This window comes from Stenotrophomonas sp. 2619 (assembly GCF_040548725.1).
GTDB lineage: Bacteria > Pseudomonadota > Gammaproteobacteria > Xanthomonadales > Xanthomonadaceae > Stenotrophomonas > Stenotrophomonas maltophilia_AP.
Map to the genome: position 1 here is coordinate 169,450 of NZ_JBEPSF010000006.1, position 53,323 is coordinate 222,772.

General features: G+C 67.7%; 42 protein-coding genes (1 of these 42 cut by a window edge). 35 read left to right on the plus strand and 7 right to left on the minus strand.

Going from position 1 to position 53,323, the window contains the following annotated elements; translation table 11 throughout:
• The 11 genes from ABIA71_RS08270 to ABIA71_RS20850 all read left to right on the plus strand — a co-directional run.
• Positions 1 to 275, plus strand: partial view of a hypothetical protein gene (locus ABIA71_RS08270; RefSeq protein ID WP_128097592.1) — the 3' portion only. Its footprint begins 7 nt before the window's first position; 275 of the gene's 282 nt are visible here — the last part of the coding sequence; its start codon lies beyond the left edge, outside the window; its stop codon occupies positions 273 to 275.
• Between the two features lie 93 nt (positions 276 to 368).
• Positions 369 to 647, plus strand: coding sequence for a hypothetical protein (locus ABIA71_RS08275; RefSeq protein WP_354284641.1), 279 nt, complete (start codon positions 369 to 371; stop codon positions 645 to 647).
• A gap of 92 nt (positions 648 to 739) precedes the next feature.
• Positions 740 to 2,299: a class III lanthionine synthetase LanKC N-terminal domain-containing protein gene (locus ABIA71_RS08280; protein WP_354284643.1), complete on the plus strand. Its 1,560-nt coding sequence runs from the start codon at positions 740 to 742 to the stop codon at positions 2,297 to 2,299.
• 302 nt (positions 2,300 to 2,601) lie between these two features.
• The gene (locus ABIA71_RS08285; RefSeq protein WP_354284645.1) at positions 2,602 to 3,108 is read left to right on the plus strand and encodes a CS1 type fimbrial major subunit; all 507 of its coding nucleotides are present in this window, start codon (positions 2,602 to 2,604) and stop codon (positions 3,106 to 3,108) included.
• 49 nt (positions 3,109 to 3,157) lie between these two features.
• The gene (locus ABIA71_RS08290; protein ID WP_354284647.1) at positions 3,158 to 5,881 is read left to right on the plus strand and encodes a TcfC E-set like domain-containing protein; all 2,724 of its coding nucleotides are present in this window, start codon (positions 3,158 to 3,160) and stop codon (positions 5,879 to 5,881) included.
• Positions 5,878 to 7,002, plus strand: coding sequence for a CblD like pilus biogenesis initiator family protein (locus ABIA71_RS08295; RefSeq protein WP_354284649.1), 1,125 nt, complete (start codon positions 5,878 to 5,880; stop codon positions 7,000 to 7,002). Before ABIA71_RS08290 ends, ABIA71_RS08295 begins: the two co-directional genes overlap by 4 nt.
• Positions 7,003 to 7,018: 16 nt before the next feature.
• Entirely contained in the window at positions 7,019 to 7,714 is a 696-nt protein-coding gene (locus ABIA71_RS08300; protein ID WP_354284651.1) for a pilus assembly protein, read from the plus strand.
• A 61-nt stretch (positions 7,715 to 7,775) separates the two neighbouring features.
• Complete coding sequence (locus ABIA71_RS08305; protein ID WP_354284653.1) at positions 7,776 to 12,014, plus strand: ESPR-type extended signal peptide-containing protein; 4,239 nt, start codon at positions 7,776 to 7,778, stop codon at positions 12,012 to 12,014.
• A 50-nt stretch (positions 12,015 to 12,064) separates the two neighbouring features.
• Positions 12,065 to 12,496: a hypothetical protein gene (locus tag ABIA71_RS08310; protein ID WP_354284655.1), complete on the plus strand. Its 432-nt coding sequence runs from the start codon at positions 12,065 to 12,067 to the stop codon at positions 12,494 to 12,496.
• The gene (locus ABIA71_RS08315; RefSeq protein ID WP_354284657.1) at positions 12,496 to 13,299 is read left to right on the plus strand and encodes a hypothetical protein; all 804 of its coding nucleotides are present in this window, start codon (positions 12,496 to 12,498) and stop codon (positions 13,297 to 13,299) included. The genes ABIA71_RS08310 and ABIA71_RS08315 overlap by 1 nt, the downstream gene beginning before the upstream one ends.
• A gap of 43 nt (positions 13,300 to 13,342) precedes the next feature.
• Positions 13,343 to 14,212, plus strand: coding sequence for a hypothetical protein (locus ABIA71_RS20850; protein WP_502961217.1), 870 nt, complete (start codon positions 13,343 to 13,345; stop codon positions 14,210 to 14,212).
• On the opposite strand, the gene ABIA71_RS08325 is transcribed toward ABIA71_RS20850, so the two are convergent.
• Both ABIA71_RS08325 and ABIA71_RS08330 read right to left on the minus strand, forming a co-directional pair.
• Entirely contained in the window at positions 14,197 to 14,841 is a 645-nt protein-coding gene (locus ABIA71_RS08325) for a hypothetical protein (RefSeq protein WP_354284659.1), read from the minus strand. The genes ABIA71_RS20850 and ABIA71_RS08325 overlap by 16 nt on opposite strands.
• Positions 14,842 to 15,069: 228 nt before the next feature.
• On the minus strand, positions 15,070 to 17,490 hold the full coding sequence (locus tag ABIA71_RS08330; protein WP_354284661.1) for a penicillin-binding protein 1A: 2,421 nt from the start codon (positions 17,488 to 17,490) through the stop codon (positions 15,070 to 15,072).
• 224 nt (positions 17,491 to 17,714) lie between these two features.
• Between ABIA71_RS08330 and ABIA71_RS08335 the strand changes: the two genes are divergently transcribed.
• The 13 genes from ABIA71_RS08335 to tkt all read left to right on the plus strand — a co-directional run bounded on the left by ABIA71_RS08335 (position 17,715) and on the right by tkt (position 33,873).
• A complete protein-coding gene (locus ABIA71_RS08335; protein WP_038686523.1) occupies positions 17,715 to 18,773 on the plus strand; it encodes a pilus assembly protein PilM in 1,059 nt (352 codons plus the stop codon).
• On the plus strand, positions 18,773 to 19,609 hold the full coding sequence (locus ABIA71_RS08340) for a PilN domain-containing protein (RefSeq protein WP_354284663.1): 837 nt from the start codon (positions 18,773 to 18,775) through the stop codon (positions 19,607 to 19,609). Before ABIA71_RS08335 ends, ABIA71_RS08340 begins: the two co-directional genes overlap by 1 nt.
• Positions 19,606 to 20,283: a type IV pilus inner membrane component PilO gene (locus ABIA71_RS08345; protein ID WP_038686528.1), complete on the plus strand. Its 678-nt coding sequence runs from the start codon at positions 19,606 to 19,608 to the stop codon at positions 20,281 to 20,283. The genes ABIA71_RS08340 and ABIA71_RS08345 overlap by 4 nt, the downstream gene beginning before the upstream one ends.
• On the plus strand, positions 20,280 to 20,813 hold the full coding sequence (locus tag ABIA71_RS08350) for a pilus assembly protein PilP (RefSeq protein ID WP_447595446.1): 534 nt from the start codon (positions 20,280 to 20,282) through the stop codon (positions 20,811 to 20,813). The genes ABIA71_RS08345 and ABIA71_RS08350 overlap by 4 nt, the downstream gene beginning before the upstream one ends.
• Positions 20,814 to 20,833: 20 nt before the next feature.
• Positions 20,834 to 22,807 carry a type IV pilus secretin PilQ gene (locus tag ABIA71_RS08355; protein ID WP_354284665.1) on the plus strand — a complete coding sequence of 658 codons (1,974 nt, stop codon included), beginning with the start codon at positions 20,834 to 20,836 and terminating at the stop codon, positions 22,805 to 22,807.
• 136 nt (positions 22,808 to 22,943) lie between these two features.
• The gene (locus ABIA71_RS08360; protein WP_038686533.1) at positions 22,944 to 23,978 is read left to right on the plus strand and encodes an AAA family ATPase; all 1,035 of its coding nucleotides are present in this window, start codon (positions 22,944 to 22,946) and stop codon (positions 23,976 to 23,978) included.
• A 5-nt stretch (positions 23,979 to 23,983) separates the two neighbouring features.
• The gene (locus ABIA71_RS08365) at positions 23,984 to 24,910 is read left to right on the plus strand and encodes a DUF58 domain-containing protein (RefSeq protein ID WP_354284668.1); all 927 of its coding nucleotides are present in this window, start codon (positions 23,984 to 23,986) and stop codon (positions 24,908 to 24,910) included.
• Positions 24,907 to 25,368 carry a DUF4381 family protein gene (locus tag ABIA71_RS08370; protein ID WP_354284670.1) on the plus strand — a complete coding sequence of 154 codons (462 nt, stop codon included), beginning with the start codon at positions 24,907 to 24,909 and terminating at the stop codon, positions 25,366 to 25,368. Before ABIA71_RS08365 ends, ABIA71_RS08370 begins: the two co-directional genes overlap by 4 nt.
• Positions 25,369 to 25,373: 5 nt before the next feature.
• Positions 25,374 to 26,396 (plus strand): vWA domain-containing protein, encoded by a 1,023-nt coding sequence (locus tag ABIA71_RS08375; protein ID WP_502961222.1) that lies wholly within the window; start codon positions 25,374 to 25,376, stop codon positions 26,394 to 26,396.
• On the plus strand, positions 26,393 to 28,126 hold the full coding sequence (locus ABIA71_RS08380; protein ID WP_354284712.1) for a VWA domain-containing protein: 1,734 nt from the start codon (positions 26,393 to 26,395) through the stop codon (positions 28,124 to 28,126). Before ABIA71_RS08375 ends, ABIA71_RS08380 begins: the two co-directional genes overlap by 4 nt.
• Positions 28,123 to 29,817, plus strand: a complete 1,695-nt coding sequence (locus tag ABIA71_RS08385) for a BatD family protein (protein WP_502961218.1) — start codon at positions 28,123 to 28,125, stop codon at positions 29,815 to 29,817. Before ABIA71_RS08380 ends, ABIA71_RS08385 begins: the two co-directional genes overlap by 4 nt.
• Positions 29,818 to 29,883: 66 nt before the next feature.
• Positions 29,884 to 31,206 carry a dicarboxylate/amino acid:cation symporter gene (locus ABIA71_RS08390; protein ID WP_354284672.1) on the plus strand — a complete coding sequence of 441 codons (1,323 nt, stop codon included), beginning with the start codon at positions 29,884 to 29,886 and terminating at the stop codon, positions 31,204 to 31,206.
• Positions 31,207 to 31,872: 666 nt separating this feature from the next.
• Positions 31,873 to 33,873, plus strand: coding sequence for a transketolase (gene tkt, locus ABIA71_RS08395; RefSeq protein WP_354284674.1), 2,001 nt, complete (start codon positions 31,873 to 31,875; stop codon positions 33,871 to 33,873).
• 128 nt (positions 33,874 to 34,001) lie between these two features.
• Here the strand turns inward: tkt and ABIA71_RS08400 are convergent, their stop codons facing one another.
• Together ABIA71_RS08400 and ABIA71_RS08405 are read right to left on the minus strand one after the other, a co-directional pair.
• Positions 34,002 to 35,960: an acetyl-CoA hydrolase/transferase C-terminal domain-containing protein gene (locus tag ABIA71_RS08400; RefSeq protein ID WP_354284676.1), complete on the minus strand. Its 1,959-nt coding sequence runs from the start codon at positions 35,958 to 35,960 to the stop codon at positions 34,002 to 34,004.
• Between the two features lie 31 nt (positions 35,961 to 35,991).
• Positions 35,992 to 36,549: a flavin reductase family protein gene (locus ABIA71_RS08405; protein WP_354284678.1), complete on the minus strand. Its 558-nt coding sequence runs from the start codon at positions 36,547 to 36,549 to the stop codon at positions 35,992 to 35,994.
• Positions 36,550 to 36,667: 118 nt separating this feature from the next.
• Here ABIA71_RS08405 and ABIA71_RS08410 point away from each other — a divergent pair, with 118 nt between their 5' ends.
• The 3 genes from ABIA71_RS08410 to ABIA71_RS08420 are packed head-to-tail and all read left to right on the plus strand — an operon-like array spanning position 36,668 to position 38,815.
• Complete coding sequence (locus ABIA71_RS08410) at positions 36,668 to 37,033, plus strand: BlaI/MecI/CopY family transcriptional regulator (protein ID WP_354284680.1); 366 nt, start codon at positions 36,668 to 36,670, stop codon at positions 37,031 to 37,033.
• Complete coding sequence (locus tag ABIA71_RS08415; RefSeq protein ID WP_354284682.1) at positions 37,026 to 38,252, plus strand: M56 family metallopeptidase; 1,227 nt, start codon at positions 37,026 to 37,028, stop codon at positions 38,250 to 38,252. Before ABIA71_RS08410 ends, ABIA71_RS08415 begins: the two co-directional genes overlap by 8 nt.
• A complete protein-coding gene (locus ABIA71_RS08420) occupies positions 38,249 to 38,815 on the plus strand; it encodes an energy transducer TonB (RefSeq protein ID WP_502961219.1) in 567 nt (188 codons plus the stop codon). The genes ABIA71_RS08415 and ABIA71_RS08420 overlap by 4 nt, the downstream gene beginning before the upstream one ends.
• Positions 38,816 to 38,952: 137 nt before the next feature.
• Here the strand turns inward: ABIA71_RS08420 and ABIA71_RS08425 are convergent, their stop codons facing one another.
• On the minus strand, positions 38,953 to 39,759 hold the full coding sequence (locus tag ABIA71_RS08425) for an MBL fold metallo-hydrolase (RefSeq protein ID WP_354284684.1): 807 nt from the start codon (positions 39,757 to 39,759) through the stop codon (positions 38,953 to 38,955).
• Between the two features lie 10 nt (positions 39,760 to 39,769).
• Positions 39,770 to 40,594 carry a S1/P1 nuclease gene (locus tag ABIA71_RS08430; protein ID WP_502961220.1) on the minus strand — a complete coding sequence of 275 codons (825 nt, stop codon included), beginning with the start codon at positions 40,592 to 40,594 and terminating at the stop codon, positions 39,770 to 39,772.
• 95 nt (positions 40,595 to 40,689) lie between these two features.
• On the opposite strand from ABIA71_RS08430, the gene ABIA71_RS08435 reads away from it, so the two are divergent.
• Positions 40,690 to 41,391 carry an aspartate/glutamate racemase family protein gene (locus ABIA71_RS08435; protein WP_354284688.1) on the plus strand — a complete coding sequence of 234 codons (702 nt, stop codon included), beginning with the start codon at positions 40,690 to 40,692 and terminating at the stop codon, positions 41,389 to 41,391.
• 142 nt (positions 41,392 to 41,533) lie between these two features.
• Here ABIA71_RS08435 and ABIA71_RS08440 read toward each other — a convergent pair whose 3' ends face one another.
• Positions 41,534 to 42,163, minus strand: coding sequence for an OmpW/AlkL family protein (locus tag ABIA71_RS08440; protein ID WP_354284690.1), 630 nt, complete (start codon positions 42,161 to 42,163; stop codon positions 41,534 to 41,536).
• A 199-nt stretch (positions 42,164 to 42,362) separates the two neighbouring features.
• Here ABIA71_RS08440 and gap point away from each other — a divergent pair, with 199 nt between their 5' ends.
• The 7 genes from gap (at position 42,363) to ABIA71_RS08475 (ending at position 53,123) form a co-directional block, all read left to right on the plus strand.
• Positions 42,363 to 43,367 carry a type I glyceraldehyde-3-phosphate dehydrogenase gene (gene gap, locus ABIA71_RS08445; RefSeq protein ID WP_038686561.1) on the plus strand — a complete coding sequence of 335 codons (1,005 nt, stop codon included), beginning with the start codon at positions 42,363 to 42,365 and terminating at the stop codon, positions 43,365 to 43,367.
• A 183-nt stretch (positions 43,368 to 43,550) separates the two neighbouring features.
• Positions 43,551 to 46,247, plus strand: a complete 2,697-nt coding sequence (locus ABIA71_RS08450) for a DUF2339 domain-containing protein (RefSeq protein ID WP_354284692.1) — start codon at positions 43,551 to 43,553, stop codon at positions 46,245 to 46,247.
• Entirely contained in the window at positions 46,247 to 47,611 is a 1,365-nt protein-coding gene (locus ABIA71_RS08455; protein ID WP_354284694.1) for a DUF3999 domain-containing protein, read from the plus strand. The genes ABIA71_RS08450 and ABIA71_RS08455 overlap by 1 nt, the downstream gene beginning before the upstream one ends.
• Positions 47,612 to 48,429: 818 nt before the next feature.
• Positions 48,430 to 49,605, plus strand: coding sequence for a phosphoglycerate kinase (locus ABIA71_RS08460; RefSeq protein WP_354284718.1), 1,176 nt, complete (start codon positions 48,430 to 48,432; stop codon positions 49,603 to 49,605).
• Positions 49,605 to 50,270, plus strand: coding sequence for an HAD hydrolase-like protein (locus tag ABIA71_RS08465; protein ID WP_354284696.1), 666 nt, complete (start codon positions 49,605 to 49,607; stop codon positions 50,268 to 50,270). The genes ABIA71_RS08460 and ABIA71_RS08465 overlap by 1 nt, the downstream gene beginning before the upstream one ends.
• A 213-nt stretch (positions 50,271 to 50,483) precedes the next feature.
• Positions 50,484 to 51,950: a pyruvate kinase gene (gene pyk, locus ABIA71_RS08470; RefSeq protein ID WP_354284698.1), complete on the plus strand. Its 1,467-nt coding sequence runs from the start codon at positions 50,484 to 50,486 to the stop codon at positions 51,948 to 51,950.
• A gap of 168 nt (positions 51,951 to 52,118) precedes the next feature.
• Entirely contained in the window at positions 52,119 to 53,123 is a 1,005-nt protein-coding gene (locus ABIA71_RS08475; protein ID WP_137190186.1) for a class I fructose-bisphosphate aldolase, read from the plus strand.
• Positions 53,124 to 53,323: the final 200 nt, after the last annotated feature.

Here is a 53,323-nt window from a genome sequence, read left to right on the forward strand (position 1 = left end):
TCCAGACCGAGTTCGTACAGAAACTGCTTTCCGACGCTTCCTTTGCCGAGCAACTGCGCAGCCAGGCAGTGGCTGCGGTGCTGGGTGGGCAGGAAAGTGCCGCCTGGAAAACCTATTTCGGCGGTCAACACTTCGCCGCGATGGCAACCGACCCGCACAAGCTGCAGGCACTGGGCGCAAAAGCGGGGGCGGCGGCATGCACCTGCAACAGCACCACCGTGACCACCACCACCAGCCCGATCTGCACCGGCACCACCACCACCGGGTCGGGCTGAGCACCCTGGCATTCGCTGAAGTCGGCCAACATCCTGCGATGCGCAGCCCGCCGTGCGGACGCCATCGCCCACGTGTTCCAGGAGGAAGTGAAGATGTCGCTCTCACAGAAGACCAGTGAAATCGTGCAGAAGGCGCTCGACGACAAGGGGTTCGCCGACCAGTTGCGTACCCAGGGCCTGCAGGCCATCCATGCCGGCGCGGGCAGCACCGAATGGAAAACCTACTTCGCCCAGTTCGCCTCTTCGCCGGAGGAACTGCAGGCGCTGTCCGGCGGCGGTGCATCGGTGGCGGCCTGTACCTGCCACAGCCGCACGGTAACCACCACCAGCACACCGCTGTGCACCACCACCACCACCACGACCAGCAGTTGACCAGCACCGTCGCGCTGGCGACGGAACGGGTGCGCCGGTAGCCGGCAGGGGCCGGCGCACTCCCCTGGACCCGTTTTCCATGGAGGCATGCCGTGCAGGATCTCGATACCGTAGCTCCACAGGCGCCCGCCGCAGGCCGCCACGAACAGGATTGGCGTGCGCTGGTGGACCAGTACCTGCCGGTCGTGCCAGGCAAGAGTGGCTGGCGCTACTGCCCGCCGCAGGTCGCCCATCCCGCGCAGGGCTGGAAGTTGCACATCTCGGCCACACTGCCCAACGCAATCGACGTGTTCCGACGCTGCGCGCCCTTGCTGGCCGCACGCGGCGTTGCATTCAAATCGGTCAAGACACTGAACATTCTGGGGCGGCTCAACAGCGCCATCCCGTTCGGCTTCAGCCAGATCGGCAAGTTCATTACCGTGTATCCGCGCGATGCCGCGCAGGCCGTCGAACTGGCCGAGTTGCTCGACCAGGCCACGCAGGGACTGGGCGCGCCTGCCGTACCGTTCGATCGTCAGTTGCGGCCGGGCAGTGCGGTGTTCTTCCGCTACGGCGCGTTCGGCCACGAGGAAGTGGAAACCGACGATGGCACCCGGGTCAGCGCCGTGCGCATGCCCAGCGGCGAACTGGTCCCGGACCTGCGCGAGCCCGGCAAGGCGGTGCCCGATTGGATCGAGTGCCCGTTCCACACACCCGTCGAGACGGCATCGCTACCCACGCCGCTGCAGACCCGCTTCCTCTGCTACGAAGCATTCATGCAGCGCGGCAAGGGCGGCGTCTACCGGGCGGTGGACATCCACTGCTCGCCGGCGCGGCTGTGCGTGGTGAAGGAAGGTCGCCGCCATGGCGAAACCAACTGGCATGGCCTGGACGGCCGAAGCTTCGTCGAGCGCGAAGAGGCGTTCCTGCGTGCGATGGACGGGCTGCCGTTCGCCCCACCCGCGGTGATCGACGCGTTCTGCATCGGCGAGCACCGCTATCTGGTGATGGAGCACATCGACGGTGAGCCACTGCTGCAGGCCTGCGCCGATCCGCAGAAGAAGATCCCGCTGGCCGACGCACTGGCCTATGCCGCCGGGGTGGCGCGGCTGGTGGCAGAACTGCATGCGGCCGGATGGGTGTGGCGTGACCTGAAGCCGGCCAACCTGCTGGTGGATCGCAGTGGCCGCCTGCGCCCGGTCGACTTCGAAGGCGCGTTGCGTGCCGATGAAACCAGTGACACCCCATGGGGTACCCCCAGCTACATGCCGCCGGAGGCCAAGCGTGGCGCGTTCGCAGGCACCCACCAGCGCGAAGATCTTTACGGACTCGGCGCAACCATCCACCAACTGTTGACCTCCTGGCTGATGCATCGCGATGAGGCCGATCCTGCCGCCCAGGCAAGCGTGGAGCAGCGCCCCACGCTGGGTCGCCTGCGCAAGGGCGTGCCCGCGCACGTGCGCACACTGGTCGCGCAGTTGATGGATGCGGACCCCGCGCGGCGCCCGATGGCGGCAGTCGTGGCGGCGGACCTGTCGCGCTATGCGGTGCCGGCGCTGCCCGTGCCCGTGCCGGCTGCGCGCGATTCGGCGATGGTGCGGCGCGTGCGCGAAAAGATGTGGAAGGACGTGCAGGAAATGCTGCTGGACGAGCCGGTGTTGATGGAGGCGTGAGCGGCGTGGTTGCCGGCCAGACCGGTGGGTGGCACGGGCAGCGAACGAAGGACGGCTACGGCCGTCCTTCGCATTCCGGTCGCCTTAGCCGGGAGCGCTGAGTCACGGTGGCGTAGGAATTTGTGGAATGTGCGCGTATTGCACGCGCTGTCGCATAACGACACCGACGTTCCGATTTTTAGGACTGGTTGAATGGGTAAATCACGCCTCGCTGACTAACCTGACTGGGCTGCCACACCCCACGCGGTGTTGCGGTGCTTTCCGCCGAAAGCTTCCTTTCGAAGAAAAAAGAGAGAGACCCCATGTCAACCATCTTCAAGAAGGCCGCGCTCGCTGCAGCGCTGGTCACCGTTTCGCTGTCCGCGAACGCCGCCGAATCCCACATCAAGGTCTACACCAATGTCGACCTGTCGCTGGCGCTGCTGAAGGCCGATGGCAGCCCGCTGCCGGACCTGATGGAGATGACCCATATCCCGGGTGATGGCCTGCGCGGCATCACCGAGCGCGTGCGTGTCTTCACCAACGACGAGAGCAAGGACATCGAAGTCAACGTGATGCACGACCCTGTGTTGGTGCTGCAGAGTGGTACCGGCCCGTCCGTGCCGCTGACGGTCAGTCTCAACAAGACGCCGCTGACCGTGGCGCCGAAGGACTTCCTGGCCTCGGAGATCTTCGACGGCGCATTGCCCGGCGCCTCGTTCATCATGGACCTGGATATCAACCAGACCAGCAAGGCCCCGCTGACCGTCGCCGGTGCCTATGAAGGCATCGTCAGCATCGCCATGAAGCAGAAGACCGCTTCGCCGTAATACCCCGTGCCGGCCCGGTCACGGGCCGGCCGCTTCAGGCACTACTCCCATGAACGTTCCTGCACCCGCCGTCACCCGGCTGGCGGTCGCGCTTGCCTTGTCGTTGGCCACGCCGCTGGTCGCGGCACGCGGCGTTCCCCCCGGCTTTGAAGACCTGGTCCAGGGCCAGGTCGAACAACTGGACGTGCGCCTGTTCGGCCGTTCGGCCGGGCTGTCGCCGGTGCGCGTCACCCTGGAACACGTGCAGTTGGAAGACCCCGCGCGCGTGCTGCAGGCGCTGGACCTTTCCGCCGAGGCGCAGGCCGCGTTGCTGCCCGCGCTGTCGCAGCCATTGCCACGCAACAGCCATCTTGCCTGCCGCTATGGCGGTGGCAGTGCCGGCTGCGGCTATCTCGATCCCCCCGAGGACCCTCATTCCGTGCGTGCCCTGTACGACGAAGGCGAAGGCGCGGTGCGCCTGTTCGTCGCCCGCCAGTGGATCGCGGCCGAGCCGGCTGCCGACCGCTTCCATCAGGTCAGCAGCAATGCCGAGAACGCATTCCTGCACCAGCAGACCCTCAATTTCAGCGGTGGCCGCGGCTACCAGGCGCTGACCGCCCAAGGCGCAGGCGCGCTGGGCGTGTTGCAGCGCGGCCACATCGCCGTGGACTGGAACTTCAACAGCCAGCAGTACCGTGGTGGCCGCCGCCGCGATGATTTCCAGTTCGACAACGCCTACTACCGCCATGACCTGGGCCAGCAGCATTACCTGCAGGCCGGGCGCATGGACCGCCGCAACCTGTCCAGCCCGCAGGGCGGCACCTTCAGTTTCAGCATGCTGCCGATGGACCGCTTTGCCGGCCTGCGCGTAGGCACCACCCAGGCCTACGTGGATGCCGATGCCGCGGTACAGGCGCTGCCCCTCACCGTGCTGCTGGCGCGCGATGCACGGGTGGACGCCTTCGATGGCGAGCGCCTGCTGCAGACCTTCTACCTGCAGGCCGGCATCAACCAGCTCGATACCCGCCGGTTCCCGTTCGGCAACTACACCGTCACGCTGCGCATCTATGAAGACGGTTCGCTTGTGCGCAGCGAGGACGCGCCGTTCGACAAGGGCGGCGACTGGGCCAACAGCAGCGTGCAGTGGTTCCTGCAGGGCGGCCGTCGCAACGAGCGCCGCAGCGATCGCTTCGACGGCGAAATGGCCGCCATGGCCGGGCTGCGCCTGCCACTGGGGCGCGCCACGGCGGTCACCGCCGGTGTCGCCGACCTCGGTGGCTTCAGCTATGGCGAACTGCGTGTGGACCTCCGCCACGCGTTCGCCACCCAGGATATCCGCGCCACCTTCAGCGGCCTGCAGGGCAGCGATGGCAGCAGCGGTCAGCAGCATCAGCTGTCCTACCGCCGCCGCGCATCCTGGAACCTGTATCAGCAGCGCGTACGCGGCAAGGCGTGCGTGTTCGAGGACGATGCGCGCGACCGCCTGGGCTGCGCCGATTCGCTCAGTGCGTCGATGGCGATGCCGGTTGCCGGGGGCAGTGCCTACGTGGCCTATACCCGACGGCAGACCTGGAGCCGCGGCACGCTGCTGCCGGGTGACATCGACGATCCGATGGCCGGGCTGGACCCGCTGCTGCCGCCTTGGCAGCAGCGCTACACGCGTGAACCGCAGCTCAGCCGCACCTGGCAGGCCAGCTACAGCCGCGTGCAACGCTGGCAGGCGTTCAGTGTGTCCACCCGTATCGGCCTCTGGCAGCAGGACACGCGCAGCAGCCTGCGCGACGGCCGCGACCGCGGCGTCTACCTCAACCTGAGTCTGACCCGCCTGCAGCGCGGCGACCGCGGCAGCGCGCAACGCCGCTATGGGGTTGATGTCCGCCAGCCGCAGCACGAACGGCCGGACATCAACCACAGTGCTGGCCAGACCGTGCGCCAGGAAGCGGACACGCAGTACCGCGAGGCGTCGCTGGACCTGCGTGGCAACAACAACGACCGCTACAGCGCAGCGCTCAGCGCACAGGTGCAGAACAGCGTCGGCCATACCGGCATGACCCTGGCCCACTACCAGCAGCGCGACGGCAGCGAGATGGCCTACAGCGCCACGCACAGCTCCGGGTTGGCATTGGGACGCCGTGGCTTCTACTGGGGTGGCGGCGTAGGCGCAGACGCCGGCCTGGCGGTGCAGGTGGACGATACTGACGACCTGGAACTGACCGGCGTGGCCGCCGAGCTGCAGGTGGGCGGGTTGCGCCGGCAGCGCCTGGCGCTGGGCGAGCGCCGCCTGCTGCCGCTGCCGGCCTACCAGACCCACCGTGCCGAAGTGCAGGATGCCAGCGCGCTGACCAGCGACGCCGCCATCCGGGTGACTGGCGTGGGCGGTGCACGGCCGCTGTTCCTGTCGCCCGGACGGTTGGTGCAGATGCCGGTGCCGATCGAGGTGACCTACACCTTCATCGGCAACGCCCGCGACATTGCCGGCGCCCCGCTGCGCGGTGCGCGCATCCTCAACGCACCGGTGCCCGGTACCGGCGCCAACGGCGGCTTCGTTGCCGACTTCCCGCGCCGCGAACGCACCCTGTACCTGCTGCAGGACGACCGCCTGCTGCACTGCCCGCTGCAGGTGCGCGAGCGCCGCAACGTGGTGATGCTGGTGGGGCAGGTCGAGTGCACGCCATTGAACGTGGCCCAGTTGCCGGCCGACATCCGCCAGCAGGCCCGGGTCACCCGCCTGCTGCAGGAACAGGCGCTGATCGCCGCCGTGCCGCAGACCGCGGCCGCTGGAGGTACGCCATGAACCGGCGTGGTATGTGGGGCGTGGCGCTGGCGTTGCTGGCGGTGATTCCGAATGCATGGGGGCAGCGACCGCCGGACAAGGATCCTCCAGGCGGAACGATCGTCGAGGATATTTCCAATAGCTGGGACCGATCGTCCATTCCGGCGGAGGTGGTACTCATTCCGGCCAGAACACTGCTCGCCTACAGCACTGATCCATCGCTGGGTTACGGGGAATTGCACTTTACGTGCCAGTCTGCAGTCGACCCTGCGGTAGGGAGGTGTCCGACAGCCGATACAGCAGAGAACGGAGCGGGGAAAAGCTCCGTCTCTCTTCGCTTCATTGAGCAAAGAAGCGGCATGGCGACGCAGATCAACGTGGTTGGCTGGCTCGAGCGCGCCGAATCTGGCCGTGCATGTCAAAACTACTGGCAGCCACATCAGCGCCCACTGTGGACCAGTTTCGCGGCTCCATGCGCCACTCCTGCCAGCGGAACTGCCGCCACTTTGCTTCTTGAAGAAGCTGAGCTTCGAAGGCTGGTGGCTGGGAGATGGTCAGCAGAACTAAGGCTTGCCCTGAGGGATTCATCGAGCGGCTCAATTGCAGAGTACGAGTTTCGATTCGACTTCACCATCACGGATCGAAACGCCGTTTCGATCTACTTCCCCGCGTTTGAAAACGTCTCTCCGCTGGTCCGGCTCAACGCCGACTATGACCCCATCGGGCATACGGTGGGGGGACGCACGGTGCTGGATATGTGCCTCTACGACGGCCTCGGCTCACAGGCGGAGTACCTGGGCGTAACCGTGCGCGATCGTGGCGGACATCCACCCGGTCCCAGCGGCTATTCGCTCTGGCACACCGATGGCGGCACCGACGACACGCGTCGCCTGGACTACGCCGTCAGCCTGGCCCACAGCGGCGCGACCGTGCCCATGCCCAATGGCGTGGAGCAGCACCTGTATGGCATCGACACCGCCCAGCTGCGACTGGTGATGCTGCCTGGCATGCGCCAGCCGGTGTTCTGCGTGCCCACGCCGATCACCTTCGACATTCCCCGCGTACCCATCTCCACCCAGCAGGCCGGTACCTACTTCGGCGAGCTGCAGGTGGAACTGCGTGTACCCACCACCACCCCCTGACCCGCCAGGAATTCGCATGAAACGAGTCACCGCCTGCCTGATTCTCCTGACGCTGCTACTGGCGCTGCCTGCGCAGGCCAACCTCACCGTGCACCCGATGCGGGCGTCGGTGGATGGCAAGCGCAGCACCCAGATCCGCATCTACTCGCAATCCACCCAGCCGCAGTACATCCAGGCCTCATTGCGACGGATCGTGGATCCCGCCAGCGACCAGGAGCACGAGGTGGAGATCGAGCCGGGCGAGGCGGCCATCGCCATTACGCCCGGGAAGTTTGCACTGGCGGGCGGCGGCAATCGCCTGATCCGGCTGATTCCGCTGCAACCGGTGGAAGCAGAAACGGCCTATCGCGTGTATTTCGAAGGCGTGCGTGGGCCGGACGAAACCAGTGCAGCGGGCGACACGGGCGCGCAGGCCAGTATCGGCGTGAACCTGGTATGGGGTGCCCTGGTCAACGTGTTGCCGGCCGAGGGCACCGTGCGGCCGCGGGTGCAGGGCGATGCGCTGCACAACGACGGCACGCTGCGCCTGGGCATCACCAGCATCGCCGATTGCGAGGGCAGTCGCTGCACCGCGCACGACGTATCGCAGAGCCTGTACCCCGGCGCCTCGCTATCGCTGCCGTTCGTCGTTGCACCTGGGCACACCGTGCAGCTGCGCTATCGGCTCACCCGTGACGGCTATCGCGAGCACGTCACCACCCTCACCCCCTGAACAACCCGTCCCTGCTACGCGCAATGGCCGGGCCGACCCAATCGTTATCAAGGAGAATACGATGAACAAAGTCTACCGACGTCTATGGTCCACCGCGCGGCAATGCTGGGTGGTGGCCAGCGAACTGAGTGCCGCCAGAGGCAAGTCCAGCCAGGTGGTGCGGGCGGGGGCGCTGTCCTTGGCCCTGACACTTTCGTCTGCGGGTGCATGGGCGGCGGAGGGCGAGAGTGAGAGCACGCCGGAGGAGGCGCAGGAAAACCGTGTCCTGCAGGATTGGGCCCTGCACGCAGCCTTTGGCGGTCGTAGTGCAACCAATGATGCAGCCGCTGGGTCCTTCGCCGGCGTGTTGGCCGATGCCGTCGTCCGACAAGTGGCACTGACCACCGACAGCGGTTACCGCGACTCCACTGTCAGTGGCAACCACCTGGTGGTACTGGGCTCGCGGTCCACGCTCTCCGGCAGCCAATCGGTGGCGTACGGCAACCTGATTTCAAGCCGGGGCACCAACAACACCGCCATCGGCTACAACGTCCAGATCACCAACGGCGACCACGCAACCGGTGTGGGGGCAAACGCGGTCGCCAATGGTATCGGTACCACCGCGCTGGGCAACCACGCCAAGGCATACACGCAGAACTCCATCGCTGTCGGTAGCGGCGCTGCCACCGACAGCGGTGCGGGCATCTCCAAGATCGCCATTGGCGGGGACGCCCTGGCCGGTACGGGTGGCTGGACCGGCGCGATCGCCCTGGGGGGCAGGTCGCGTGCGCAGTACGACGGCATCGCCCTCGGCTATGAGGCGAGCACCAGTGCACACGGCACCGTGGCACTGGGGCGTGGCTCGGTCGCGTCCGAAGCCAACACCGTCTCCGTTGGCAATGCAGGCACCAAGCGCCGGATCGTCAATGTGGCCGACGGCAACGTCAATGCCACCAGTACCGACGTGGTCAATGGCAGGCAGCTGAACGCAGTGAGGGCAGATGCCAGGAGCGCGCTCACCACCGCCAACACCGCAAAGACGACCGCCGACCGAGCGCTGGCCGCCTCCGGACTGGTCAGCCAGACATCTGCCAGCAGTGCCATCCGCGTTGGCGGAGAAAACACCGGCACCGTGCTGGATGTGCGCAACAGGTCCAACGCCAACCGCAAGATCAGCGGCGTGGCCGATGCAGCGCTGAGTACTACCAGCACCGAGGCCGTCACGGGCAAGCAGCTGCACGCCACCAACCAGACCATCAGCACCGTCACCGGTACCGCCAACGCCGCCAAGGCGGCCGCAGATGCCGCTGCCGCACGCATTGCCGCAGCCGCCCTGGCGCTGGGACAGTCTGCCCTGGCCGAGGGCAGTGGCGGTACCGCGAGCGCGGCACTGGGTTCTGCAGCGAAGGCGTACAACAGCAGTGGCGTAGCACTGGGCGCCGATGCGCGTGCCGGGGTGAACGACAAGGGCGAGAAGAGTACGGGCAATGGCGCGGTCGCCATCGGTGCGCTCAGTCGCAGTGGCAACGGTGCGGTAGCTACCGGCCTGCGTGCCAGCGCCATCGGTGACCGCGCGGTGGCGCTCGGCAGCGATGCCAATGCGGCCGCCCTCCACAGCACGGCGATGGGCTATAAAGCCAGCGCCAGCGCCAACCAGGCGACCGCTCTGGGCCGCGAGGCCTCGGCGTCCGGCTCATACTCCACGGCGCTGGGGAACCTGGCCAGCGCCCGCGCGGAGAGCGCTGTAGCCCTTGGCGACCGCGCAGTTGCCGCCCATGCCGGTAGCGTGGCACTGGGGAATGGCTCCCAGACCACCGAAGCGAACCAGATCTCGGTGGGCAGCAGCACGCTGAAGCGGAAAATCGTCAATCTGGCCGATGGTGCGCTGAGCACCAGCAGCACGGAGGCGGTGACCGGCAAGCAGCTCAATGCGACGAATGTGGAAGTGGCGTCGGTCCGCACCACCGCCACCAGCGCGCAGACGACGGCCAACGCTGCCAGGACGACGGCCGATAGCGCGCTGAGCAAAGCGGACGCGCTCGGTGGGTTGGTCAGCCAGGCATCGGCCACGGGCAACGTGCGCCTGGGCGGTGAGAACACCGGCACGGTACTGGACGTGCGCAACAAGGCCAATGCCAACCGTATTCTAAGCGGCGTGGCTGATGCCACGCTGAGCGCCACCAGCACCGAGGCGGTGACCGGCAAGCAGCTCAACGCCACGAACGTAGAGGTGGCTTCGGTCCGTAGTACCGCCACCGGCGCGCAGGCCACTGCCGATAGCGCCCTGGCCAAGGCGCGTGCCACGGGTAATCTGGTGGCCACGGCCGCCGAAGTGAGCGACGCGAACAAGGCAACGGCCACGGGAAATCTTGCCATGGCCATGGGTAGCCTCGCCAAGGCCAATGGCGTGGCGTCGGTTGCCTTGGGCAACAACGCCAATGCAGTGGGCACCAATGCGATCTCGGTGGGGAGTGCATCGGGCGCAACGGCGCAGTTCGCGGTTGCCTTGGGTGGAAACGCGAAGGCAACGCACGAGAACGCGGTCGCCCTCGGCGAGAAGTCGGTAACCAGCGGCACGAACCAGGTCTCCGTCGGTAACGCCAGCCTGAAGCGAAAACTGGTGAACGTGGCCGACGCGACCCTGAGCAGTACCAGCACCGATGCGGTGACGGGTAAACAGGTATTCGCCATCGATCAGAAGGTGACGGCGAATGGAAATCTGCTGTCCAGTCATGCGGCGCAGATATCGGGTCACGGCACGCGTATCGCCGACAACCGGCGGGACCTGGATGCCCTGCGTACCGAGTTTGACGATCTCGACCCCGACCTGGAAGGCGTGGTGCGGTATGCGGCCGACGGCTCCATTGATATGGACGGCGGCAAGGTGCGGGGTGTGGCAGCAGGTGATATAGGCTCGGCAACCAGCACTGATGCAGTGAATGGCGGGCAGCTGTTTGCAACAAATCAGCGGCTTGAGAGGATTGAGCAGGACAAGGCATTCATTGCCGTCGATTGGGATGAGGATAGCGCGGCCGCAAGGGCCGGTTGGCTGGGTGTCGCGATCGGCAGTGACGCCCATGCAGACGGGAGTGGAGCGACAGCAGTGGGTGCCTATTCCCAGGCAGAAGCTACGAACGCTGTGGCCATTGGCCGTGGGGCTCGCGTTCTGGCGGACGCGGACTATGGTTTTGCACTTGGCAGCGGGTCTGAGGTCGCGGCTTCGTATGGCGTTGCAGTGGGCTCAGCGGCTCAAGTGCTTGCCAGTGCGGAAGGGGCCGTTGCTATCGGCGCGACCTCGATTGCGCGAGACAGCTACACATTCTCTGTTGGGAACGATTCGCTTAAGCGGAGGATCGTTAACGTGGGCCGCGGCATCGAGGGGCATGATGTCGTCACTGTTTCACAGGTTGGCGAAGTGCTTGCGGCGCTGGGTGGCGGCGCTGGCATGGATGGTGCTGGGACGATTATTGCCCCTGGCTACAACATACAGGGCGAAACTTTCAATACGGTCGGCGATGCGCTTACCAGTCTGGATGGCGCAGTAGTCACCACAGGTGCCCGCGTCGATCGGGTAGAAAACCAACTACGTTCAATCTTCCAGGACGGCCCAAACATCCGCAGCGATGGCCTGGGCCAGCTCAACCTCGCCGGGCCCAACGGCATGGTGCTCGGCAACGTGGCCAACGGCCTGATCGCGCCGGGCAGCCGCGACGCGGTCAACGGCGGTCAGCTGCATGCCATGGAGCAGCGCCTGGACGGTCGCATCGATGGGCTGGAGCAACGCGTCGGTGCGCCGCCGGAGGGCCGCGCGCTGGCGTCGGCCAGTGCACCCACGCCGCCGGCCGCCACGGAGGGCGAGGGCTCTGCCGGCGCATCGGGTGATCCGGCGGCGGCTTCCGCAGACCGTGCCGGTGGCGGCATCGCCAGTGCTGACGGCGGCGGCACGCCTGCGCCGGCCGATGCCCCGGCGCCGACGCCTCAGGTCGATACGGCCGAGCTGGAAAAGATGCTGGCCCGCGCCAACGAGTACACCGATGGGGCGATCAGCAATTTCGAGCGCCGCCTGGACAAGATGGACAAGCGCTTCAACCGCATGGCGGCGATGAGCAGTGCGCAGACCGCGATGGCGATGAATACCGCCGGCCTGGCCACCTACAACCGCCTCGGTGCGGGCGTGGGCTATGCCGAAGGCGAGTCAGCCATGGCCGTGGGGTACCAGCGCGTGCTCAACGACAAGGGCTCGGCCACCTTCAGCCTCAACGGCGCGTTCACCAACAGCGGTGAGCAGAGCGTGGGCCTGGGCGTGGGTATCGGCTGGTGACCGACCCGGCAGGGCCTGCACCAGGCCCTGCCCTCCAAGGAGCAAGTGCAATGGATACCATTACCAACCAGATCGCCCTGCGCCTGGGCTATCTGAACATCGTGCAGGGCGTGATCAACCGGCTGGCCAACAGCGTCTCGGCCATGAAGGGCGCCAGCGTGGCCGTGATGGCCGCGATGCTGGCCTGCGCGTTGGGCCAGGGGGCCGCGCTGCACTGGGCGGTGCTGCTGCCGCCGGGAGTGCTGTTCATGGGCTTCCACGCCTATTTCCTGCAGTACGAACGCGCCTTCATTGCGCTGTACAACGATGCGGCGGACCGCGCATTGGACGACGTGGTGCCACTGCGCATCGATCTGCGCCGCCTGCGTGCCCTGCGCGACCCGCTGCTGGCGGTGCTGTGCCGGCCCACTGTGCTGGGATTTCACGTACTGCTGGTCGGCGGCTGCGTCGGCGCATTGCTGCTGGCCCAGGGTGCGCGCTGATGCTGCTGAAGCTCAACGTGGGCCAGGTTGCCCTTCACGACCTCGCCGTGAAAACGGCCGAGGTGGACGCCTACGAGCAGCGCTGGAGCGAGACGTTGCAGCGCGTATCGGCCTACCTGAGTGACAGCAGCAGCGTGCTGGAGCCCGATGCACTGCAGCCGCTGTCAACGCTGCCCGCTGTTGATGTTTACCTGTCCCATGCCGTGGGCAACCCGGCACGGGTCGTGCAGTTGGCTGTCGCGCTGGAGGCGACCGGTCTGAGCGTATTCGTCGGCTCCAGCCTGTGGCAACGTGCCGAGGCACTGTCGCGCGACATGCAGCGCCCGTCGGGTGAACACGCCGACCTGCTGGATACGCCGTATGCCAGGCAGGGCCGCACCACCCGCGCGTCGACCAGCATCTGCACCGTGGTCGCTGCCGTGCAGCAGCGGCTCATCGAGAGCTGTGAGCTGTTCATCCATCTCGAGCACGCGCCGGTGCGGCTTGCCGACGTGGTGCACAACAGCCGCTGCGGCGGCTCGACGTGGGCGCTGTCCGAGCGCCTCTACGCCCGTCATGCCACGCGACGTGGCCGGCCGCCGCTGCGTCTGGAAGCAATGAAAGACCAGGGCGAAGCGGCGTCGAGGCCCTTGCTGGCGGCCCAGGGGGCGCACGTCATGGAGTGGGAACGCCTGCTGCGCGCGATTGTGGATACGACGGGATTCCCGTCACCGCCGGGCTGGCGCGATAACCCGGTATTTCTGGATCACCTGTACGGGAAGCTTCCGTTGAGCGCACCGGAGAGGACGCTGCTCGGCTGGTGACGCCGATGATGAAGATCGAGACCGGAATCAAGGAGCAGGAAACATGCTGTTGGATGTAAAGATCACCGGGTTTGATGCGCTCTCCCTGACCGCAGACCCGGCAGCCATTGCCGAATTCAAAGGACGCAACACATCGAAGTTGGACGATATCGCCACCTTCATGGCGGGCAAGGACAACCTGCTCGATGCGCAGAGCATCGCGGCGCAACTCTTTCCGGTGGGCAAGGCCGACGTCTTCCTGTCGCACGCCCATGCCAACCAGGATGCCGTGGTCAGTCTCGCGTTGGCGCTGGAAGCGGCGGGCCTGACCGTCTTCGTTGATTCCTGCGTGTGGGGCAATGTGTATGACCTGTTGCTGCGGGTGGACACTGCGCGCTCACGCATCGAGGGCAAGGAGCACCTGTTCCACTACCGGCATGCCACGCGCACGGCGGCCAATATGTACATGATCCTCAACGTGGCCCTGCACCGGATGATCGACAACGCCGAGCTGATGCTGTTTCTGGACACCGATGCCGTCCGTGTGGAGCAGTATCTGGAGGACAAGGCGTTCATCGGCTCGCCGTGGATCTTCTCGGAGCTGATGTTTGCCACGATGGTCGGTCGGCGCGCCCGGCCCGGCAAGAGCGTGGGCCTGGAGACCTTCACTGAGGCCCTGGCCAAGACCTTCGACAGCGCGCTGCCGCCGCTGGTGCGCTACGAACTCCCGCCCAGTTCGCACACGATGGAGGCGTCTGTGCTGATGCAGCTGGTGCGGGACGCGCAGCGCCATGCGGGTCGGTTGGAGTTGATCGGGCAGCAACCGGAACCAGACGTCTTCCTCGAGCCGTTTTACACACGGCTCCCTGTCACTGCGATGGAACGAAAGCTACTGGGTTGGCCGCCGCTGGCGGCGACTCAACCGGCCAGATAGCCCTCAATCTCCGCCTCGGCCAACACTTGGCGAAGCTGCGCCACCGACGCACGCCGCATCGGCTTCTCGTCGATCGCCGACAGCGGCGGCTGGCGCAGGGCGTCGTAGGGCAGTACCGCGATGTCGAAGGTCAGGTCTTCGGCGCTGAACACCCATACCGGTACGTCCAGCACACGCTCGCGGTCCAGCCGCAGGCGGCGTGTGCGCAGTTCGGCGGGGATGCCGTGTTCGTCGAAGTGGCGCTGCACGGCATCGGCGTCGTCGCTGTGGACCTGCAGTTGCACCGGGCTGTTGGCGTCGGCGGTGCCCTCGAGCACCGGCCCGCACAGGCGCGGCGCAAACCGGTCCAGGAACTCCATCGCACGCAATGCCGCCTCGCGACGCTGGCGCAGCTGGCTGCCGTGGTCGGGCCCGGCAAACAGGCGCTGATACTCGCGCAGCGCGTCCTCGATCTCGGCGTTGCGGGGCAGGGAAGCATCATCGTGGATGTCCAGCCGGGCCGCTGCCTTGAGCTTGGCCTGGTGGTAGTCGCGGATGCCGCCCTCGGCCATCAACCGGGCCGCTTCATGGGCGAGCCGGTGGCGGCGCTCGCGGGTCTGGGTGGCTGCATGCTGACGGGCTCGATGCATGACCGTTACTCCTGTGCGACCTGCACGGCAATGTACACCGGCGATGTGCCAAGGCGGTAGAGCCACCCCATGGCGGGCTGCGCGTGATGCCGGATTCGGAGGCAGCCGCCCATGGGGTGGCTCTACCCGGGGACGGCGCGCAGGCGGAGGTGGAGCCGGCCATGCGCAGCCGGCAGACAAAAAAAGGCCGGGCAATGCCCGGCCTTCTGCGTCATCCTGCCGTCGACATCAGAAGATGTCGAACGCCGCGTCGTCGGCCTGCTGCACATGGGTGTCGAAGCTGAAGTCCTCGATCTTGTCCATGTCCTCCACCTTGACCCACTCGGTGGCGCCGTTGAGCGTGGCCTGGACCATGCCCGAGGGCGGGTCGTTCTTGGCGATCGGGGTGTCCTTCAGCGCGGCGCGCATGTAGTCGATCCAGATCGGCAGGGCGGCCTTGCCGCCGTACTCGCGGTAGCCCAGCGAGCGGAAGTCGTCGCGGCCTACCCACACGGTGGTGGCATAGGGCCCGCCGAAACCGGAGAACCAGGCGTCGCGGTGGTCGTTGGTCGAGCCGGTCTTGCCACCCACGTCCTCACGGCCGAGTACCTTCGCCGCCGTACCGGTGCCGCGCTGGACCACGTCACGCATCATCGAGACCAGCTGGTAGGCGGTGCGGGCGTCGATCGCACGCGGGGCCACCTTGGCATCCGGGTTGGCCGGCTTGGCCGGTTCGGCGGCCTGCTGCGGCTTGGCCGTCGCGGCGGTGGCCGGGGCGGCAGGGGCGCCGAAGTTGAAGCCGTCCACCACCTGGCTCACGGGCGCGCCGCCGCTGGTGCCGGCGCAGTCGCGGCAGGCCATCGCCGGGTTTTCCTTGAACACCACCACGCCATCACGGTCGGTCACCTGGTCGATCACCCAGGTGTCCACCCGCGAGCCGCCGTTGGCGAACACCGCGTAGCCGCGCGCCACCGACAACGGGGTCACCGACGCGGTACCCAGCGACATCGACAGGTTGGGCGGCAGCTCGGCCTCGGCAAAGCCGAATTCGCTGATGTACTTGCGCGCGTAATCCACGCCCATGCCGTCGAGCAGGCGGACCGAGACCAGGTTGCGCGACTGCACCAGCGCTTCACGCAGGCGCATCGGACCACGGAAACCGCCGCCATCGTTCTGCGGCGACCAGGTCTTGCCGCGGCGGTCGCGGAACACCACCGGCGCATCCAGCACGATCGAAGCCGGGTTGAAGCCCTTGTCGAACGCGGCCGCATAGATGAACGGCTTGAAGCTCGAGCCCGGCTGGCGGCGTGCCTGGGTGGCGCGGTTGAACTTGTTACCGGAGAAGCTGAAGCCGCCCACCAGGGCTTTCAGGGCGCCACTTTCAGCATCCAGCGAGACCAGCGCGGACTGACCGCGCGGGATCTGGTCGATCAGCCATTCGCCTTCCTTGTCGCCGGCGCGCACCCGTACCAGATCACCCCGGGTCAGCAGCTTGGCCGGGGCCTTGTTGACCCAGCGGCTGGCGGCGACGGGCAGCACCAGTTCGCTGCGATTGGCCAGCACCACGGTGGCGCTGCCATCGGCGGCAGTGGAGGCCACGATCGCCGGGAGCAGCCCGGACTGGGCCGGAATGCCGGCCAGCTTGGCCGCCAGCGCCTTGGCGTCGGCATCGGCCGGTACATCGAAGTGCTGCTCCACGCCATGCCAGCCATGGCGATGGTCATACACGCGCAGGCCATCGCGCACGGCGATGTTGGCCGCGGTCTGCAGCTCGGCGTTGATGGTGGTGGTGACGTGGTAGCCCTTGTTGACCACGTCCCCGCCGAAGCGGGCGATCATTTCCTGGCGGACCAGTTCGGCCACGTAGGGCGCTTCCACCTGCACCGGCGGCTCATGCGCGCTGGCGTGCATCGGCACCGCCTTGGCGGCATCGGCCTCGGCCTGGCTGATGAAGCCCAGGCTGGCCATGCGCTGCAGCACATAGAAGTCGCGGCGCTCGCGGGCCCGTTCGGGGTTGCTGATCGGGTTGCCCGACGACGGGAACTTGGGGATGCCGGCCAGCGAGGCCATTTCATCCAGGTCCAGTTCGCCCAGCTTCTTGCCGTAGTAGAACTCGGCCGCGGCCGCCACGCCGTAGGCGCGGTTGCCGAAGAAACTCTTGTTCAGGTACAGCTCGAAGATCTCGTCCTTGCTCAGCTCGGACTCGATTTTGCGCGCCAGCAGGATCTCGGCCAGCTTGCGGGTGTAGCTGTACTCGGAGCTCAGGAAGAACTGGCGGGCGACCTGCTGGGTGATGGTGGACCCACCCGGCACGCGCTTGTCGTTGGTGGTGGCCAGCAGCCAGACCGCGCGGCCGATGCCTTTGTAGTCCACCCCGCCATGCTCGTAGAAGCGGGCGTCCTCGGTGGCCAGGAAGGCCTGCTTGAGACGTTCCGGGACCTCCTTCATGGTGATCGGTACGCGCCGCGACTCGCCGAACACGGCCATCAGCTTGCCATCGCTGGCATACACGTACATGGGCTCCTGCATCTCGATGTCGCGCAGGGTCTGCACGTCCGGGAGCTTGGAGGAAATGGCGTAGTACAGGCCACCTGCGACGGCGGCGCCGATCAGGCCCAGGACCAGGATGGCGACCAGCAACCAGCGCAGCCAGCGGCGAAAGCGTGTCATCAGTGACAGATTCCGATTGCGAATTTCGTGGCCGCAGAGTATAGATTACGCAAGGGAACGGCTGGGGTTGTTCCCGGGGAGCGCAGATCGACGACCGTCTGGGGAGCCGTGAAACGTGCGGTAGTGCACGTTTCACTGCGTGATGGTTGCGGTTTGCAAAAAAAACGTTATTAATGCGCGGGCGCAGGTTATGCGTCCAAGTGCCCGTCGGCAGGGGAGAAACCGTGGGGCTTATCCCAAAAAGCCAGTCGCCGCTTATTGGCGTCGACATCAGCTCGACTGCAGTAAAGCTTTTGCAGCTTTCCCGCAGTGGCAATCGTTTCCGCGTGGAACATTACGCTGTGGAACCACTTCCGCCGAATGCGGTCGTGGAAAAGAACATCGTGGAAGTGGAGGCCGTGGGTGAGGCTATCCGCCGCGCCGTGAACCGTTCCGGTACGAAGGCCCGGCACGCTGCCGCAGCCGTCGCCGGCTCGGCGGTGATCACCAAGCTGATCCCGATGCCCGCCGACCTGGACGAGAACGACATGGAAGCCCAGGTCGAGCTCGAAGCGGTCAACTACATCCCGTACCCGATCGAGGAAGTGAACCTCGATTTCGAAGTGCTGGGCGCCATTCCCAACAACCCTGAGATGGTCCAGGTGCTGTTGGCGGCGTCGCGGTCGGAGAACGTGGAGCTGCGCCAATCGGCGCTGGAGCTCGGCGGGCTGACCGCCCGGGTCATGGACGTGGAGGCCTTCGCGGTCGAGAACGCCTTTGCCCTGGTCGCCAGCGAACTGCCGATCGCCAGTGATGGCGTGGTTGCCCTGGTCGACATCGGCGCCACCATGACCACCCTGAACGTCCTGCGTGGCGGGCGGAGCCTGTACAGCCGCGAACAGGTGTTCGGTGGCAAGCAGCTGACCGACGAAGTGATGCGCCGCTACGGCCTCACCTACGAGGAAGCCGGCCTGGCCAAGCGCCAGGGCGGGCTGCCGGAAAGCTACGAGATGGAAGTGCTGGAGCCGTTCAAGGAAGCCACGGTCCAGCAGATCAGCCGCCTGCTGCAGTTCTTCTATGCCGGTAGTGAATTCAACCGCGTGGACCACATCGTGCTGGCCGGCGGGTGCGCGGCGCTGGCCGGCCTGCCGGAGATGGTGGAAGAACAGCTGGGCGTGGCCACCGTGGTGGCCAACCCACTGGCACAGATGACCCTGGGTCCCAAGGTACAGGCGCATGCCCTGGCCCAGGATGCCCCGGCGCTGATGATTGCCACCGGTCTGGCGCTGAGGAGCTTTGACTGATGGCAAGAATCAATCTATTGCCGTGGCGCGCCGAGCGGCGCAAGCAACGCCAGCGTGACTTCTACGGCATGCTCGGCTTCGCGGCCATCGGCGGCCTGCTGCTGTCGTTGATGATCTGGTTCTACTACGACCGTCAGGTCAGCGGGCAGGGCGAACGCAATGCCTTCCTGCAGGCCGAGATCGACAAGGTCAAGGAACAGAACAAGGAGATCGACCGCCTGGATCGCCAGAAGGAACGCCTGCTGGCGCGCAAGAAGGTGATCGAGGAACTGCAGGCCAAGCGGTCGCAGATGGTCCATCTGTTCGACGCGCTGGTACGCACCATTCCGGACGGCGTAGTGCTGACCGCGCTCAAGCAGGAGGGGGACATCCTCACCCTGCAGGGGCGCACCCAGTCCAACGCCCGGGTCAGCGCCTACATGCGCAACCTGGAAAGCTCGGGCTGGATGAGCAAGCCGGAACTGTCGGTGATCGAGGCCAAGAAGCCTGAAGCCGGCAAGGATGGCTCCGGTCCGGTGACGGACATCAGCGCACTGCCGTACATGTTCGAGGTCAAGGTGACCCTGCCTGCGCAGAGTGAACCGGTGGGTGGCGTAGGCCCCGATGGCAGCGTGGTGGTGCCGGCCGATGCCGCCGCCATCCCGGCCGATCCGGCGGCAGTACCGGCACCGGCGGTCGCCCCGCTGTCGCCGGGCGCGACGCCTGCGTCGACCCCGCCGACTGCTGCACCTGCCCCGGCCGCCGAACCGTCCAAGCCGTCGGGCAGCCGCATCGCCCCGCCCGCAGCACCCGCACAGCCGGCAGCGTCCAGTACGCCGCAGAAGGGGGGCGCATGAGCCAGAAAATGAACCTCAAAGAGCTGGACTTCAACAACATCGGCAACTGGCCACAGCAGGCCAAAGTGGTGTTCTGCGTGCTGCTGTCGCTGCTGATCGTGTTCCTGGCCTGGTTTGCCTTGATCAGCGGCAAGCGTGAAGAGCTGGCATCGCTGGAAAGCACCGAAACCAGCCTGCGTGCCGAGTTCGAGAAGGAACAGGGCCGCGCGGTGAACCTGGCGCCGCTCAAGCAGCAGCTGGCCCAGATGGAGCAGGTGCTGCAGCAGATGCTGCGCCAGCTGCCCAGCAAGACCGAAATGCCGGACCTGATCATCGACATCTCGCAGACCGCGTTGTCCAGCGGCCTGGTCAATGAACTGTTCCAGCCCGGTGCCGAGCAGCCCAAGGAGTTCTACGCCGAAAAGCCGATCGCCCTGCGCATGGTGGGCAGCTACCACCAGTTCGGTGCCTTCGTCAGCGGCGTGGCCTCGCTGCCGCGCGTGGTCATCCTGACCATGCACGACATCAACCTGAAGCCCAAGGATCCCAAGACCGGCATCACCGCGCGCAGCGGTGCGCTGGAGCTGTCCGGGACGGTCAAGACCTACCGCTACCTGGACGAGCTGGAAATGGAAGCGCAGGAAAAAGCCGCCGCCGCCAATGACAAGACCGCAAAGTCCGGAGGCAAGCAATGAGCCTGGGGATGACCGCACGGGTGTGTGGGCTGCTGGTGCTGGCGTTGCTGGCCGGTTGCGCGCGCGGGGTGAGCAGCACCCCGGGCGACGCACCGAACCTGGCCAAGTGGGTGGACGACGTGCGTGCACGCCCGGCGCCGCCGCTTGAGCCGCTGCCGGTGATGCAGCAGTTCGAGACGTTTGAATACTCCGCGCAGGGGATGCGCGATCCGTTCACCGATGCCTGGACCAATCCACAGGGCGGCTCGGGACTGCGTCCCGATCCGAACCGTCGCAAGGAGCCGCTGGAAGCCTTCCCGCTGGATGCCTTGGACATGGTCGGTTCGATCGGCAAGGGCGGCGGACTGGTCGCGCTGGTGATGGCGCCGGACAAGGTCACCTATCGGGTGCGTCCGGGCGTCTATCTGGGGCAGAGCGACGGCCGCGTGACCGGGGTCTTCGAAGACCGGATCGAACTGATTGAACTGGTGCCGGATGGCGCGGGCGGCTGGCTGGAACGGCCTGCATCGCTTGCGCTTGAAGATCAATGAATGATTACGGGGATAGCACGATGACCTTTTCCAATGCCATGCGGCAGCGTCCCAACCGGCGCCCGAAGCTGATCCACCTGTGCGCGCTGGGAGTCGCGCTCATGGTGGCCAATGGCACGCTGTTGGCGGCCACACCTGCCGCAGCAGCTCCGCAGCCTGCCGCCAGCGCCGCGCCGATCACCGCGCCGGCTTCGCTGTCGGTATCCAAGATCGATTTCAAGCGCAGTGAAGACGGCGCCGGGCGGTTGATCCTGCAGTTCGACGGCAAGGGCGCCAGCCCGGACCTGCGCACCCAGGGCAACAACGTGGTGATCGACGTCGGCAACGTGCGTCTGCCGGAGAACCTGCAGAAGTCGATCAACGTGACCGACTTCGCCACGCCGGTGCAGCGCATTGAACCCAAGCCCTACGGCGGCGGTACCCAGCTGGTGCTCAACACCAATACGGCGTTCGAATCGCTGGCCTACCAGACCGGCAACGAGTACGTGGTGGAGATCAGCCCGCGCAAGGCGGCCCCGGCCACTGGCGCGATCAATGCCACCACCGTGACCCAGGCAGCCAGCGCGATCGCCCAGCGCGGTTACAGCGGCAAGCCGGTCACCTTCAACTTCCAGGACGTGCCCGTGCGCACCGTGCTGCAGTTGATTGCCGAGGAGTCCAACCTGAACATCGTTGCCTCCGACAGCGTCGAAGGCAACGTCACCCTGCGCCTGGTCAACGTGCCGTGGGACCAGGCGCTGGACATCGTGCTGCGCGCCAAGGGTCTGGACAAGCGCCGTGATGGCGGCGTGGTGTGGGTTGCCCCGCAGCCGGAACTTGCCAAGTTCGAGCAGGACAAGGAAGACGCGCGGATCGCGATCGAGAACCGCGAAGACCTGGTCACCGATTACATCCAGATCAACTACCACAACGCCGCGCAGATCTTCAAAGCGCTGACCGAAGCCAAGGGGATCGGCGGCGGCGGCGGTAGCAGTGGCGGTGGTGGCAGTTCGCAGGAAGACAGCGGATTCCTGTCCTCGCGTGGTCGCATCGTCGCCGACGAGCGCACCAATACGCTGATGATCAGCGACATCCCGAAGAAGCTGGCGCGCATGCGCGAGCTGATCAACGTGATCGACCGCCCGGTTGACCAGGTGCTGATCGAAAGCCGCATCGTCATTGCTACCGACACGTTTGCGCGTGAGTTGGGCGCCAAGTTCGGCATCACCGGTAGTCGCGACAATGTGTTCTTCGGCGGCGGTCTGACCGACACCCATAACAACATCAACGATCAGGCGAAGGTCAACAACGACTACGCCAAGGCGCTGGCCGAGTGGGATGCAGGCGGCCGCACCGGGGCGATCCCGATCCGCGCGCCCAATACGATCAGTACCAACACGCTCAACTGGAACCTGCCGGTCGCTGCGGCCAGCAACCCCGGTTCGCTGGCGCTGTCGATCCTCAACGCGGGTTACCTGCTGGACGTCGAGCTGTCGGCGATGCAGCAGGAGTCGCGTGGCGAGGTGATCTCCAATCCGCGCGTGGTGACCACCAACCAGCGTGAAGCGATCATCAAGCAGGGTAAGGAAATCGGCTATGTCACCATCAGCGGTGGCGGTTCGGCCGGTGGCGCTGCCACGCCCAACGTGCAGTTCAAGGAAGTGGTGCTGGAGCTGAAGGTCACCCCGACCATCACCAACGACAACCGCGTGTTCCTGAACATGGCCGTCAAGAAGGATGAAGTGGAAGGCTACATCCGCCTTGCCGGCTACGGCGAAGTGCCGACCATCAACCGTCGCGAAGTCAACACCGCAGTACTGGTGGAAGACGGTCAGACCGTGGTGATCGGTGGCGTGTACGAGTTCACCGACCGCAACAGCGTCAACAAGGTGCCGTTCCTGGGCGACGTGCCGTTCCTGGGCAACCTGTTCAAGAAGCGGAGCCGCAACAAGGACAAGGCCGAACTGCTGGTCTTCGTCACCCCGAAGGTGCTGCGCGTGGCCAAGACCAACTGAGGTCGCGTCACCTGCTGCAACGAAAGGGCCGCCACGTGCGGCCCTTTCGCGTTCAGGCAATCTTGATGCCGATCCCCGGCGTGCCTGCCATCATGTGGATGGAACCTTCGCACGCCGCGCGGGTCACACGGACGCCATGAACCTGCCTCCCCCCATGCCAGACGCCTCGATCGATACCCCTGCTGCCGCCGAACTGGCCCACGACCGCCTCCACGACGGTTTCCGTGCCCTGCGCGATGCCCTGGCCGGCGAGATCGTCGGTCAGGCGGCGCTGGTCGATCGGCTGCTGACCGCCTTGCTGGCCGATGGCCACCTGCTCGTCGAGGGCGCTCCCGGGCTGGCCAAGACCACCGCCATCCGCGCGCTGGCCGCGCGCCTGGAGGCGGACTTCTCGCGCGTGCAGTTCACCCCGGACCTGTTGCCGGCCGATCTGACCGGCACCGAAATCTGGCGTCCGCAGGAGGGCCGCTTCGAATTCGTACCGGGGCCGATCTTCCACCCGATCCTGCTGGCGGACGAGATCAACCGGGCGCCGGCCAAGGTGCAATCGGCGCTGCTGGAGGCGATGGGTGAGCGCCAGGTCACCGTGGGCCGCCACACCTATGCGTTGCCGGCGCTGTTCCTGGTGATGGCCACGCAGAACCCGATCGAGCAGGAGGGCACCTTCCCGCTGCCCGAAGCGCAGCTGGACCGCTTCCTGATGCATGTGCGCATCGGCTACCCCGACTCCGATGCCGAGGCGGAGATCCTTCGCCTGGCGCGCGAGCGGGCCCGCGATGCCCTGGGCACGCCGCCGCCGGCCCCGGCGCGGATGCCGCTGCAGGATGTGTTCGATGCGCGCAAGGCGGTGCTGTCGCTGCACATGGCGCCGGCGCTGGAACGCTATCTGATCGAGATCGTGCTGGCCTCGCGCGACGCCGCCCGTTACGACCCGGCGCTGGCCCGCCGCATCGCCTGGGGGGCCAGCCCGCGTGGCTCCATCGCGCTGGAGCGCTGCGCGCGTGCACGGGCCTGGCTTGCCGGGCGCGACTTCGTGACGCCCGATGACGTGCGCAGCGTGGCCCCGGACGTGCTGCGCCACCGCGTACTGCCCAGCTACGAAGCCACCGCCGAAGGCTGGGACGGCGACCGCCTGGTAGCCGAACTGCTGGCCCGCGTACCGGCACCCTGATCCGGATGGCATCCAACCTGGACAGCGCGGCAGGCACGACCATCGGCGACGGCCTGCGCCCCAGCCTGGCAGAACTGGTCGCACTGCGCCGCAATGCGCACCGGCTGGCACCGGCCCGGCGTGGCCGGCTTGGCCATGCCGGCAGTGCGCCCGCACCGATGCGTGGGCGCGGCATGGAGTACGCCGAGTCGCGCGAGTACGTGGCGGGCGACGATGCCCGCCACATTGACTGGCGGGTTACCGCCCGCACCGGGCGCGCCCATACCAAGCTGTTCCAGGCCGAACGCGAGCGCCTGACCCTGCTGGTGGCCGACACCGACCCGGTGCTCTATTTCGGCACCCGGGTGCGCTTCAAGTCGGTGCAGGCCGCGCGCGTTGGCGCGATTGCCGCCTGGCTGGCGCAGCGCCAGGGCGACCGCCTGGGGGCACTGCGCGGCAGTGCGGTTGAAGCGCCGGTGCCGCCGGCCGGTGGCACCCGCGGCGTGCTGCGTGTGCTGGATGCCTTGACCCGTTGGTACGCACAGCCGCCCGCCGACGATGCCGGCCTGGACCGTGCACTGGAACATGCCGCCCGCCTGCTGCGGCCGGGCGCGCGCGTGGTGGTACTGGCCGACCCCGGCCAGGCCGCCGCCATCAGCATTGCCCGCTGGACCGCCCTGGCGATGCACCATGAAGTGGTGGTGATGCTGTTGGTCGACCCGTTGGAACTGGCCCCGCCCTCGGCGCCGTTGGCGTTCCTGTCGCAGGGCCGCCGCGTGACGCTCGACCTGGACCGGTCCGCGGTCCGGGAGCACTGGCGCGCACGCTTCGTGGCGCCGCTGGAGGCGCTGCAGAAGCAGCTGTCGTCGCGCCGCATCCAGGTGCATGTGGTGGCCACCGATGACGCCAGCGACTGCTGGTTGACCCCGATGCCCTCGGCGGTGGTGGCATGAGCGCGGCCAGCAGCCTGCCGCTGCGCGATGTGCACCTGCCACCGGCCCCGCCGTGGTGGCCGCCCGCACCGGGCTGGTGGCTGGTGCTGGTGGCGCTGCTGGCTGTCGTAGCGCTGCTGTGGGGGTGGCGGATACGTCGCCGTCGCCGCGAACAGCGCTGGATGCGATTGTTCGACGACGGCGTGGCGCTGGCCGCCACCCCGGTGGATGAAGTGGCCGCGATCGCCGCGCTGCTGCGCCGTGCCGCGCGTACCCATCAACCCGGTGCCGAGCTGCTGCAGGGCCAGGCCTGGCTAGAATTCCTCGATGAGCCCGGCAGCCGCGCCTTCTCCGAGGGCGATGGCCAGCTCCTGCTGGACGGCGGCTACCGCCCCCGCGTGGACGCCGAGGCCGCCACGCGGCTGCGGGTGCTGGCGCGTCGGCGTTTCCTGGGCCTGATGGTGGGGCGTCGCCGATGATCGCGATGCAGATACCCGAACACTGGGCTGCCTGGTTGCCCGGCTGGCTGGCGTGGTTGGACACGCTGGCCTGGCCGTGGATGCTGGCCGCGCTGCCGTTGCCGTTGCTGATGCACTGGTGGCCGCAGCGCGGCGCCACCGCTGCGGCCCTGCGCGTGCCGTATGCGGCGGCGCAGTTGCAGGCCTTGGGTGTGGCGGCGGGGGGGCGTTCGCTGGGGCTGGGGCGGCTGCTGTTGTGGCTGGCCTGGGCCTGCCTGTGCGTGGCCGCCGCGCGACCGCAACAGCTGGGTGAGGCGGTGACGCCACCGCAGCAGGGCCGGCAGATGATGCTGGCCGTCGATGTGTCCGGCAGCATGAGCGAGGCCGACATGCTGCTCGGCCACCAGGTGGTGGACCGTTTGACGGCCGCCAAAGCGGTCCTGGCCGATTTCCTCGACCGGCGTGCCGGCGACCGGGTGGGTCTGCTGATCTTCGGCGAACGCGCCTACACGTTGACCCCGTTGACCGGCGACCTGGCCAGCGTGCGCCTGCAACTGGGCGACAGCGTCGTCGGCCTGGCCGGGCGCGAGACCGCCATCGGCGATGCGATCGCCCTGGCGGTGAAACGCCTGCGCGAACAGCCGCAGGGGCAGCGGGTGCTGATTCTGCTGACCGACGGGGTGAGCAACGCCGGCGTGCTCGAACCGCTGCGCGCAGCAGAACTGGCCAAGGCCGAAGGTGTGCGCGTGTACACGGTGGCCTTCGGTGGCGACGGCGGCTTCAGCCTGTTCGGGGTGCAGATCGCGCCAGGCGAGGACCCCGTCGACGAAGCCACCCTGCAGAAAATAGCGTCGCTCACTGGCGGCCGCGCATTCCGTGCGCGCAACACCGACGAGCTGGCGGGCATCTATGCCGAACTGCAGCGGTTGGAGCCGGTGGCGTCGGCCGGGCCGGCGGTGCGGCCCCGCATCGAGCGGTATGCATGGCCTTTGGCGCTGTCGCTGCTGCTGGCCGGGCTGGCGTGGCTGTTGCCCAGGCGGTGGGCATGAACATCGACTGGAATGCCCTGCACCTCGTGCGCCCGAACGCGCTGTGGCTGCTGCTGGCGCTGCCGCTGATCGCCGCCCTCTGGTATTGGCGCCGCCGCCGCGGCAGCGCCTGGCACAGCGCCGTGGACGCGCACCTGCTGCGCCACCTGCTGGTGGCCGGCGGGCAGCGTGCCTGGGGTGGGCTGGTGGCGCTGCTGCTGGGGTGGACGGTCGCCGTGGTTGCGTTGGCCGGCCCCAGCTGGCGGCAGGTGGCACAGCCCTTGTGGCAAACGCCGGCACCGCTGGTGGTGGCGCTGGACCTGTCGTCGCGGATAACGGCCACCGACCTGCCGCCGTCGCGGCTGCTGCAGGCGCGGGCCAAGCTGGCCGCGCTGCTGCGCGAGCGCAAGGGCGGGGAGGTTGCCCTGCTGGTGTACGCCGACGATGCGTATACGGTGGCGCCCCTGACCGCCGATACCGCCAATGTGGCGCTGTATCTGGACGCGCTGGGGCCGGACGTGATGCCGCGCGATGGCCAACGCGCCGAGCGCGCGCTGGACGCGGCCGTACTGCTGTTGCAGCAGTCCGGCGCACGCGGCGGCGACATCCTGCTGCTCACCGATCGTGCCGATGCCGCTGCCAGCAGTGCGGCCACCGCGGCGCGGCGCCAGGGCGTGACGGTCTCCGTGCTTGGCGTGGGAACACCTACCGGCGCCGCCTACCGCAGTGGCGATGGGCAGATTGCCCAGGCCCATCTGGACGAGGCCTCGCTGCGCGCGGTGGCCAGTGCAGGTGGCGGCCAGTACGCGCGGATGGCCAGCGATGATGGCGATCTGCGCGCGTTGGGCGTGCTGACCCCGAAGACAAGCACGGACGATCGCCGCGACGGCACTGGGCTGGCCTGGCGCGATGAAGGGTTCTGGTTGCTGCCCCCGCTGATGCTGCTGGCGTTGTGGGCGTTCCGCCGACGCGGCCTGGCCGTGCTGCTGGTGGCGTGCCTGGCCGCGCCGCTGGCGTTGCCCACTTCTGCGCAGGGGGCCGAAGGCACCTGGTGGAAGCGTGGCGACCAGGTGGACCAGCAGGCACTGGGGGCGGGTGTGGAGGCCTACCGCCGGGGCGACTTCAAGGCCGCCCAAGCGCAGTTCGAGGGCATCGACAGCGACGCAGGCTGGTACAACCTGGGCAACGCGTTGGCCCGCCAAGGCCAGTACGACGCTGCGATCGACGCCTACGACAAGGCGCTGCGCAAAACCCCGGGCATGCCCGATGCGGTCGCCAACCGCGCGGCGGTGGACGCCGCACGCAAGCGCAAGCCGCCGTCGGCACCCCCGAAGGACGGCCAGGGCAAGCAGCCGCCCACCTCCCCGCCGTCGCAGGGCCAGGGCCAGGGCCAACCGGGCAAGGATGCCGGCCAGCCGCCGAAACAGCCCGGGCAGCAGAACCCCGGCCAGCCGCCGGGCACGCCGGCTCAGGGCAAGGACGCGCAGGACGCCGGCAACCCCGAGCCCAATCCCGCCGCGCAGGCCCAGGCCGATGCCGCCCAGCGCCAGCAGATGCAGCAGGCGCTGCAGCGGCAAGGCAAGGAGGACAAGGACACCCCGGCGCAGCGGCAGGCCGCGGAAACCCCGCAGCAGCGCGAGCAGCGCCAGGCCGTGGAAGCGTGGATGCGGCGGGTGCCGGATGATCCGGGCAGCCTGTTGCGCGCCAAGTTCCAACTCGAAAACGAACGCAGGAAACGGGAAGGACGATGAGCACCGATTCGACCACGCGACGCTGGATGCGCGGCTGCTGCTGGCTGCTTCTGGCGGCGAGCAGCTGGGCGCACGCGCAGACCCGTGCCTGGCTCGACCGCGAGCAGATCAGCGACGGCGACACGGTCACCCTCAACATCGAGAGTGATGCGGGTGGGACACCGGACTACACGCCCCTGCGTGCCGATTTCGAGCTCAGCGGTCAGACCAGCAGCCGCCAGATGCAATGGGGCACGGGCGGTACCAGCGCGCGCAATCTCTACGCGGTGGCGCTGTCGCCACGTCGCACTGGCACCCTGCAGATCCCTGCGTTGCAGGTGGGGGCCAACCGCACCGCACCGCTGCTGCTGCAGGTGGGCGCCAGCACTGCCGCGCCGGCGGCCGTTCCCGGTAACGCGGCGGTCTTCATGGAAACCGAGGTCGACGACCTGACGCCTTACGTCCAGCAGAGCGTGGGCGTGGTGGTGCGGCTGTACTACGCCTCGCAGCTGGTGTCGGGCGAACTGCTGCTGGACACCCCGGCCGGTGCGTCGATGCAGCGGGTGGGCGAAGACCGCAGCCTGGTCCGCGAGGTCAATGGCCGCCGCTACAACCTGGTGGAGCGGCGTTTCCTGCTGATTCCCGAACGCAGCGGCCCGCTGCAGCTGCCGGCCGCGCAGTTCAACGGACGGGCCGCCGGTGGCTTCTTCGATGACATGTTCGGGGGCGACGGACGGCTGCGTGCCACGGCGCCGGCGCGCACGCTGCAGGTGCAGCCGCAACCGGCCAACGCAGCGCAGCCGTGGCTGCCGCTGCACGACCTGCGCCTGCGGTACACCGCCGCGCCCACCCAGGCGCGTGCCGGGGAAGCGGCCACGGTAGTGGTGGAAGCTGTCGCCCAGGGCGCCACACGCGCGCAGTTCCCGGAACTGCCGGCGCTGGACGTCGGCCCCGACGCCCAGGTGTTCGCCGAGCCGGCCCAGTTCGACGAGACCTTCAACGGCAACACGCCCCAGCTCAAACTGACCCGGCGCTACTCGATCGTGCCGCGCACGCCGGGCACCCTGCGCGTGCCCGGGCCAAGCATGCCGTGGTGGGACGTGAAAGCCGGCGAGGCGCGGACAGCCAGCCTGCCGGCGCTGACCCTGCAGGTCGCCGCAGCGGGGGCGGGCAGTGCTGCCGCTGCGGTGCCGGTGGACACCCAATCGGCGCTTCCGGGCGAAGCGCCCCCGGCCTCCAACGCGCTGCCACTGGCAGCGCCGTCGGCGTCGGTGCGCCCCTGGGGCTGGATCGCGGCCGCCGCCGGCTTCGCGGTGCTCTGGCTGTTGACCCTGTGGTGGGGCTGGCGCCGGGTGCAGCGCGGGCAGGTCACCGTGGCCCCGCAGCCGGGCCCGCCCGGTTCGCCGCCGGTCGCGGTCTCGCGCGCGGAACTGCGACGCGCCCTGGAAAGCCAGGGGCTGGACGAAATCATCGCGCTGCTGGCCGGCATGGGCGGGGTAGTGGGCCTGGAGGCCCTGCTGGCGCGGCTGGCCGACCCGGTCCAGCGCGAGGCGTTGCTGGCGATGCAGCGGGTGCGCTGGTCCGGCCAGGGCGGCGACGTGGCCGCCGCACGCCAGGCGCTGCGCCGGGCCTTCCATGACGGACCGCACTGGCAGGCCGCCGCGGTGGCGGAAAACAATGGGCTGGCGCCTCTATATCCTTCGGGATCCTGATGTGCTGCCGGGCCTGCGCGCCCGGCTTTGCTAAGCTCGTTCAATTCTTTACAGGAAAGCTGCTACATGACTGAGGCCGCAACGACCCGCAAGAAACTGCCCTTGCACTGGAAAATGGGCATTGGCTTCGCGCTGGGCCTGGTGCTGGGCCTGATCGTGCATGCCGCCGGACCGGGCGTGCCCGGCCTGACCGAGTTCGCCAAGGGCGTGATGGCCTGGGTGACCACGCCGCTGTCGGGCCTGTTCCTCAACCTGATCTTCATGCTGATCGTGCCGCTGATCTTCTCGGCGCTGATCATGGGCGTGTCGGAGATGGGCGACATCCGCGCGCTCGGCCGCATCGGCTGGAAGACCCTGGCCTACACGGTGCTGCTGTCGGGCATCGCGGTGGGCATCGGGCTGGTGTTGGTCAACGTGCTCAAGCCCGGCGCCGGGGTGGACCCGCACGTTGCCGCGCAGATGCTCTCGGAGAACGCCGAGCGCAGCAAGGAAATCGTCGCCGGCATCCATGAAACCCCCAAGGGCATGGACATGCTGCTGTCGATCGTGCCCAGCAACGTGCTGCAGGCCGCATCGGACAATGGCGCGATCCTGTCGCTGATGTTCTTCGCGCTGATGTTCGGCATCGGCATGGTGCTCAGCGACGAGGAAAAGGTCGCCCCGTTGCGCCGGGCCGTGGAAGGCGTGTTCGAAGTGTCGATGACGCTGATCAACCTGGTCATCCGGCTGGCCCCGTACGCGGTGGCCTGCTTCATGTTCAACCTGGCCGCGCTGTTCGGCTTCGACCTGATCATCCGCCTGGGCGCCTACGTAGGCGTGGTGGTGCTGGCGCTGGGCCTGCACATGGTGGTGACCTACGGCACGGCCGTGTGGCTGTCCGGGCGTTCGCCGCTGTCGTTCTTCCGCGATACCCAGGAAGCGACGGTGATGGCCTTCTCCACCGCCTCCAGCAACGCCACCCTGCCGACCGCGCTGCGCGTGGCCGACCAGATGGGCCTGCCGCAGAAGGTGTCGCGCTTCGTGCTGACCGTGGGCGCCACCGCCAACCAGAACGGCACCGCGCTGTTCGAGGGCGTGACGGTGATCTTCCTGGCCCAGTTCTTCGGCGTGGACCTGAGCATCGGCCAGCAGATCATGGTGATGGCGGTCTGCATCCTGGGCGGCATCGGCACGGCCGGCGTGCCGTCCGGCTCGTTGCCGGTGGTGGCGATGATCTGTGCCATGGTCGGGGTCAACCCGCTGGGCATCGGCCTGATCCTGGGCGTGAACCACTTCCTGGACATGTGCCGCACCGCGCTGAACGTCACCGGCGACCTGGCCCTGACCACCCTGGTGGCCAAGGGCGAAACCGAGGACAGCCCGGTGCCGGTGCAGGTCACGCGCGACTGACCGCCCGGCGTGGCGCGGCCTGCCGCGCATTCGCCCGCAGAACGCCTCGGTTCCGTCAGGAATCGGGGCGTTTTTCTTTCCACGGACGACGGGACGGTGGCGAACAAGCGCGGCTTCGATCAGGTAGCACGCGCGAGTCCGGGGCCCTCTGCGGCCGGCAGGCACTTGGCGCAAATGTCCCCCGGCAGCGTGCGCTGCCTCCTCCTTTATTTTGCCCAAGTGCCTGCCGGCCGCAGAGGGGCTGGCTTGCGGCAGGCAAAGATCGGCGTGCCTCCGCCGGCACGTCGGCCCGGCGGATGTGGGCGGGTTGCGCGTCGCCGCCTTCATTGGGGAGCTGCCCAACAGGTGGGGCCTCTGGCACGACCATCGACATGCGCTCTTGCGCACCGCAAGCCATGCCCCTTGGCGGCCGGGAGACCCTTGGCAACGTAAAGGAGGAGGACGCCGCAGGCGGCCGGGGGACATTTGCACAAGGGTCACCCGGCCGCCAAGGGGCCCCGTACGCGCGCGCCACGCCCAAACGAGGTCAAGGCCCCACGTGAACAGCCCTGCACCCGCACACGGCGATTGTCATTCAGAAAGCCGACACCCGGCCTGACCCCGCCGGAGGTCTGTGGGACAATTGGCTGCCCGCAGCTCCGCGGGAGCCTCCCGACTCTCAGAACCATGACGCAGCCTACCCGCCGCCAGTTGGCCAATGCCATCCGCTTCCTTGCCGCTGATGCGGTCGAAACCGCCAAGTCCGGGCATCCCGGCATGCCGATGGGCATGGCCGATATCGCCGAGGTCCTCTGGAACGACTATCTCCGTCACAACCCCAACAACCCGAAGTGGTTCAACCGCGACCGCTTCGTGCTGTCCAATGGCCACGGCTCGATGCTGCAGTACGCGCTGCTGCACCTGAGCGGCTACGACCTGCCGATCGAACAGCTCAAGCAGTTCCGCCAGTTGGGCAGCAAGACCGCCGGCCATCCCGAGCACCATGAAACCCCCGGCGTGGAAACCACCACCGGGCCGCTCGGCCAGGGTCTGGCCAACGCCGTGGGCTTTGCGCTGGCAGAGAAGCTGCTGGCCCAGCGCTACAACCGCCCCGAGTACGAGATCGTCGACCACCGCACCTGGGTGTTCCTGGGCGATGGCTGCCTGATGGAAGGCATTTCCCACGAAGCCGCCTCGCTGGCCGGCACCTGGGGCCTGGGCAAGCTGGTCTGCTTCTGGGATGACAACCACATCTCCATCGACGGCAACACCGACGGCTGGTTCACCGACAACACCCCCGAGCGTTTCGAAGCCTATGGCTGGAACGTGGTGCGCGGCGTCGATGGCCACGACCCGGACAGCATCAAGGCGGCCATCGACGGCGCCCTGGCGCAGTTCGACAAGCCCACCCTGATCTGCTGCCGCACCACCATCGGCTTCGGTTCGCCGGGCAAGGCCGGCAAGGAGTCCAGCCACGGCGCGCCGCTGGGCAAGGACGAGCTGGAAGCCACCCGCAAGCAGCTGGGCTGGAATTACGGTCCGTTCGAGATCCCCGAAGAGATCTACGCCGGCTGGCGTGCCGGCGGTACCGGCACCCTGCGCCAGGCCGAGTGGGAACAGCAGTTCGACAAGTACGCCGCGCATTTCCCGGCCGAAGCCGAGGAACTGACCCGTCGCTCGCACGGCGAACTGCCGGCCGACTTCGTCGCCAAGGCCGATGCCTACATCGCCCAGGTACAGGCCGACGGCCAGACCATCGCCTCGCGCAAGGCCTCGCAGCTGGCCATCGAAGCGTTCGCGCCGCTGCTGCCGGAACTGGTGGGCGGGTCGGCCGATCTGGCCCATTCCAACCTGACCCTGTGGAAGGCCAGCAAGTCGGTCGCCACCGACGACCCGAACGCCAACTACGTGTATTACGGCGTGCGCGAGTTCGGCATGACCGCCATCGCCAATGGCCTGGCGCTGCACGGTGGCTTCATTCCGTTCGACGCCACCTTCCTGGTGTTCAGCGATTACGCCCGCAACGGCGTGCGCATGAGCGCGCTGATTCCGGCGCACGCCATCCACGTGTACACCCACGACTCGATTGGCCTGGGCGAAGACGGCCCGACCCACCAGCCGGTGGAACACCTGGCCTCGCTGCGCTACATCCCCAACAACGATGTGTGGCGCCCGTGCGATGCGGTCGAGTCGGCGGTCAGCTGGAAGTCGGCGATCACCCGCACCGACGGCCCGAGCTGCCTGGTGTTCAGCCGCCAGAACCTGCCGCACCAGCCGCGCAGCACCGAGCAGGTCGCCCAGATCGCGCGCGGTGGCTACGTGCTGGCCGACGCCGAAGGCGGCGTGCCGGACGTCATCCTGATCGGTACCGGTTCGGAAGTGGGTCTGGCCGTGGCCGCCAAGGCCGAGCTGGATGCCGCCGGGATCAAGACCCGCGTGGTGTCGATGCCGTCCACCGACGTGTTCGAGCGCCAGGACGCGGCCTACCGCGAGTCCGTGCTGCCCAACGCCGTGCGCAAGCGCGTGGCGGTGGAAGCGGGCGTCACCGGTTTCTGGCGCCAGTACGTGGGCCTGGACGGTGCGGTGATCGGTATCGACACCTTCGGTGCCTCGGCCCCGGCCGAAGCGCTGTACAAGCACTTCGGCATCACCACCGAACACGTGGTGGCGGCCGCCAAGGCACTCTGACGTACCGCGTTCGATGATGTCGATGTAATCCAGAAGGCCGGGCATTGCCCGGCCTTCTGCATTTGACCGGTAGTGCCGGCCTCTGGCCGGCAACCCTCAAAGGCGCGGGTTACAACCGCGCACGACGCTCAGGCCGCGGCGGTCCGCGCCAATGCCAACCGCACCAGCCTGGCTTCCAGCCGTTCGCCAAACGTCGCGGGCGCATCCAGCGCCATCCGCTGCAGGTACACCGCGTCGCCATCGCCGGCCGGCTGGCGCAGCGCGGCCCACACCGTGCGCAGCTTGCTGCCGCGCGTCTGCGTGTTCTGCTTCAGCCAGCCCAACGCCTTCACCAGGTGCTGTTCGACCTCGGTGAAGTCGCTGCCCAGTGGATAGTCCGGCAGCAGCCCCGACTGGCGGAACGGTGCCAGTGCGGCACTCACCGCGCCGGGGGTATTGCGCTGTTGCCAGTGCGATGGGGCCACGAATGCCGCGTCCAGCTTTTTGGTGGACTTGGCGGTCTGCAGCAGCGTGTCCTGGAAGGCTGCATCGGTGATCGCGGTCATGCCGGTCACGCAGTCCTCGTCGGTCAGGTTGCGCAGGTCGGCAATGCCGTACTCGTTGATGTAGATGTCGCGCAGGTGCCGCGGGATGGTGGTGTGCCCGTAGTTCCAGCGCACATTGGACTGCACCTGCCCCTTGTCCTCACGCACCGCGCGGAACATCAGCGCGCTGCGGGCCTCGGGCAACGCATGGGCCATCGCCACGAAGTTGTACTGGCCGCCCACGCCCGACACCACGCGCCCGTCTTCCAGCGCATCGGACGCGGCCGCACCCAGCGCGGTGGCGATCATGCAGGAGTTGAAGAAGCGGGCATGGCGGCGCTGCACGCGCTCCAAGGCCTCATTGCCCCCGTACAGCTGGTTGATCTCACTGATCCGGCGCATGCCGATCGCGCCGCGCTCGTCATCGGGCAGGTCGCGCAGCCACTGGTAGAACTCCGGCGAGCCCAGGTAGAACGCACCGTGCAGGTACTCACCTTCGGCCTCCAGCGTGGCGTGGTCGATGGTCAGGGTGCTGCCGTTCTCGATGCGCTGCATCAGCCCCAGATCGTCATGCACCTTGCGCCGGATCACGCCGGTCTGCACCAGCCGTCGGAAGCCCTCGTTGAGCATCTCGCTGCAGCCATACAGACCGATGTCGAACGGGGCCAGCCCGCCGCATTCGAGCACGGTGGGGTGGCTGGCCAGGCTCGGATCCAGCGCGTGCAGGATCTGCCGGTAGCGGGCGTTGTCGGTGTGCCGCAGCACCAGCGCGTGGCTGATGGCGTCGGCCAGCGTGCCGATGCCGATCTGCAGCGTGCCACCATCGCGGACCAGCGCGCTGGCATACAGGCCGATGGCGTAATCGGCGTCGCTGACCGGTTGCCGCGGCAGCCCGAACAGATCGGGGTAGGGCGGCGGCGGGGTGATCACCAGGTCGAAGAAGCTCACATCCACCGTGGCCGAGCCGCCGAGGTAGGGCAGCTGCGGGTCGATCTCGGCGATCATCAGCGGACGCGGCAGGCCGCGTGCGGCCATCGCATCGAGGGTGTCCTGGGTAATGTCGTTGTTGCACGACAGCGACAGCCGGCGGTCGTCCGGGCGCATCGCCACCTTCTGCACGATGGCGTGCGGCGCGCGCTGCGCCACCGCGTCGGCAGCGTGGGTGTAGTTGAGGCTGGTATAGCTGCGCTGCGCCTGCGAGGAGCCGAGCAGGGCACCGGACTGCATGTAGAACTCTTCCACCTGCACGTGCGCCGGCAGGCGGTCGCGGATCATCGCATCGGCATAGGCCAGGCGCGGGAAGTCGTCACCGAAATGGCGCTGCGCGAACGGCGCCATGAAGCGGGCTTCCAACCCGCCGGCGGCCGGCTTTGGCGGGTTCAACGACAGCGCGGTGTAGATCTGCAACGGCCGCGTCGGGTCGTTCTCGACCCGGGCATACAGCGCGTTGAGCAGTCGATGCGGTTTGCCCAGGGCCAGCGGCGCGCCGATGCGCAGCGGGCCGTCCACCCGCTGCAGCAACCAGTCGGTGGCCGCGTCGAGGTCGGTAAGGTGATCGGTCATCCAGCGCCATCCTGCAGAGTCATGCGGGCCATTACAGCATTTCCGGTTTGAACAGACGGCGACGCGAGACGTCTGCGCCGGACACCATGAACTGGCCATCGCCCCGGTAGTGCACGGTACGCGGCCGTTTCGGCACCCGCGCGACATGCGCCTTGACCACTTCCCAGATGAAAAGACCGTGCCGCTTCACCTGGCTGGCATCGTGCAGCAGGCATTCGACGCTGGCCGGGCACTGGGCCAGCAGCGGCGCGTCCACGTCGTGGGCGGGGGTGGTGTCCAGCCCGAAGCGTTCGAACTTGTCCACCTCGGCACCGCTGCAGTTGCCGATGCCCACCACGGTGTCGAGCAGGTCCACGGTGGGCAGGTTGATCACGCACTGGCGGCTGCGCCGGATCAGTTCAAAACTGTGGTTGCCGCTGGAAATCATCGTGCCCAGCAGCGATGGGGTGAACGCCAGAACCATGTGCCAGCCCAGCGTCATCACGTTGCGCTGGCCCTTCCACGCCGAACTGACCAGCACCACCGGACCGGGTTCCAGGAAGCGGCGTACCTCGTCCACCGGGTAGTCCAGCTTTCGGTAGCGTTTCATCGCAGGCTCCGCAGGCAATGACCCGATCCTCGCAGCGGCCGCATGAACCCATCGTCGAAGGGGTTGACACCCGATTCGATTACGGGCGTAATCGGTTCGTCGATTACGGATGTAAATGATGACCCAGATCAGCGAAGCCGAAGCGGTGGTGATGGACGTACTGTGGCGCAGCCACCCGCTGGGCGCCGATGAGGTGGTGGCCGCCCTGGCCGAGCGCGACTGGGCCGAGCCCACCATCAAGACCCTGCTCAACCGGCTGCTGACCAAGGGCGCGATCAGCGCCAGCCGTGACGGCCGCCGCTATCTGTACTCGCCGGTGCTGCAGCGCCAGGCCTGGGTGGCCGAGCAGAGCAGCGGCATGCTGGACAAGCTGTTCGACGGGCGCGTGGCACCCCTGGTGGCGCATTTCAGCCAGCGCGGGCAACTGAGCGCGCAGGACATTGCCGAACTGAAGCAGCTGATCCAGGCACTCGACCATGACTGATCTGATGACTCTCATGCTGCAGGCCAGCGTATGGCTGGCGGTGGCGGTGGTGGTGCTGGCGGGTGCGCGGCCGCTGTTGCTGCGCCTGGGCGGGGCGGCGCTGGCCTATCGCAGTTGGTGGCTGCTGCCGCTGGTGCTGGCGGCGTTGTGCCTGCCATTGCCGTCCGCGCCGATGGCCGATGCGCCGTCCATGCGCGTCATCGCAAGCGCCTTGCGCGGCCCGGTGGTGCCGACCGAAGCGGCGGTGTGGCCGGTGCTGCTGCTGGCGGTGTGGCTGGCCGGCGCACTGGTCATGGCGCTCGCCAGCTGGCGTGCACAGCGCCGGTTCGAACGCGCGATGGGCCCGCTGCAGCCCCGTGAGGATGGCACGTGGCAGGCCAGTGCCGACCCGGGGCTGCCCGCACTGGTGGGGCTGTGGCAGCCGCGCATCGTGGTGGGCCCGGCTTTCGAGGTGGATTTCAGCCCGGCCGAACAGGATCTGATTCTGCAGCACGAACGCAGCCATCGCCGCCATGGCGATCCGTGGGCCAATGCCGCGCTGGCCGTGCTGCGCTGCGTGTTCTGGTTCCATCCCTTGCTGCCGTGGGCGGCGCGTCGGTTCCTGCGTGATCAGGAGCTGGCCTGCGACGCACGCACGGTCGACCCGCATCCGGCCCTGCGCCGGCTCTACGCCAACGCCCTGCTCAAGGCGCAGTTGGTCCACCCGGTTGCACCGATGGCCTGCCACTGGCGCAGCCAACCGATGTTGAAGGAGCGTATTGCCATGTTGAAGGAACACAAGCGGAAAGCATTGCCGTGGATGACCGGGCAGGTGCTGGTGATGGGGCTGTGCGTGGGGATGGGAACAGTGGCGTGGGCCAGCCAGGGCGGCGCAGGCGCAGGGCCGTCGCCCCATGCCGGACCCGCCGCGCTGGCCAACGCCGCCGCAGGTGACGTGGATGCCGAAGCCCTCACCACGACGCCGCCGACCTATCCCAAAGCGGCCTTTGACCAAGGGCTCTCCGGCAAGGTCGTGCTGCGTGTGGAGGTGGATGCCAGCGGCAAGGTGGGCAATGTCCGCGTCCTCAGTTCGACCCCGGCCGGCGTGTTCGACGCGGCCTCGGTGGCAGCGGCGAAAGGGTGGACCTTCCAGCCGGCGCGTCGGAATGGAACCGCCGTTGCCTCGGCGCTGAAGATCCCGATGACGTTTGAATTGAATGCGTCGGGCCCGGCGCAGTGAAGCAGGGTCTGCTGGCCGTGACGCTGGCGATGCTGGTGGCCGGGTGTGCCGGTCACCAGCAGCTGACCACGGTGGACACGCGCGCCGAGAACGTGAACCTGCAGCGCCTGCGGAGTGAGGGGGATGGCGGCGCGGGTGCGGTGCAGCCCTATCAGCTGCAACCCAGCCAGGGGTACCGGATGCCGCAGTTGTACAACGCGCCCGATCCGGCCCTGGGCGACCGCGACCCGCGCCGTGAGCTGGCCCCTACGACGATCTGCCTGCAGGTGGTGGTCGACGCCGACGGCAGGGTGGAGCGCAGCCTGGCGCTGCTTGACCGGGCCGAATGCCGGGCCGGCGGCTTGCCCGAAAACGCGCCGTTGGTGGAAGCAGCACAGGCAGCGGTGGCGATGTGGCGTTACTCGCCTGCGGCGGTGTGCGACTACCCCGCGGGGTCCATGCAGAAGGATGGCAGTGACTGCGACGGGGCAGAGCGCGTCGAACCGGTGCCGGTGAGCCTGCTGTATGCCTTCACCTTCGAGATCGTGAAAGGCAAACAGACCGTGCAACGCCAGGGCCGGTAACGCCACGCGATACCCCAAGGGGGGGTAGAGCCACCCCATGGGTGGCTAGCCGGCAAAGGGGTAGAGCCACCCCATGGGTGGCCAGGCGCCGAACGTGGCCGGATGTGAGCAGCGGGGCAGAGCCCCGCTCTCCACGGTTACCGCGCCGGGCCGCCCTGGATGTTGGCCTTCACCGAGGGGTGCATCAGCTTCGGTTCGGGCAGCGTCGCATCGCGTTCCTGCCGGGTGGCGACGAAGGCGGCCTCGCTGACCCCATCGCGCAGGTGGATGTTGCGCGCGCGCTGTTCGCCGATGGTGGTCTGGTTGGCCACCTCGCGCCCACCCGGGCCGTAATCGTGGCAGATGAACACGCGCGTCGCGTCCGGCAACGCCAGCAGGCGCTGGATCGAGCGATACAGCTGCGCCGCATCGCCGCCGGGAAAATCGCAGCGGGCAGTGCCGCCGTCGGGCATGAACAGCGAGTCGCCGGTGAACAGCGCATCGCCGATGCGGTAGGCCACGCTGTCACTGGTGTGGCCGGGCACCGCGATCACCTCGGCCTGGATCGCGCCCAGCGTAAACAGCTCGCCATCGGCGAACAGGTGGTCGAACTGCGACCCGTCGGTGGGCACCTGCAGCGCGTACCGTGGCGCAAACGTCTTCTGCACCTGCACGATCCCATCGCCCATCGCCAGCGTTGCCTGTGGCCACTGCTGTTTGAGCCAGCGGCCGGCACTGACGTGGTCGGCGTGGGCGTGGGTTTCCAGCAGCCAGCGCACCTGCAGCGCGTTGTTCTGCACATGTGCCAGTAGCGGCTGCAGCGGCCCGGCACCGAGCGCGTCGGTGTCCGGGTCGTAGTCCAGCACCGGGTCGATCACCGCGGCCTGCAGCGTCGCCGGATCATGCACCACGTAGCTGAAGGTATGGCTGTCGGGGTGGAAGAAACTGGCGACGTGCAGTGACATGGGGATTTCCTCAGCGTTTGCCCAGCGTGGCGTTGAGCAGCACGGCCAGGCGTTCGCCGGCCAGGCGCAGCTCCTGCTCCGCCACCGGGCGGTAGGTCGCGGCATACTCCGGGGCCAGCGTACGCTTGCCCGGGTAAACGCCAGGTGCAATGGCGATGCGGCAGCTGGCCTCGGCCCATTGCACCGCGTCGCTGTTGATGCGGGAGCGCTTGCCCAGCTTGGGCGCGGGCAGCGCCAGCAGGCGCGCGAGGTACTGGTCGTCATCGAGCTTGAGCTCGTTGAGCATGCCGCTGTCCCACAGCGAGTGCAGGTTGGTGCCGCGGGTGTTGAACTGCACCTGGAAGTCGTTGCCGCCCTTGTCGTGACCGTAACCGGCATGCATGGGCTGGTGGATGTCCCCGGTGAAATGCACCACGAACTTCAGCGCCTGGGCGCGCTCGGCATCGCTTTTGCTGCGGTCGCCCAGGATGGCGGTCTGCGCCTTCAAGGCCTCGACAATGCAGTTGCCGCCCTTGCAGTGCTTCTGTGCGTCGTAGTGGCAGTTGTCTTCGCCGATGTTGACGTAATGCCAGCGCGCCGAGCGCTTGCCCAGGCCCGGGTCCTTGGCGCGCAGCTGGTCGGCCCAGGGAGCGATGGCGTGCAGGGTGGGGTCGGGCTCGCTGGCGAGCAGGCGGTCCACTTCGGCCTGGGCAGCCGGGGTGAGGCGCGTTTCGGCAACACGGGCGACCAGGCGGTGGCCTTGTGCGCCCCAGGCCAGGGCATCGGTGGAAACAAGGGTGAGGGCCAGGGCGAGGGCCGTGGCCGGAATCAGGGAGGCGATCTTCATCGGCCCCATTCTAGCGGGCTGCCTGCGGGGCGGCTTGGCCGGATCTGGCTGGCGGCACGGGTCGGCGATAGGCTGGCGCCTGGACGACTACGGGAGCAGCGGCAGTGCAGAAGGTCTTGGGCCTGATCGGCGGGATGAGCTGGGAAAGTTCGGCGCACTACTACCGGATGATCAACGAGCAGGTGCGCGATGCATTGGGCGGGATGCATTCGGCACGGCTGTTGATGTGGTCGTTCGACTTCGCCGACATCGAGGCGATGCAGCGCGCTGGCGACTGGGCCGCGGCCACCCGCGCCATGGTCGAGGTGGCGCAGACCTTGGAGGGCGCCGGCGCCACCGCACTGGTGATCTGCACCAACACGATGCACCTGATGGCCGATGAGGTGCAGGCGGCGGTGGATGTACCGTTGCTGCACATTGCCGATCCAGTGGGCGAAGCGATCCGCGCGCAGGGGAGGGTGCGGGTGGGATTGCTCGGCACGGCGTTCACCATGGAGCAGGATTTCTACCGCGTGCGGCTGGCGCAGCGGTACGGGCTGGAGGTGCTGGTGCCCGACGCCGACGACCGTGCGCAGGTGCACCGGATCATCTACGAAGAACTGGTGCAGGGGCGGGTGCTGGATGCATCGCGTGAGGTGTACCGCGCGGTGATGCAGCGGCTGGTGGACCGCGGTGCGGAGGCGATCATCCTGGGCTGCACCGAGATCATGCTGCTGGTGGGCGATGAGGATGCCACCGTACCGCTGTTCGACACGGCGGCGCTGCACGCGCAGGCCGCGGCCCGGCACCTTCTTTCACCGCGGTAGAGCCACCCCATGGGTGGCTGCTGGTGCCGAGGTAGAGGCACCCCATGGGTGGCTGCCGTTCAAACCAAAAAATCCCCGGCCGAAGCCGGGGATAAACGCTTGCTGCGTGGGGTGTTGCTCTGTCTCAGTCCTGATCCGCCGATCAGAACTTGAATACGTAGGACACGCCGTAGGCCAGCGGGTCGATGTTGACGGTGCCGATCTTTTCGCCGTCGAGCTTTACCTTGCTGTCGATGTCCATCCAGCGCACATCGACGCGCAGCGAGCCCTTGTCGTTGATCGCGAAATCCAGGCCGGCGTGCGCGGCCAGGCCCCAGGAATCTTCCAGCGTCAGCCGGCTGCCGGCCAGCGCGCCGCTGGTCTTCTCGCTGAAGAAGGTGGTGTAGTTGATGCCGGCGCCCACGAACGGGGACACCTTGCCCTTGCTGTTGAAGTGGTACTGCAGCGACACCACCGGCGGCAGGTGCTTGGTGCTGCCCACGTTGCCCAGCCCGGCAATGTTGATGTCGTGCTTGAACGGCAGCGCGGCCAGCAGCTCGATGCCGAGGTTGTCGGCAATGAAGTACTCACCGGTGATGGTCGGCTTGACGTCGTTGTCGACGTCCACCTTCAGCGTGCCGCCGGCCAGCGAACCGTTGTTGGACTTCGGGGCAACCTGGTGCACGCCGGCACCGATCGTCCAGTCGCCCTTGGACTGGGCCATGGCCGGGGCGGCAGCCAGCGCAAGTGCGGCGGCCAGGGCGGACAGCAGGAGGGGGGAGGTGTTGCGCATGAGGGTGTCTCGTTGCGGGTGGAATGGGGCCAGTTTTCCCGTCCCGGGCCCGCAGCGCCTTGATTCGGATCAATCCAGGAAATTCCACATGTAACCGGTTCCCATTCGCCTCCCGGGGGCCGGGTCCGGTCTGGCCCTGCTAGAATGAGCGCCCCTTTCCATCGGCGCCGCACCGTCGCGGCTGCAGGAGCTTGTGAACATGGCAATCAAGGTTGGCATCAACGGTTTCGGTCGTATCGGGCGCAACGTGCTGCGTTCGGCCGTGCTGAATTTCGGCAATGACATCGAAATCGTCGCCATCAACGATCTGCTGGAGCCGGACTACCTGGCGTACATGCTGAAGTACGACTCCGTGCACGGCCGCTTCAAGGCCGACGTGGAAGTGTCCGGCAGCGACCTGCTGGTCAACGGCAAGAAGATCCGCCTGACCCAGGAGCGCGACCCGGCCAACCTGAAGTGGGACGAAGTCGGCGTGGACGTGGTGATCGAGTCCACCGGCCTGTTCCTGACCAAGGACACCGCGCAGAAGCACATCGATGCCGGCGCCAAGAAGGTGATCCTGTCGGCGCCGTCCAAGGACGACACCCCGATGTTCGTGTTCGGCGTGAACGACAGCACCTATGCCGGCCAGGCCATCATCTCCAACGCCTCGTGCACCACCAACTGCCTGGCCCCGCTGGCCAAGGTCATCAACGACAAGTGGGGCATCAAGCGCGGCCTGATGACCACCGTGCATGCGGCCACCGCCACCCAGAAGACCGTCGATGGCCCGTCCAACAAGGACTGGCGCGGCGGCCGCGGCATCCTGGAGAACATCATTCCGTCCTCCACCGGTGCAGCCAAGGCCGTGGGCGTGGTGATTCCGGAACTGAACAAAAAGCTCACCGGCATGAGCTTCCGCGTGCCGACCTCGGACGTGTCGGTGGTCGACCTGACCGTGGAGCTGGAAAAGGAAGCCACCTACGCCGAGATCTGCGCCGAAGTGAAGGCACAGAGCGAAGGCGCGCTGAAGGGCATCCTGGGCTACACCGAAGACAAGGTGGTGGCCACCGATTTCCGCGGTGAGACCCACACCTCGGTGTTCGATGCCGATGCCGGTATCGCGCTGGACAGCACCTTCGTCAAGCTGGTGTCGTGGTACGACAACGAATGGGGCTACTCCAACAAGTGCCTGGAAATGGCCAAAGTCGTCGCCGCCAAGTAAGCCTGGCGCTGCCTCGGTAATACCTGCGAACCCCGGCCCCGTGCCGGGGTTCGTCGTTTGTGGGGGCAGGGCACCCGCGGGGTGCCTGCCCCGCAGCCGCCGCCGATCCATTAGCATGGCCGCGTGCCACCGGCATGGCGTTGGCAGGATGCCGCCGGGGCTTCCCTATGAGGATGGCGTGGAATGGAAGCGTTGATTGCCTTGGTGGCGGTGGTGCTGCTGCTGATCCCGGTACTGCTGATCGTGGCGCTGGTGATGATCGCCGGCCTGCGTCGGCGGGTTGCGGCGTTGGAACGGCAGCAGTTCGACGGTCGCCCGGCCGACGTCGCGGACCCCGTCCGCGCCGAAGCGCCCGAAGCGCGTTCGGTGCATTGGGCCGACCAGCCCTACCAGGCACGTGGACCGGTGGCCGCCGCCGCCGAACCGCCCGCCACCGCGACCGGGTCGTCCCTGCCAGACGCCACGGCGTCGACCGCGCCTGCCGAGGTAGCCGCTCCGGCGCCTGCCGCGTCCCCCAGCCGGCCGCCACCGCTGCCGCCGGCCCCCAGTGCGCCGCCACCGCCTTCCGGGCCGGGCCTGGGCGAGCGCATTGTGGGGGCCATCAAACACTGGTTCACCGACGGCAACGTGCCGGTCAAGATCGGCATGCTGGTGCTGCTGGCGGGTGTCGCCGCGCTGCTCAAGTACGCCAGCGACCAGGGCTGGTTGAACGCACCGATCGAGCTGCGGCTGGCGGCCATTGCCGCTGCCGCGCTGGGCGGGCTGGTGTTCGGCTGGGTCCAGCGCGACCGCCGGCGCCTGTTCGCGCTGGCGCTGCAGGGCGGGGCGATTGGCGTGCTGCTGCTGACCATCTTCGCCGCGTTCAAGCGCTACGACCTCATCGATGCCTTGCCGGCGTTTGCGATGAGCGTGCTGCTGATTGCCGGCATGGGCGTGCTGGCCGTGGTGCAGAACTCGCGCACGCTGGCGGTGCTGGGCATCCTGGCCGGGTTCATGGCGCCGCTCTGGCTGTCCACCGGCAGCGGCAACCACGTGGCGCTGTTCTCGTACTACGCCGTGCTCAATGCGGCGATCCTGGCCATTGCCTGGTGGCGCCCGTGGCGGGTACTCAACCTGCTCGGGTTTGCCTTCACCTTCGGCATCGGCACCGCGTGGGGCGTGCTGCAGTACAGCGCCGACAAGTTCAGCAGCACCGAGCCGTTCCTGCTGCTGTTCTTCGCCTTCTACCTGCTGATTCCGATCCTGTATGCACGGCGCCAGCCGGCGGAGACGCGCGACCTGGTCGACGGCAGCCTGGTGTTCGGTACGCCGCTGATCGCCTTCTCGCTGCAGGCCGGCATGCTGCATGACGACCGGCTTGCGCTGGCCCTGTGTGCCCTGGGCCTGGCCGCGCTGTATGCGGTGCTCGGCTGGGCGCTGATCCGGCGCGCGCGCTACGCCGCACTGGGCCAGTCGCATGCAGTGCTGGCCGTGGGCTTTGCCACCCTGGCGGTACCGTTGGCGCTGTCTGCGCGCGCCACCGCCAGCGTGTTCGCGCTGGAAGGGGCCGGGCTGGTCTGGCTGGGCCTGCGCCAGAAGCGGTGGCTGCCCCAGATCGCCGGCGCGCTGCTGCAGCTGGGCGCGGCGTTCGGGTTCGTGGTCGGCGCCGACTACTGGCACACCGATGCCACCGCGATTACCAACCCCACCTTCATGAGCGGGCTGCTGCTGGCCGTGGCCGGCTTCGCCTCGGCGTGGTGCTACCGGCGTGCACGCCAGGATTCGCCGGCCATCGTGTATTACCTGTGGGGCATGCTGTGGTGGCTGGGCGGCGTGATCCACGAGGTGGGCCGGTTCGTCGACCGCGACAGCCGCCCGGATGCCCTGCTGATCGCGGTGGCCTTCAGCGCCTGGGTGGCAGCCGAAGTACATCGCCGCGCACCGGCCCGCGCACTGGTGCTGACCACGCTGGCGATGCTGCTGGCCGCGTTCCCGCTGGCGCTGTGGCAGGCCGACGTGCACCAGCAGCCGTTCGCCGGCTATGGCGCGCTGGCCTGGGCCGTGTTCGCGCTGCTGGGTGTGCGCAGCCTGTGGTGCCTGCGCGGTGGGCAGGACCGGGTGGCGCTGGCGGCACAGTTCAGCTGGTGGGTGTTGTGGCCCAGCGTGGTGTCGCTGGCGTGCATGTGGCTGGCCGATCGCTTCGCGCTGGCGCAGGGCTGGTCGCTGGCGCTGGCGCTGCTGCCGTGGCTGCTGGTCACCGCCACCGCACTGCTGCGCTGGCCGTGGTTGGCGATGCCGCTGGGGGCACGCTTCGACGTGCTGCGTAGCGCGCTCACCGCCACGCTGTTTGGCGTGCTGGGCGTTAGCTGGCTGTGCCTGCTCGTCCAGCCGGCCTCGCCCGCACCGCTGCCGTGGCTGCCCCTGCTCAATCCGATGGAACTGGCGCAGCTGGCCGTGCTGGCCCTGGCGGCGCGTTGGCTGTGGTCGGCACCGGCACCGGCCGGGCTGCGCGGTCGACGCGTACCGGTGCTGGCCATCGCCGGCTTCGCCCTGCTCACCAGCACCACCCTGCACAGCGTGCACCACTGGGGCGCGGTGGCCTGGAACGACGCACTGTGGTCGTCGACCCTGGCCCAGACCAGCCTCACCGTGGTCTGGAGCGTGCTCGGTGTGATCAGCTGGGTATGGGGCTCGCGCCGCTGCCAGCGCACCCTGTGGTTGGTGGGCGCGGTGCTGATGGGCGTGGTGCTGGCCAAGCTGGTGCTGATCGACCGCCAGCACCTGGGCAACCTGCTCGGCATTTCCTCCTTCATCGCCTACGGCCTGCTGTGCACAGTCGTGGGCTACCTCGCGCCGGCACCGCCGCGCGCGCCGGACGCTACCGTGGAGCCTCAGTCGTGATGACGTTGCGTACCTTGATCGCCGTGTTGTCTCTGGCCGCGGTGCCGTCGCTGGCGCAGTCCGCCGATGCACGCCAGGACTACCGCCAGCAATGGCCGTTGCAGCTGTCCCAGCCACAGGCCGGGGCGTACCGGGTGACGCTGGATGAAGCGGTGTACCGCAGCGCGGTGTCGCCACGGCTGGCCGACGTGCAGGTGTTCAATGCACAGGGCCAGGCATTGCCGACCACGCTGCTGAGTGCCGACCAGCCGCTGGCGCGCCCGGCGCAGTGGCAGGACCTGGCCTGGTTCCCGTTGCCGGCGATGGCCGGCGCCGGGGCCGATGACTTGCAGCTGCTGACCGAACGCAACACCGACGGCAGCGTGCGCCGGGTGGAAGCGCGGCTGGGCCGCAGTGGTGGCGGCAGTGCGCAGGCCGCCGGATGGCTGGTGGACGCCAGTGCACTGAAAGTGGGCGTGCAGGCGCTGCGCCTGGACTGGCAGGTGCAGTCGTCGCTGCAGGCGCGGGTACGGGTGGAGGCCAGCGACGATCTTCGCCAGTGGCAGCGCATTGCCGACGACGTGCCGCTGGTGGATCTGCAGCACGATGGGCGGCGCCTGCAGCAGCGGCGCATCGAGATCGGCCGCCAGGCGCGCTATTTCCGCATCCTGCCGATCGGCGCCGATGCACTGCCGGTACTGTCCAACGTGCAGGCCGAACTGGCGCCGGCACTGGAGGCGATCGACTGGCGCTGGGAATCGCTGTCGGGCGCGGCCGGCAAGCCGGGCGAGTTCGAGTATCAGCTGCAGGGACGCTTCCCGATTTCCCAGGTCGACATCAGCACCGCCGACAACAGCGTGGTGCAGTGGACCCTGCTCAGCCGCGACGACACGTCGCAGCCGTGGCAGGTCCGCGCAGGCCCGTGGGTGGCCTACCAGGTGCAGGACGCCGCCGAACGCCGTCGGTCGCAGACACAATCGTTGCCGGTACCCACGCGCGACCGCTCCTGGAAGCTGGTGGCAGCACAGGCCGAACCGAACCAGGCGCCCACGCTGAAACTGGGCTACCAGCCCGAGGCGCTGGTGTTCCTGAGCCAGGGCGAGCCGCCGTACAGCGTGGCCGCCGGCAGCGTGCGCGCCCGCCGCAGCGATGCACCGGTAGGCACGGTGATCGCACAACTGCGGGAGCAGCAGGGCGCACAATGGCAGCCGGCCGCCGCCACGCTGAAAGGGCAGGCACAGGTCCTGGGCGGCGACGCCGCCGTGGCCCCGCAGCGCGACTGGAAGCAATGGCTGCTGTGGGGGCTGCTGGTGCTGGGCGTGCTGATCGTGGGCGGCTTTGCGGTGAGCGTGCTGCGGCAGAAGCCTGGGGATGTTGGTGGTTGATTGTTGTTGTGTTGTTTGTTCGTTGACGGCAAGAGCAGCGCTTTGGTTGTTCCTGCGGTGAGGTGGCCGGGTGGCCTTGCCCAGGACACGCCGTAAACCCGTCCATGGGGGCTCGGTGATGCCATCCATGGCAACACACGGTCCTGGGCAAGGCCACCCGGCCACCTCCGGAAGGTTCATCGCGTTGGCGGTGGGGGAAGAGGTGCCGGGCAGAGCCCGGCGCTACGTGTCCGAGCGGCGCATGAATGATGTGCTTTTCATCATCCTTCCGCGTCGGTGAGGTATGAGAGCTGCCGGGCAGAGCCCGGCGCTACGTGTCCGAGCGGCGCATGAATGATGTGCTTTTCATCATCCTTCCGCGTCGGTGAGGTATGAGAGATGCCGGGCAGAGCCCGGCGCTACGTGTCCGAGTGCTGCTTTGTGGACGTGCTTCTCACCCTCCTTCCGCACTCATGACGATGAGGCTGCCGGGCAGCGCCCGGCAACACGGTTTTGCTCTTCCATGCGCGCCGACCCAGTGTCGAGTGTGGGGGGCTGTGGGTTCACGGGACCCTGAGCCGCATGGATGCGGCGACGGAGCTTACATGGACGTACTTGCAGCGTGTCCCGTGAACCCACAGGCCCCCGCACAGCGAAGGAGCATCGGCCGCGCTGCTCTGGACGTGGACGTGGACTTGGCTTTGGCTTTGGCTTTGGCCCTGGCTTTGGCTCCCGCCTTCAGCTCCCGCCCGGAAATTTGCGATGCACCCGCGCAGCCGGGACAATGGTCGTCTGCGCCGTGCGTGGCGCCCTTTCCTTCTTCAGCCAAAGAGTTGCCCATGTCCATCGTTCGCATGACCGACCTCGATCTCTCCGGCAAGCGCGTGCTGATCCGCCAGGACCTCAACGTACCGATCGAAAATGGCCGCATCACCTCCGAACAGCGCATCAGCGCCTCGCTGCCGACGCTGAAGCTCGCACTCGAAAAGGGCGCCGCCGTCATGGTCACCTCGCACCTTGGCCGCCCCACCGAAGGCGTCTGGAGCGAAGCCGAATCGCTCGCCCCCGTCGCCCTGCGCCTCTCCCAGCTGCTCGGCGTCCCGGTCCCGCTCGTGCGCGACTGGGTCGACGGCGTCGACGTTGCCCCCGGCGCCATCGTCCTGCTTGAAAATTGCCGCATGAACGTCGGCGAAGGCAAGGACGACGAAACCCTGGCCAAGAAGTATGCCGCCCTCTGCGACATCTTCGTCATGGACGCCTTCGGCACCGCGCACCGCGCCCAGGCCTCCACCCATGGCGTCATCCGCTTCGCCCCCATCGCCGCCGGCGGCCCGCTGCTCATGGCCGAACTCGACGCCCTCGCCAAGGCCCTGCTTGCCCCCGCCCAGCCCCTGCTCGCCATCGTCGCCGGCAGCAAAGTCAGCACCAAGCTTGAACTGCTGTCCAGCCTCGTCGGCAAGGTCGACCAGCTCATCGTCGGCGGCGGCATCGCCAACACCTTCATCGCCGCCGCCGGCTACCCGGTCGGCAAGTCGCTGTACGAACCGGACCTGCTCGACACCGCCAAAAAGATCGTCGCCGATGCCAAGGCCCGCGGCGCCGACATCCCCCTGCCCACCGACGTCGTCGTTGCCAAGCAGTTCCTCCCCGACGCCGAAGCCACCGTGAAGGCCGTGGCCGACGTCGCCGAAGACGACCTCATCCTCGACATCGGCCCGGACACCGCCCAGCACTACGCCGGGCTGATCGCCAAGGCCGGCACCGTGGTCTGGAACGGCCCCGTCGGCGTGTTCGAATTCGAGGCCTTCAGCCACGGCACCCAGGCCCTGGCCCAGGCCATCGCCGCCTCCCCGGCGTTCTCCATCGCCGGTGGTGGCGACACCCTGGCGGCCGTCGACAAGTACGACATCGCCGACCAGGTCAGCTATATCTCCACCGGCGGCGGCGCGTTCCTGGAGTTCCTGGAAGGCAAGACCCTGCCGGCGGTCGCCGCACTGGAAGCACGGGGCGCCTGATGACCATCGGTCGTCACGCCTTCGAACCGCGCGCAACGCTGTTCTTCGACCTCGATGGCACCCTGATCGACTCGGCGGTCGGCATTACCCAATGCGTGGCGCATGCGCTCACCCAGATGGGCCAGCCGGTTCCGCCGCAGGACGAACTGCGGCGCTGGATCGGCCCGTCGCTGCGCACCAGCTTCGCGCCGCTGTTTGCCGACCCGGCCGATGTCGAACAGGCGGTCACCTACTACCGCGAACGTTTCGACGTGGTGGGCTGGCGCGAACACGCGGTGTACCCGCGTATCGGCCAGGTCGTGCAGGAACTGCACGACCGCGGCCACCGGCTGGCCATCGTCACCGCCAAGAACGAGCCGCACGCGCGCCGCATCATCGACCACCTGCCGTTTGGCAGCTGCTTCGAGGACGTCATCGGGGCCACCCTCGACGGCAGTCGCAGCGAGAAGCCGCAGCTGGTCGCCGAAGCCCTGCAGCGCCTGTCGCTGACCCCGGACCAGTGCTGGATGATCGGCGACCGGCGCATGGATATTGCCGGCGCGCGTCATCACGCCATGCGCAATATCGGCGTGTTGTGGGGATTTGGCGGCGCCGACGAGCTGCAATTGGCCGGTGCGCAGCACTTGGCAAACACGCCGGACGACCTGCTCACACTGCTCGCCTGAGGCACGCGGCGGCGTCCCGTACGCCGCCGCATGTCGCGCGCAAAGCCAACCGGGTCGGGGCTTGTCGGCATCTGGACGTCAACCGATGTCCGCCCGGCGGTCCGCGGGTGTCTGCAGGACAACAGCAAGAGCCAGCTGCCCCAAGGCTGTAAACGTATTCATGGGACGTGAAGGGTGTGCTAATTTCGATCCTTTCCCGGGAGCCCATTTACCATGATTGAGCGTCAGCGCCGCACCAAGATCCTTGCCACCCTCGGACCGGCCACCGACCCGCCGGGCGTGCTGGAGGATCTCTTCCGCGCCGGCGTGAACGTGGTCCGCCTCAACTTCAGCCACGGTGACCCGTCCGGCCAGGCCAAGCGTGCCGCCGACGTGCGCGCCGCCGCGCAGCGCGTGGGCGTGGAAGTGGGCATCCTGGCCGACCTGCCGGGCCCGAAGATCCGCATCGAGCGTTTCGCCGAAGGCAAGATCCACCTCAAGGCGGGCGACCGCTTCGACCTGGTCGCCTCGGCCAACCCGCCCCCGGGCGACACCACCCAGGTGGGCGTGAGCTACCTCGGCCTGCCGCAGGACGTGGTGGCCGGTGACGTGCTGCTGCTCGACGACGGCCTGATGCAGCTGCAGGTCCTGGAAGTGCAGGGCGAGCGCATCATCAACACCGTGCTCAACGACGGCGTGCTGTCCGACCGCAAGGGCCTGAACAAGCAGGGCGGTGGCCTGTCGCTGGGCGCGCTGACCGAGCGCGACAAGGAACTGATCGGCATCGTGGCCAAGATCGGCGTGGACTTCATCGCCGTCTCGTTCTGCCGCAACGCGCAGGACATGAACGATGCGCGCGCCATTGCCGAATCGCATGGTTGCTACGCCGCGCTGGTGTCCAAGATCGAGCGCACCGAAGCCATCGAGAACCTGGAAGAAATCGTCGACGCCAGTGATGTGGTGATGGTGGCCCGAGGCGACCTGGGCGTGGAAATCGGCGACGCCGAACTGCCGGGCCTGCAGAAGAAGATCATCAAGGCCTCGCTGGCCCAGAACAAGGTGGTGATCACCGCCACGCAGATGCTGCAGTCGATGGTCGAAAGCCCCATCCCGACCCGTGCCGAAGTGCTGGACGTGGCCAACTCGGTCATCGACGGCACCGATGCGGTGATGCTGTCGGCCGAAACCGCCGCCGGCATGTACCCGGTCAAGGCGGTCGAAGCGATGGCGCGCATCTGCCTGGGCGCCGAACGCCAGTTCCAGACCGAAACCGACTTCGGCGCCTCGCCGCGCAACCTCGAACGTGCCGACCAGGCCATCGCCATGGCCACCATGTTCCTGTCCCAGCACGTGGGCGTGCGCGCGATCGTGGCGATGACCGAATCCGGTGGCACCGCGCGCTACCTGTCACGTTTCCGTGCCTCGGCTCCCGTGTTCGCGGTGACCCGCCACGACGGCGCCCGTCGCCAGATGGCGCTGATGCGAGACGTGTTCCCGATCAACTTCGACAGCCGCGGCTTCACCCCGCGCGAAGCCGCCCGCGGCAGCATCCGCCTGCTGGTGGAAGCCAACCAGCTGCAGGCCGGTGACCGCGTGGTGTTCACCAGCGGCGAGCACATGGAAACCCATGGCGCCACCAACACCCTGCGCCTGCTGGAAGTGGGTGAAGACGGGCGCGCCAGCGGTCTGGGCGACCTGTAAGCGCAACGCCGGGCAAAAAAACCGGCAGTGCAGCACACGGCGGCGCGGCGGAAACGTCGCGCCGTCCTGCGTTCGGCACCTGAAAGCGTTTCCAGATTCTGTGGACGGTCAGTTCACAGGAGGCGGGCGCTATAATTGCGGTTTTCCCGCACCCGCCACAGGAAATACATGAGCATCGAACAGCTGGCCGAAACCGCCCAGGCCATGGTCGCCCCGGGCAAGGGCATCATCGCGATCGACGAATCCACCGGCACCATCGGCAAGCGCTTCGCCAGCGTCGGCCTGGAAAACACCGAAGAGAACCGTCGCGCCTACCGCGAAATGCTGCTGACCACGCCGAAGCTGAACGAGCATATCTCCGGCGCGATCCTGTACGACGAAACCATCCGCCAGTCCACCAAGGACGGCGTACCGTTTGCCAAGTACATGGCCGACAACGGCATCATTCCGGGCATCAAGGTCGACAAGGGCGCCCACGCGCTGGCCGGCTGCCCCGGTGAGCTGGTGACCGAAGGCCTGGACGGCCTGCGCGAGCGCCTGCAGGAGTATTACAAGCTGGGTGCGCGCTTCGCCAAGTGGCGTGCGGTGATCAACATCGGCGAAAGCATCCCGTCGGGCACCTGCATCGAGTCCAACGCCCACGCGCTGGCCCGTTACGCGGCGCTGTGCCAGGAATGCGGCCTGGTGCCGATGGTCGAGCCGGAAGTGATCATGGACGGCGACCACGACATCGAAACCTGCTACGAAGTCACCGAAGCCACCCTGCGTTCGCTGTTCGACGCGCTGTACCAGCAGAACGTGCTGCTGGAAGGCACCATCCTGAAGGCCTCGATGGTCATCTCGGGCAAGGGCTGCGAAGAGCAGGCCGACGTCGAGGAAGTGGCCGAGTCGACCGTGATGTGCCTCAAGAGCACCGTGCCGGCGATCCTGCCGGGCGTGGTGTTCCTGTCCGGCGGCCAGACCGACGAGCAGTCCACCGCGCACCTGGATGCCATGAACCAGATGGGCAACCTGCCGTGGCCGCTGAGCTTCTCCTACGGCCGCGCCATGCAGCAGGCCGCGCTGAAGCTGTGGGCCAAGGACACCAAGGCCAACATCGCCAAGGCACAGCAGACCGTGTACGACCGCGCCAAGGAAAATGGCCAGGCGGCACTGGGCAAGTGGAACGGCTGATACCGGCCTGACCGCACCTGAAAAAATGCCGGCCCTGTGCCGGCATTTTTTTTGGTTCTTCGCCCTGTCCAGGCGCAACCGTCGGCGGGTTGGGCGCTGGGGCCCCATGCCCTTTCCGGCGAATGTCCCCCGGCGTCGGCCTGCGGCCGCCACCTCCTCCTTTATTTCGCCTCCAAGGGCATGGGGCCCCAGCGCCCAAC

What these genes read in the sequence shown, in the direction of transcription:
- ABIA71_RS08275 (WP_354284641.1), top strand. Translation starts at nt 369, where the DNA reads ATGTCGCTCTCACAGAAGACCAGTGAAATCGTGCAGAAGGCGCTCGAC.
- ABIA71_RS08285 (WP_354284645.1), top strand. Translation starts at nt 2,602, where the DNA reads ATGTCAACCATCTTCAAGAAGGCCGCGCTCGCTGCAGCGCTGGTCACC.
- ABIA71_RS08290 (WP_354284647.1), top strand. Translation starts at nt 3,158, where the DNA reads ATGAACGTTCCTGCACCCGCCGTCACCCGGCTGGCGGTCGCGCTTGCC.
- ABIA71_RS08295 (WP_354284649.1), top strand. Translation starts at nt 5,878, where the DNA reads ATGAACCGGCGTGGTATGTGGGGCGTGGCGCTGGCGTTGCTGGCGGTG.
- ABIA71_RS08300 (WP_354284651.1), top strand. Translation starts at nt 7,019, where the DNA reads ATGAAACGAGTCACCGCCTGCCTGATTCTCCTGACGCTGCTACTGGCG.
- ABIA71_RS08305 (WP_354284653.1), top strand. Translation starts at nt 7,776, where the DNA reads ATGAACAAAGTCTACCGACGTCTATGGTCCACCGCGCGGCAATGCTGG.
- ABIA71_RS08310 (WP_354284655.1), top strand. Translation starts at nt 12,065, where the DNA reads ATGGATACCATTACCAACCAGATCGCCCTGCGCCTGGGCTATCTGAAC.
- ABIA71_RS08315 (WP_354284657.1), top strand. Translation starts at nt 12,496, where the DNA reads ATGCTGCTGAAGCTCAACGTGGGCCAGGTTGCCCTTCACGACCTCGCC.
- ABIA71_RS20850 (WP_502961217.1), top strand. Translation starts at nt 13,343, where the DNA reads ATGCTGTTGGATGTAAAGATCACCGGGTTTGATGCGCTCTCCCTGACC.
- ABIA71_RS08325 (WP_354284659.1), bottom strand. Translation starts at nt 14,841, where the DNA reads ATGCATCGAGCCCGTCAGCATGCAGCCACCCAGACCCGCGAGCGCCGC.
- ABIA71_RS08330 (WP_354284661.1), bottom strand. Translation starts at nt 17,490, where the DNA reads ATGACACGCTTTCGCCGCTGGCTGCGCTGGTTGCTGGTCGCCATCCTG.
- ABIA71_RS08340 (WP_354284663.1), top strand. Translation starts at nt 18,773, where the DNA reads ATGGCAAGAATCAATCTATTGCCGTGGCGCGCCGAGCGGCGCAAGCAA.
- ABIA71_RS08345 (WP_038686528.1), top strand. Translation starts at nt 19,606, where the DNA reads ATGAGCCAGAAAATGAACCTCAAAGAGCTGGACTTCAACAACATCGGC.
- ABIA71_RS08350 (WP_447595446.1), top strand. Translation starts at nt 20,280, where the DNA reads ATGAGCCTGGGGATGACCGCACGGGTGTGTGGGCTGCTGGTGCTGGCG.
- ABIA71_RS08355 (WP_354284665.1), top strand. Translation starts at nt 20,834, where the DNA reads ATGACCTTTTCCAATGCCATGCGGCAGCGTCCCAACCGGCGCCCGAAG.
- ABIA71_RS08360 (WP_038686533.1), top strand. Translation starts at nt 22,944, where the DNA reads ATGAACCTGCCTCCCCCCATGCCAGACGCCTCGATCGATACCCCTGCT.
- ABIA71_RS08365 (WP_354284668.1), top strand. Translation starts at nt 23,984, where the DNA reads ATGGCATCCAACCTGGACAGCGCGGCAGGCACGACCATCGGCGACGGC.
- ABIA71_RS08370 (WP_354284670.1), top strand. Translation starts at nt 24,907, where the DNA reads ATGAGCGCGGCCAGCAGCCTGCCGCTGCGCGATGTGCACCTGCCACCG.
- ABIA71_RS08375 (WP_502961222.1), top strand. Translation starts at nt 25,374, where the DNA reads ATGCAGATACCCGAACACTGGGCTGCCTGGTTGCCCGGCTGGCTGGCG.
- ABIA71_RS08380 (WP_354284712.1), top strand. Translation starts at nt 26,393, where the DNA reads ATGAACATCGACTGGAATGCCCTGCACCTCGTGCGCCCGAACGCGCTG.
- ABIA71_RS08385 (WP_502961218.1), top strand. Translation starts at nt 28,123, where the DNA reads ATGAGCACCGATTCGACCACGCGACGCTGGATGCGCGGCTGCTGCTGG.
- ABIA71_RS08390 (WP_354284672.1), top strand. Translation starts at nt 29,884, where the DNA reads ATGACTGAGGCCGCAACGACCCGCAAGAAACTGCCCTTGCACTGGAAA.
- tkt (WP_354284674.1), top strand. Translation starts at nt 31,873, where the DNA reads ATGACGCAGCCTACCCGCCGCCAGTTGGCCAATGCCATCCGCTTCCTT.
- ABIA71_RS08400 (WP_354284676.1), bottom strand. Translation starts at nt 35,960, where the DNA reads ATGACCGATCACCTTACCGACCTCGACGCGGCCACCGACTGGTTGCTG.
- ABIA71_RS08405 (WP_354284678.1), bottom strand. Translation starts at nt 36,549, where the DNA reads ATGAAACGCTACCGAAAGCTGGACTACCCGGTGGACGAGGTACGCCGC.
- ABIA71_RS08410 (WP_354284680.1), top strand. Translation starts at nt 36,668, where the DNA reads ATGACCCAGATCAGCGAAGCCGAAGCGGTGGTGATGGACGTACTGTGG.
- ABIA71_RS08415 (WP_354284682.1), top strand. Translation starts at nt 37,026, where the DNA reads ATGACTGATCTGATGACTCTCATGCTGCAGGCCAGCGTATGGCTGGCG.
- ABIA71_RS08425 (WP_354284684.1), bottom strand. Translation starts at nt 39,759, where the DNA reads ATGTCACTGCACGTCGCCAGTTTCTTCCACCCCGACAGCCATACCTTC.
- ABIA71_RS08430 (WP_502961220.1), bottom strand. Translation starts at nt 40,594, where the DNA reads ATGGGGCCGATGAAGATCGCCTCCCTGATTCCGGCCACGGCCCTCGCC.
- ABIA71_RS08440 (WP_354284690.1), bottom strand. Translation starts at nt 42,163, where the DNA reads ATGCGCAACACCTCCCCCCTCCTGCTGTCCGCCCTGGCCGCCGCACTT.
- gap (WP_038686561.1), top strand. Translation starts at nt 42,363, where the DNA reads ATGGCAATCAAGGTTGGCATCAACGGTTTCGGTCGTATCGGGCGCAAC.
- ABIA71_RS08450 (WP_354284692.1), top strand. Translation starts at nt 43,551, where the DNA reads ATGGAAGCGTTGATTGCCTTGGTGGCGGTGGTGCTGCTGCTGATCCCG.
- ABIA71_RS08455 (WP_354284694.1), top strand. Translation starts at nt 46,247, where the DNA reads ATGACGTTGCGTACCTTGATCGCCGTGTTGTCTCTGGCCGCGGTGCCG.
- ABIA71_RS08460 (WP_354284718.1), top strand. Translation starts at nt 48,430, where the DNA reads ATGTCCATCGTTCGCATGACCGACCTCGATCTCTCCGGCAAGCGCGTG.
- ABIA71_RS08465 (WP_354284696.1), top strand. Translation starts at nt 49,605, where the DNA reads ATGACCATCGGTCGTCACGCCTTCGAACCGCGCGCAACGCTGTTCTTC.
- pyk (WP_354284698.1), top strand. Translation starts at nt 50,484, where the DNA reads ATGATTGAGCGTCAGCGCCGCACCAAGATCCTTGCCACCCTCGGACCG.
- ABIA71_RS08475 (WP_137190186.1), top strand. Translation starts at nt 52,119, where the DNA reads ATGAGCATCGAACAGCTGGCCGAAACCGCCCAGGCCATGGTCGCCCCG.